The sequence below is a fragment of the Roseobacter sp. N2S genome, assembly GCF_031454055.1.
In the GTDB taxonomy this organism is placed as follows: Bacteria; Pseudomonadota; Alphaproteobacteria; order Rhodobacterales; family Rhodobacteraceae; genus Amylibacter.
Genome location: NZ_JAVDQB010000002.1, coordinates 52,789 through 110,459 on the forward strand (window position 1 = coordinate 52,789; position 57,671 = coordinate 110,459).

Here is a 57,671-nt window from a genome sequence, read left to right on the forward strand (position 1 = left end):
TGCTAAAGTTGATCGCCGTGGAAAACAGCCCGCAAATCCACAATGTGGTGGTCTGTACCCTGTGTTCCTGTTACCCGCGCAACCTGCTGGGATTGCCACCTGATTGGTACAAACAACGGGCCTATCGGTCCCGCGTGGTGAAAACACCGCGCAAGGTTCTGGCGGAATTTGGCCTGACCCTGCCTGCGGATATCATCGTGCGGGTGCACGACAGCACCGCCGATATGCGCTATCTGGTGATCCCCAATCGACCAGAGGGTACAGAAGCTCTCGATGAAACCGCCCTTGCTGGCCTTGTCAGCCGCGATGCAATGATTGGCGTCGCTCTCGCCACGCATCCGTAATGGATGGTCTTCAACGGTATTGGCACGGGCTTGGCCCGTTGGCCAAAGGCGCGCTGCTGTTCATTTCCACGATTTTTCTGTTTTCGATTATGGACAGTATCGCCAAATCCCTATCGCAGCGCCACCACCCCCTAGAGGTCGTCTGGGCGCGCTATACATCCCAAACTGTGATCGCGTTTCTGGTGCTGGCACCCTATTTAAAAACGCTGCTGCGCACCAACCACTTGATGTTGCAGGTTGTGCGGTCCGGATTTCTGTTCGGCGCGACCATGTGTTTTTTCACCTCGCTCAAATTTCTGGAAATGGCCTCGGCCACTGCTATCTTTGAAATCGCCCCGTTGTTTATGACCATTATGGGCTATTTCATTCTGGGTGAAAAAGTCGGTCCGCGCCGCTGGATCGGCGTATTTATCGGCCTGATCGGCGCGATGATCATCATCCGTCCCGGCTCTGACGTGTTCAGCCCTGTGGCCCTTTTGCCAGCCATTGCGGCAGCCTGTTTTAGCGGCTATGCCATTTCCACGCGGTTTCTGGGACAAGAAGAAAGCCCTTGGACCAGTTTCCTTTACACGGCCCTGATCGGCTGTATCGCCAGCTGTTTTCTTGTGCCCTTCGTCTGGGTGACGCCATCTGTCGCCGATATCGGCCGCATGTCATTTATGGGGGTGGTTGGCGGCATCGGCCACCTGTTCCTGATCCGCGCCTTCACCATAACCGAGGCATCTTACCTCGCGCCCTTTGGCTATCTCACGCTGATTTTCAACTCGCTCTGGGCGTTTTTGTTTTTTGCAGAAATACCGGATTCGCCAACGATTCTCGGCGCGGCTGTGATCGTGGGGGCTGGGGTCTATGTGTGGTATCGCGAAAGTTTCGGCGCCAAGGCTGCAAAACCGGATTAGTCCAAACGGCGTGCAGCCAGGACTGGGCCAAGGTTCTTACTTTGGACGATCACGGCGTAATCCGCGTTGCCATCCACTTTTTGTTCAATGGTTTCAGGATGTTTGCCGTCCCACTCCCCAATGGTGGACCATTCGGTGACGGTGTTCACATAGTTCACGTTACGCCCCGCGTTTTCACCTTTTTTAATAGCAACAGTCGTTTTGGGGATGAAGCGCACCACATGGATATCCGCCCGCTGCGAACCGCTGACCGGACGCAATGAAATACGCAAAGACGTGCCAATCCGTTCAATCTTTATATCGACCTGCTCAGGCTCTTTTGACAGCATGTCGATGTAGTGGATCGCTTTTTCCCGCTTGGCCCCGGCCACATAATCCCGCCCGTTAAAGATCATCTGTGGTGTCACCAACCGATAACGGCTTTTCATGATGGTGTTGAACCGCGCCTGCCGCTCGGTAAATTCGGGCTGTGCCAGCGTGTCTTGCCAGCCCAGATAATCCCAGTAATCCACGTGCAACCCAAGTGCTAGAACATCAGCGCGCCCTGCGATCTCGGCCAGAATTTTATCGGCGGCAGGACAAGAGGAACACCCTTGCGAGGTGTAAAGCTCTACCAGGACAACAGACTGATCAGCTTGCGCGCTGCTCGAAAATCCGGCGGTTGTCAGGGCCAAAGCAGCCAATATTTTGCGCATTCTGTTCGCTCACGTCTTTGAAGGTTCCCTAGTGTATAACCATCCCCAGCCCGGATTTACCAATAAAGGTTTCGAGAGGTGTTTGTTACAGTCATGCGCCAAGTCTATTGTTTGGCGTCCGCGATGCAATACTGCTAACCTAAGAAAACACCAACAAGGCGAAGAAATGATACGTATAAACACCCCGATTGTGATCTGCGGCGCGGGGGCCATTGGGTGCTACCTTGGGGCACAATGGGCCGCTGCTGGCGCACCTGTCGTATTGTTGGGGCGTAGCCCGTTAAAACGGTTGGAAACCAGCGGATTAAACCTGTCAAATGGGGTATCCCTATCCCCGCAAAAGTTCACCGTAAACCCGACAATAGACACAGAGCCAGAGGCTCTGGCCCGCGCAGGTCTGATTGTACTGGCTGTTAAATCCACAGCCCTACCCCGCGTCATCGCGCTGATAAAAACCCACAGCGCCCCGAATACGCCAATCTTATGTCTGCTTAACGGCATAGACCCCGTGCGCAGCTTAAAATCCGCCTTTCCAAGTCGTGAAATCGCAGCAGGCATGGTGCCCTATAACGTGGTCTGGCAAGACGCAGAGACCCTGCGCCGCTCGTCCGTGGGCGATGTGATTGTAGAACGCACCCCTGCCATGCAAGACCTGCTGAAACATTTGACCAACGTGAGCGAACCGGTGCAGGTAAGCAAGGACATCAAGCCCATTCAATACGGTAAACTACTGTTAAACTTAAACAATCCGATCAACGCCCTGTCAGGGAAATCGCTTTTTCACCAGCTAAGCGAGCGCCCCTATCGCCTTGTCTATGCCGCCGCTTTGCAAGAAGCGCTTACCATCTACAAAAGGGCCGAAATCAAACATGCCAAGTCCGGCCCGCTGCCCGCGCATCGCATTGTGCAAATGCTACGCGCGCCCAATTGGCTGTTCAACACCGTCGCTTTGCGCCTGCAAAAACTGGATCCAAGCTCGCAAACCTCAATGGCGCAGGATTTGGCCAGTGGTAAACCCACCGAAATAGACACACTGAATGGTGAAATCGTGAGATTGGCTGAGTCCACAGGCCAAACAGCCCCGATTAATGCCCGCCTGATATCCCTGATCAAAACCGCGGAAGCAGGCGGCCCCAAAACATATTCGGCGCAATCCCTGCGCAAAGCCACCCTAAGCTAAGCAACTCCAAACCCGACACAGAGCCTCTTTTTGGTTCAAATATCCAAATTCTAACCCCGAAAACACCCGCCAGACGGTCAAATCCAGCGTCTGGTTTTCTCAAAATACGCATCTGCCTCTGCCCCGAAAGCCGCTTTCAACCCGGCCTCTTCTGGCAGAACAAAACGACGGTGCAAAACAATTGCCAAAGCAATCACAGGAATTATCCCGCTTAACGTGCCCAGATACAACCCGACACCCGCCGCAGCCACAACCATGGCCAGATAGATCGGATTGCGCGTCAGCCAGAATGGCCCGCTGACAATCAATGTCTGCGCGGTTTTATGGGGTTCGATCGTGGTTTTCTTGCGCCAGAACCAAAAGGCAGACCACAGAACCAGAAGCGCGGCCAATAGCAACCAGAACAAGCCCAACCAGCGTAATCCAAGCGAAAACAGGGACAGAATTGGGACCATCGTTGCCAAAATCCAGCTTAGCAGCATTGCGCCCAGCATCCAGATAGGCGGTAAGTCCGGGAAATGTTTCATCTGGCCTGTCTCCTTGGCGCATTCCCTAGCCGCGCCTCGATTTCAAACCAAGACCCGCAGGGAAAATTTATTGCTATCTGCCCGATAGCGCGTTTTATTTTTATCCAACTATAACAGGCGGCTTTAGGGTAAAAAGCAACAAAAAAGGCGCCACAACGGGCGCCTTTTTCGAATTTATCCGATTTGAAATCAGGCAGATTTTGCCAGATTGCGCAGCACGTAATGCAAAACGCCACCGTTTTTGATGTAGTCGATTTCAACTTCGGTATCGATCCGGCATTTCAACGTGATCTCTTTCACATCGCCGTTCGGATAGGTGATGGAACACAGCACGTCTTGCAGCGGTGTGACGGTTTCCAGCCCGTTGATCGAAACAGTCTCTTCACCCGTCAGGTTCAGGGATTTCCGATTGTCATCGCCGGTGAATTCGAAAGGAAGAACCCCCATACCCACCAAGTTAGAACGGTGAATACGTTCAAAGCTTTCAGCAATAACCGCTTTCACACCCAAAAGTGCAGTGCCTTTGGCCGCCCAGTCACGGCTGGACCCGGCACCGTATTGGATGCCGCCAAAGATCACCAGAGGCGTGCCATTGGCCTGATGCGCCATCGCCGCATCATAGATCGAGGTTTGTTCCCCGTCAGCGCCTTTGGTGTAACCGCCTTCAACGCCGTCCAACATCTCGTTCTTGATCCGGATGTTGGCGAATGTGCCGCGCATCATCACTTCGTGGTTGCCACGACGGGACCCGTAAGAGTTGAATTCGCGCACAGGCACCTGATGATCCATCAGATATTGCCCCGCAGGCGTGGATTGTTTGAACGACCCCGCTGGCGAGATGTGGTCTGTAGTGATCATATCCCCCAGCAATGCCAGCACTTTCGCGCCGTTGATGCTGCTGACTTCGGCGGCAGGGTCTTTCGACATGCCTTGGAAATACGGCGGGTTGCGCACATAGGTGGACGTTGCAGGCCAGTCATAGGTCAGGCTGTCTGTTGTTTCGACAGCTTGCCATTTTTCATCGCCTTCAAAAACAGACGCGTATTTTTCAAGGAAAGCTTCACGGGTGACGGTTTTTTCCACCAGATCCGCAATTTCTTGGGTCGATGGCCAAATGTCTTTCAGGAACACATCATTGCAGTCTTTGTCCTGACCAATCGCATCTGTTGCCAGATTGATGTCCAGCGTCCCTGCCAGCGCATAAGCCACAACCAAAGGCGGTGAAGCCAGATAGTTGGCGCGCACATCAGGGCTGATCCGACCTTCAAAGTTGCGGTTGCCCGACAAAACAGCCGTGGCCACCAGATCGCCTTCGGAAATTGCTGCAGACAGCTCTGCCTGAATCGGACCCGAGTTACCGATACACGTGGTACAGCCGTAGCCCACAAGGTTGAAACCAACAGAATCAAGATCTTTTTGCAGATCAGCCGCTTCAAGATAGGCAGACACAACTTGCGACCCCGGAGCAAGTGAAGTTTTCACCCAAGGCTTGCGATCCAGACCCAAAGCAGCCGCTTTGCGTGCAACAAGACCCGCGCCAATCATCACGTAAGGGTTTGATGTATTGGTACAAGACGTGATCGAGGCAATAACAACCTTGCCGCTTTCCATGGTGTAGTCTTCACCAGAAACAGCAACCTCTTTGCCCATGGGGCGTTTAAAGGTCTCTTCCATTTCCTTTTTGAATGCGGCTTTTGCATTGGTCAGGGCAACGAAATCTTGCGGACGTTTGGGGCCGGAAATCGCGGGAACAATTGTGCCCATGTCCAGTTTCAACGTGTCTGTATAGATCGGCGCATAATCCGCGCCACGCCACATGCCGTTCTCTTTGGCATAGGCTTCAACCAGTTTCACACGGGTTTCATCGCGCCCTGTCGTGCGCAGATACCGCAGTGTTTCATCATCAATCGGGAAGAACCCGCAAGTTGCGCCGTATTCAGGGGCCATGTTCGCAATGGTCGCACGATCGGCCAAAGGCAATGTGTCCAGACCAGCACCGTAGAATTCGACAAATTTGCCAACCACGCCTTTTTCGCGCAGCATTTCCACAACTTTCAGAACCAGATCGGTCCCTGTGGTGCCTTCCATCATCGCGCCTGTCAGCTCGAACCCGATAACTTCGGGGATCAGCATGGAAATCGGCTGGCCCAGCATTGCGGCTTCAGCCTCAATCCCGCCAACGCCCCAACCCAGAACAGCCGCGCCGTTTACCATTGTTGTGTGGCTGTCAGTGCCAACCAATGTATCAGGATAGGCCACTTCCACGCCGTTTTGGTCGGTGTCGGTCCAAACAGTTTGTGACAGGTATTCAAGGTTCACCTGATGGCAAATCCCAGTTCCCGGAGGCACAACTTTAAAGTTGTTAAACGCATTCTGGCCCCACTTCAAAAAGGTGTAGCGTTCCATGTTGCGTTCGTATTCGCGGTCCACGTTCATTTGGAACGCACGTGGGTTGCCGAATTCATCAATCATGACCGAGTGGTCGATGACCAGATCAACAGGGTTCAGCGGGTTGATCTGTTCCGCGTCGCCGCCCAGTTCAACAATCGCATCCCGCATGGCAGCCAGATCCACTACAGCAGGTACGCCGGTGAAGTCTTGCAACAGCACGCGGGCTGGACGATAGGCGATCTCACGGGGGTTTTTACCGCCGTTTTCGCCCCAAGTTGCAAAGGCTTTGATGTCTTCAACAGACACAGTACGCCCGCTGTCTTCAAAGCGCAGCATATTTTCCAGAACCACCTTCAGGGCGGCAGGCAGATTTGAAAAATCGCCAAGTCCGGCAGCCTGCGCGGCTGGAATGGAATAATAATCAACCGACGCGCCATCGACGCTTATGGTTTTGCGGGTTTTGCTGGTATCATTACCGACGGATACGGTCATTCGGTCCTCCGAAACTGATTGAAAAGAACTGGCTAGGCCGTCAATGCACCATTTTACCGAGTCTCGCAAGGGCTTCGGTATACAATTGTGCACAATAAGCTGAAGTTTGCTTTTACCTGATAAAAACCCACAGGCATGATAGTTTTCCAACTATTTTCGTCGGAAAAATCCGCGCTGAAATCCCTAAGGAATGGTGTAACGTAAACCGCGCCCATTCGTTTTCCTGATGACAGGCTTTGGAATGCAGGTCAAACTCTGCCCCATGACCACAGAGCCAACGATCCCCGCCCCGCACATTAGTTGCGCCTTTCAATTTGACGGTGCAGGTCGCGCCATTGAATTAAGCCTTAAAGAGACCAGTAATACACCTGAAACGGGGTTTATCTGGGTCCATCTGGTGCAAGACGATCCTGAAACGGCCCCGTGGCTGGCCCAAGCCGCGCTGCCGTCCTTTATCCAATCCGCCATCACGGCCGAAGGAACGCGCCCCCGCTGCACCCCGCACGGGGACGGTGCGATCATCATCCTGCGTGGTGTAAACCTGAACGAGGGTGCGCGCCCCGAGGATATGGTCTCGGTCCGGTTGTGGGTCACGGCCAATTTCGTTGTAAGCTACTCTTTGCGTCGGTTGCGCGCCATTGAAGACATCCAAAGCACCGCTATTGTCGGCCACACCGCCCATTCACCCGGTGATTTATTAGGACGGTTGACCCAACGCCTGGCAGATCGCGCCGAGCCTACGGTATCAGAACTGAACGAACAGCTTGACGGGATAGAAGAAGCGATCCTAGAGGACGGCACCCTGCCCGATCGCAGCGATCTGGGTGAAATCCGCCGCGCCGCGATCACCTTGCGCCGTTATATGATGCCCCAAAGAGATGCTTTAACCACCCTTGTGATTGAAGATTTCAGTTGGCTGTCAGGCAACGACCTGACCCGCCTGCGCGAAGCCACCGACCGCATTACCCTGTTATCCGAAGAACTGGACGCTATCCGCGACCGCGCCCAAGTGGTGCATGACCAGATCATGGATAAACGGTCCGAAACCATGAACCGCCAGATGTTTATCCTGTCCTCAGTGGCCGCGATTTTCCTGCCTTTGGGGCTGATTACGGGATTATTGGGGATCAATGTTGGCGGGATACCGGGCACTGAAAACCCCGATGCCTTTACTCTGGTTTGCGTTGGATTGCTGGCCATGGGCGCTGGTCTGGTCTGGCTGTTTCGCAAGTGGGGGTTGCTATAGCCGCTTTGCCGTTACGAACCCCACTTCCCCCGCCCTCGCATTTACACTAAGGCTGCGGCTATGTTTACCGTCACCAATCTAGCCTGTCTGCGCGGCCAAAGGCGCGTGTTAAGCGGGGTTTCGTTTAGCCTTGAGTCAGGTGACTGCCTGATCCTGCGCGGGCCGAACGGGGCGGGCAAAACCACATTACTGCGCACCTTGGCGGGGCTTAGCCCTGCCGCGGAAGGCACCCTGTCGAGCAAAGCCGATGACGTGGTCTACACAGGCCATCTGGACGCCGTAAAACCACAACTGACCGTGGTCGAGAACCTGTCTTTCTGGCAGGGCATCTATAACACGGCCCAATCTGGCACCTTGGAGCGTTTCGATCTGGCCGATCTGGCAGACCGCCCCGCAGCGACCTTGTCAGCGGGCCAAAAACGTCGCCTTGGACTGGCGCGGCTGCATATTTCGGGACGTAAAATCTGGCTGCTAGACGAACCCACAACAGCGCTTGATATCGGCCATGTGGCCCGTTTCACCGAGATTTTGCAGGCTCATTGCACAGATGGCGGGATTGCCATTGTTTCGACCCATCTGGACCTAGCCCTGCCCCATGCGAAAACCCTGAACGTGGCTGATTTCACGGCTTCAACCGACACGACTGCATCCGCCGATCCCTTCCTGCAAGGATCATATTGATGCTGGCGCTGTTCAAACGGGACATCACCCTTGCCCTGCGCTCTGGCGGCGGTTTTGGATTGGCGCTGGCGTTTTTCCTTATCCTTGTGATGTTTGTCCCCTTTGGTGTCGGCCCCGACCGCGCCATCCTGGCCCGTATCGCCCCCGGAATCCTGTGGATCGGCGCCCTGCTTGCCTGTCTTTTGTCGCTGGACCGCGTGTTCCAACTGGACGCAGAAGACGGCACGTTAGAAGCCCTTGCCACCGCGCCGATCCCGCTTACAGGTCTGGTCAGCGCCAAAGCCGCCGCCCATTGGATCACAACAGGCCTGCCCCTGACCTGCGCCAGCGCACCCCTTGGCTATCTGCTGGGTTTGCCCGCCGCAGGTTATCCTTGGTTAATCGCAAGCCTGTGTATCGGCACCCTTTCCCTATCGTTCATCGGCACCTTTGGCGCAGCCCTGACCGTTGGCATCAAACGGGGCGGTTTGCTGCTGTCCTTGCTGGTGCTGCCCCTTTACATTCCAACCTTAATTCTGGGCGCCCAAGTGGTCACCCGCGCCATCAACGGCCAGTCAGCCGCCTCCACGCTGGCCCTGCTGACCGGTTTAACCCTATTTACATTGGCGCTGATCCCCTTTGCCACCAGCATGGCCCTGCGCGCCAATCTGCGTTGACTTTCAAGGGGTTTTCTTCTTTTCTGGCACGGCAATTTCGTACCAATACCGAATAAGGACTATAATTATGATTAAATCTGCCGCAGTTTTCGCCACCGTAATGGCAATGTCTGGAACCTCGGCAGTGGCCGCTGATTTCAAAGTCAAACTGACAGGCGGATGGAACGGAAAATCAGTCCCTGCAGGCCAGCAATGCAAACTTTTCGGCGGCAAAGGCGCCACGCCACCCATGGTAATTTCAGCCTTGCCTGAAGGAACAGAGTGGCTGTTGGTCCAATTTAACGACCGCGATTTCAAACCCTTATCAAAGAACGGCGGGCACGGTTCGTTTCGCTTTCCGGTCACAGGCACATCTGCCACATTGCCCGCTATTCCTGAAAACGTAAGCAAACTCCCAAACGGGATTTCTGTGGTGAAACGCGCGCGGTCCTCCGGTAAATTCGCCTCTAAAGGTTATCTTCCTCCCTGTTCTGGTGGCAAAGGAAACGCCTATTTCGCAGATGTTTTTGCCATGCAAGGCAAGAAAACCAACCTTGGTGCGGCCCGTGTGGAAATGGGACGTTATTAACAACGCTGTTAACCACCGCTCCACGCTTACGAACCTGTGACCCAATGTCCATTGGCGGGCTGCACAAAACCCGCTACATACGCCGCTATGTCGTTTTGGGAATATGCAAATCCGGTTAAATTCATGGCTCTTTCGGGCCGTGTTTTGCCGTTTGCCACTGTGCTGGCCATCTCTTGCCTTTTGACAGGTCTGGTCTGGGGGTTTTTCTTTACGGCGGATGATTTCAAACAAGGCTCCACCGTCAAGATCATCTTTTTGCATGTGCCCGCCGCGCTGATGGCGATCAATATCTGGTTGATGATGTTGGTGGCCTCGCTGATCTGGCTTGTACGGCGGCATCATGTTTCCGCCCTTGCGGCCCGCGCAGCAGCCCCGATTGGCATCACCATGACGCTGATTGCACTGTTTACCGGCGCGATTTGGGGCAAACCCATGTGGGGCACCTATTGGGCATGGGATCCGCGTCTGACGTCTTTTATGATCTTATTCGTATTCTACCTTGGCTATGCCGCCCTGTGGCAAGCGGTTGAAGACGACGACACCGCGGCTGATCTGACCTCTATTCTGTGTATGGTGGGTTCGGTTTTTGCCCTGCTGTCGCGCTATGCGGTGAACTTGTGGAATCAGGGCCTGCACCAAGCCGCGACCCTGACCGCCACCAAACAAAGCCCCATCGACGCCAGCTATTATTACCCCCTACTGGTCTGCATCGTCGGCTTTATCACCCTATTTATAACACTGGTACTGCTGCGCACCCGTATGCATATCCGCCTGCGCCGCACCCGCGCTTTGCTGGCACGTGAGGCGGCACAATGATCCCTGATCTTGGCAAATACGCAACCGATGTACTGTCTGCCTACGCCATCGCGCTGGTGCTGCTGATCGGCCTTGTGGGGCTAAGCCTGCGCCAATCGGCCAAAGCCCGCAAAGCCCTGAATGACGCCGAACGAAAGAGCCGCAAATGAACCGGATTTCCCCTTGGGTCGTTGTCCCACCCGTGTTGTTTCTGACCATCGCCGCCATGTTCTTTTTCGGCCTGAACCGCGCTGATCCGGATGGGTTACCTTCAGCGATGATTGGCAAACAGGCCCCGCCGTTGCAGGTAACGGACCTCGGTACACTGCCCCCCGCCACCGAAGAAATGCTGCGTTCAGGTGATGTCAAACTGGTTAACTTTTGGGCCAGCTGGTGTGGCCCCTGCCGCGTAGAGCATCCGAATCTGAAAGCCCTGTCAGACTCGGGGTTATCAGTGGTCGGGCTGAACTATAAAGACAGCGCTGCTAATGCACTGGGTTTTCTAGATGAACTGGGCAACCCTTATGTGGGCACTTCGGCAATTGACGGACGTGCAGCCCTTGAATGGGGCGTCTACGGTGTGCCGGAAACCTTTTTGCTGGACGGGGATGGCACAATTCTGATGCGCACAGCGGGCCCGGTTACCCAAAGGATCATCAAGGAAAAACTGATCCCAGCAATCGAAGCGGCCCGTCAGTAACACACGCGCCGCTTCGGATTTTTAACACTACATTGCAAGCACTTGCTTTACTGCGCCTGCTGCCTCGGCCCCTTTTTTCACGAAATGCGCCTTGTAAAACGATTCATGTTCGGCCGTTTCCTGGTAATGATGGGGCGTCAGACTGACTGAAAACACCGGAACCCCAGTATCCATCTGCGCGCGCATCAATCCATCAACAACCGCCGCCGCGACGAAATCATGGCGATAGATGCCTCCGTCCACAACCAGTGCGGCGGCCACGACCGCAGCATACTCGCCAGACTCACCCAGTTTTTTGGCCAGAAACGGCATTTCAAAGGCACCTGGCACATCATAGGCCACCACCTCGGTGCCCTCCATTTCAGCCAGAAAGCCATCATAGGCCCGATCCACAATATCCGCATGCCAGCGGGCTTTGATAAAAGCTATTTTAGTGGGTTTTGTCATTGCTCTGATCCTTTCCTACAACAAGACAAGACCCAGAGCGTTCAGACCCACGCCCGCCCGAAAGCGCACGCACATCCATTCTCTTCCATCCGGACTATACCGTCGGCCTCGGAATTTCACCGATGTCTGCCCTGTAACAGGCTCGCGGGCTGTAACCGCCGGTGGGGAATTGCACCCCGCCCTGAGAATGCCCAATCGCTAGCAAGACCGCGCACCAGACACAAGCGGGATTTGCACGAACACAACGTCACTAATTCCCGAACACTACCAACCACAGCACGACTTCAATGTTCCCCAAATACTCGAATCTACAAATTCCCGATCAAAATACCCGCCGCAAACACCAAAGCCCCGCCCAGAATCACCTGAAATCCCGCCCGCAGCCAGGGCGTTTCCATATAGCGGTGCTGAATCCACGTAATCGCCCAAAGCTCTAGGAACACCACAAAAATCGCAATGGTGGTGGCGGTCCAGAAGTCAGGAATAAGATAGGGCAGCGCATGTCCCAGCCCGCCAAACGTGGTCATAACCCCTGCCGCAATCCCCCGTTTCCCCGGCGATCCCCGCCCAGAAATAACCCCGTCATCCGAGGCCACCTCGGTAAACCCCATGGAGATCCCGGCCCCAACACTGGCTGACAGCCCCACAAGAAAGGTCTGCCACGTATCCCCCGTGGCAAAAGCAGCCGCAAAAATCGGGGCCAATGTGGACACAGACCCGTCCATCAACCCCGCAAGACCGGGCTGCACCCAAGTCAGCACAAACTGGCGGTGTTCGTGATCTTCTTCCCCCAAAGCCACATCCACGCCCAGATGTTTCGCCTCTAACGCCGTGGCCAAGGCTTCGTGTCCAGCTTCGGCCTGTGCCAAATCCCCTAAAAGCTTACGCGTGTCCGCATCCTGCGTGCGCCCTGCCGCCAAACGATAGAACCGCGCGGCTTGGGACTCCATATCCCGCGCGGCCTTGCGGGCTTTTTCAATCCCCAAAGGGCGCACCAGCCAATCGGGTTTGCGTTCATAAAAGCCTTTGACGTGGTCGCGGCGGATCAGCGGGATTACCGCGCCGAACCGCTTTTTGTGCAGATCAATCAACCAGTTACGATGGTCGTTTTCCTCGGCTGACATGTCATCAAAAACCCGCGCGGTTTCAGGGAAATCCGCACGCAACCCCTCGGCGTAGGCGGCATAGATGCGCCCGTCGTCTTCTTCGGATGAAATCGCCAAGGCAATGATTTCCTGCTCGGTTAGATCAGAAAAATTGCGCCTTGCGCCCGGTACAAATCTTGAAAACATGATGGCCCCAATGGAATTAGAACCATTCTAAGGTAGCGCGAAAAACTGCCCCCCACAAGATAAAACACCCTTGCCCCCAGCCCGTCCTCTTAGGTATCAGCGTGCAACAGAACAGGAGCCATGCACATGACCAGCCTCACCATCCGCCGCCCCGACGACTGGCATTTGCACCTGCGTGACGGCGATATGCTACGCGGTGTGCTGCCCGAAACCGCACGGGATTTTGCCCGCGCGATCATTATGCCCAACCTTGTGCCCCCTGTTGTCACCGCCAAAGACGCTGCCGCCTACCGAGACCGGATTATGGCGGCCTTGCCCAAAGGCAGTGATTTTCAACCGCTGATGACGCTCTATCTGACCGAAACCACGGACCCTGCCGATGTGGCCGCAGCCTATGCAGACGGGCTGATCAATGCCGTAAAACTGTACCCCGCAGGGGCCACCACCAATTCAGCATCCGGTGTGAAAGACATCACCGCCGTAATGCCCGTTCTGGAAAAAATGGCGCAGATCGGCCTGCCCATGTGTGTTCACGGCGAAGTCACGGACGCAGACGTCGATATTTTTGACCGTGAAGCCGTGTTTATTGACACCAAGCTGAACCCGCTGCGCCAGCGCCTGCCAGAATTGCGCATCGTGATGGAGCATGTCACAACCAAAGACGGGATCGACTATATCACTGCGGCGGATCAAAACCTTGCAGGCACCATCACCACCCATCACCTGATCATCAACCGCAATCACCTGTTGGTTGGCGGCATCAAACCCCACTATTACTGCCTGCCCGTGGCCAAACGCGAAGAACACCGCCTTGCCCTGCGCAAAGCCGCTACATCCGGCGATTCCCGTTTCTTTTTAGGCACTGATTCAGCGCCCCACACCGACCCGAATAAACTCTGTGATTGCGGCTGTGCGGGCGTGTTTTCAGCCACCAACACAATGGCCTGTCTTGCCCATGTGTTTGAACAGGATGGCGCCTTGGAAAACCTCGAATCCTTCGCTTCACTAAACGGACCTGCCTATTACGGACTGCCCGTGAATGACGCGACACTGACCCTGACAAAACACGACACAGCGGTTAATTTTCCCGCCAAAATCGAAACAGGCGAAGGCCCCGTGACCCTGTTTGATCCCGGATTTGCACTGTTCTGGTCTACCAGTTAAGCCAAACCAAAAACGAAAAAACCCGGCCACCGCAGCGGCCGGGTAAGTATACCTGATGAGTAGCCGCCCACCTCGGAGGGAAGGACAGCCATGAGGCAGTTAGAGAACAACAGTCCGAGTCTAATCTAAATTAGCAAGTTGGAAGCCAAACGCGCAAAAATCGGTGCAGCTTTCGCATTCCCGAGACGAGGATTTGCACGCAGACACTCCACACCCGATTCGCGTCCTCATGTAAGAAACCTAGCATGAATTGTAGGGATGCAAAAGTTTTCCACTATATTTTGTGTTATACCATTGCATGCTTAATTTTTTTATTCGCCCAACAACCCGTCATAAACCAGCCAATCCAACGGGTTTTTCGCCTTATCCACAGGCCATCCACAAAGTTTTCCAGATTGCCATTTCCCGCCCGATAACCCACATTGCCCCCAACCAGAAAAAGAGGACACCATGAGCGGGATTGCAGCATTACCAGAGGTTAAACCAGCCCCTGATCACAGCGAAAATACAGGGACGCTGCCCCATTCGATTGAGGCCGAACAGGCACTTTTGGGGGCTTTACTGGTCAATAACGAAGTATATGACCGCATTGCGTCTTTGGTTAACGAAGCGCATTTCTTTGATCCGGTCCACGGCCGCATATTTGAGGTCATCGCCCGCCGTATCCAAAAGAACGCCCTGGCCTCCCCGGTGACGATCAAAGCCTTCCTTGAAGAAGACCCCGGACTGGCTGAACTGGGCGGTCCAGCCTATCTGGTACGCCTTGCGGGAGCCTCTATGTCGGTGTTTGCGGCGCGGGATTATGCGCAGATGATCTATGATCTGGCCATCCGGCGAGATCTGATCGCCATCGGCGAAGAAATCAGTGCCAAAGCCACGGCAATGAACGTTGACGATGAACCAAAAGAGCAGATCGTTGCGGCCGAACAACGGCTTTATGCGCTTGGCGAACAAGGCAGCGTGGACAGCGGCTTTCAATCCTTCCTGAAAGCGGTGACCGAAGCGGTAAACGTAGCAAACGCCGCCTATCAACGGGACGGTGGATTGGCGGGTATTTCCACAGGCTTGCAGAACATGGACGGAAAACTGGGCGGCTTGCATAAATCCGACCTTCTGATCCTAGCAGGACGCCCGTCCATGGGGAAAACATCGCTGGCAACCAATATTGCCTATAATATTGCCAAAGCCTATAAAAAGGGCGTTCGCCCAGATGGCAGCGAAGGCGCGGTACAGGGCGGCGTGGTCGGGTTTTACTCGCTCGAAATGTCATCCGAACAGCTTGCGGCGCGGATTCTGTCCGAAGCTGCGGAAATTGAATCCCATAAAATTCGCGCCGGTGACATGACCGAAGACGAATTCCGCCGCTTTGTGGAAGCCGCCAAAAGCCTTGAAAACTGCCCACTGTTCATTGATGACACAGCGGCGCTGCCAATTTCGCAACTCGCCGCCCGTGCGCGCCGCCTGAAACGGACCCACGGTCTGGACGTATTGATCGTGGACTATTTGCAACTGGTGCGCCCCGCTTCGGCCAAAGACAGCCGCGTGAACGAGGTGTCTGAAATCACCCAAGGCCTGAAAGCCATCGCCAAGGAACTGGACATCCCCGTGATCGCCCTGTCCCAGCTTTCCCGTGCCGTTGAAAGCCGCGAAGACAAAAGGCCGCAACTGTCAGACCTGCGTGAATCCGGCTCCATCGAGCAAGACGCCGACTGCGTTATGTTCGTGTACCGCGGCGAATACTACAAAGAACGGGAAAAACCGGCTGAACATGAAGCCGAAAAAATGATGACATGGCAAGGCGAAATGGAAGAGCTGATGGGCAAAGCCGAAGTCATCATCGGCAAGCAACGCCACGGTCCCATCGGATCTGTGGATCTGGCCTTTGAGGGCCGTTTCACCCGCTTCACCGATCTGGTTAAGCCCTGGCAACAAGACCGCGAAGACGAGTATTAATCTACATCTGCGGGGCTAGGATGTCACATCTCCAGCCCCGCCCGATGTCGCTCTTTTTGGGCCAAATATCCAATTCCAACGACGCCCCTTTTCACGACCTGCGCCAACAAAGCACTTGACCTCCCAGCGGCTCTGGTGTCCCTACGCGGCAAGAAAAAGGATGCGGATATGGCTGTTGCAACACTGACAATCGACCTGAATGCCATTGCGGATAATTGGCGCGCCCTTGATGCCAAATCCGCCGCCACCGTGGAAACCGCAGCCGTGGTCAAAGCCGACGGCTACGGGCTGGATGCGGGCCGTGTTTCGGCAACCCTGTCCAAAGCAGGCGTTAAGACCTTTTTTGTTGCCGTCGCCGAAGAAGGTATCGCCGTGCGCAAAGCTATTGGCGCTGACGCGGTTATATACGTGTTTTCAGGATGTTGCGCAGGGGATGCACCGATCCTGAAAGAGTATAACCTGATCCCGTTGCTGAACTCTGTGGAACAGGTAAACACCTATCTTCCCAGCGGCGCGCCTTTTGGTATCCAGCTTGATTCCGGTATGAACCGATTGGGGATGGAACCCGCCGAATTTGCGGCGCTGAAAGACACGATCACACAGGCCGCCCCGCGTCTGATCATGTCCCATCTGGCCTGCGCCGATGAACCGGACCATCCCCAAAACGTCGCGCAACTCGCAGCCTTTCGCGCCATGACAGACGGGCTCTCCACACGCAAATCCCTTTCCGCAACAGGCGGCACCCTATTGGGTGCGGATTACCATTTCGACCTGAACCGCCCGGGCGTGGGCCTTTATGGTGGTGCTCCGTTCACACAAGCCAGCCCCGCCCTGCGCCTGTCGATTCCCGTGATCCAAACCCGCGACGTCGCCTTGGGCGAGACCGTCGGCTACGGCGCTAAATGGCAGGCAACCCGCCCCAGCAAAATCGCTACCATCGCCTCTGGCTATGCTGACGGGTTGATCCGCGCCATGGGCAACGGCCCTGTAAACCTGTATGCAGGCGACACGCCCTGCCCGCTGATCGGCCGCGTTTCGATGGATTTGATCACCGTCGATGTCACCGATCTGGCAACCGTGCCAGACAGCCTGGACCTGTTGAATCCCATCCAAACCATCGACCATCTGGCAGATGCGGCAGGCACCATCGGCTATGAAATTCTCACCTCTCTTGGCGCGCGGTACAATCGCGTCTACAAGGGGTAAAACGGGTTCGCGGAATCAAAGAAAACGGGCAGGATACGCCGCCTGTATCACGTAAGAACCACGCTAAAGGGCAGATAATGCAGGCACTTACATTCCTTGACGCATTTTTGGGTTCAATCGGGCGTTCCGTTTTGGGGCTTTGCGCTGCCATCGGGCGGATTGTCGTATTCGCAGCCCTTACCATCAGCCATATCGTGCGCCCACCGTTCTATTTTCGCGAATTCGGCCAACAATTGCTGCACATCGGCTATTTCTCGCTGCCAGTAGTCGGGCTGACAGCCCTGTTCACAGGCGGCGCACTGGCGCTGCAAATCTATTCCGGCGGCGCCCGTTTCAGCGCCGAGGCCGTGGTCCCCTCGGTCGTCGCCATTGCCATGGTGCGCGAACTTGGCCCAGTTCTTAGCGGCTTGATGGTTGCAGGACGTGTTTCTTCGTCCATCGCGGCGGAACTGGGCACCATGCGGGTGACCGAACAGATCGACGCGCTGACAACCCTTTCTACCAACCCGATGAAATATCTGGTGGTCCCCCGTGTATTGGCCGCCACCATCGCCATGCCCATCCTTGCCTTTATTGGCGATGTGATCGGCATCATGGGCGGGTTTCTGGTGGGAACGCAGCGGCTTGATTTCAACGCGGCCACCTACATCAACAACACTTGGAGCTTTCTGGAGTTTGACGATATTTTCTCGGGCCTCGTAAAAGCCGCAGCCTTTGGCTTTATCGTTGCCCTTTTGGGCTGCTATCACGGTTATAATTCAGGCCGTGGTGCCCAAGGCGTGGGCCGTGCCACCACAAACGCGGTGGTCAGCGCCAGCGTGTTGATCCTCGCCGCTAATTACCTCCTGACAGAGATATTCTTCACCTCATGATACAACTGATCAACGTCAAAAAATCCTTCGGAAACAACCATGTCCTGCGCGGCGTGAACCTTGAAATCGCGCAAGGCGAAAGCATGGTGATCATCGGCGGATCTGGCACAGGCAAATCTGTGGCCCTGAAATGCGTGCTGGGGCTTGTCCATGCTGACAGCGGCCAGATCCTAGTCAACGGAGCAGATGCGACCGAGGGTGACCGCGATGCCTTCCTTGCGCAATTCGGCATGTTGTTCCAAGGCGGCGCCCTGTTTGACAGCCTCTCGGTCTGGCAAAACGTCGCCTTCCGCCTGATGCGCGGCAAGGGCAAACTTTCCAAATCAGACGCCCGCGATGTGGCCATCGAAAAACTGCGCCGTGTCGGCCTGAAACCCGAAGTGGCCGATCAGTTCCCAGCGGAATTGTCAGGGGGCATGCAAAAACGTGTCGGCCTCGCCCGTGCTATTGCCGCCGAACCCGACATCATCTTTTTTGATGAACCCACCACAGGGCTCGACCCGATCATGTCTGGCGTCATCAACGAACTGATCCGTGAAATCGTCGTTGAAATGGGCGCGACAGCCATGACCATTACCCACGATATGTCCTCGGTCCGCGCCATCGCTGACAAGGTCGCCATGCTACACGAAGGCGTGGTCCAATGGACCGGCCCCGTGGCGGATATGGACCAAAGCGGCGATCCTTACTTGGATCAATTCATCAATGCCCGCGCCGAAGGCCCAATCGAAGCCGTTCGCTAGAATAACGCCAATTGTTCACTTTATGTTCCACTTAAGTTCCCGATAATCTCCCCTTACGTTTCAATGTTCCCCAAATACTCACAACCCCAAAACCATGTTGAAAATCGCCAACCTGTCCCTTTTGATCCTCTTCCCCGTCGCATGGTTCGCCCCGTTGCTGCGCGCAGGTCTTCTGCCGTTCTTCTCATTGGATGAAATCACCGTCATATCCGGCCTTCAGGCACTCTGGGAAAAGGACGTGTTTCTGGCGCTGCTGGTCACATTCCTTGCGCTGGTTGCACCGATGGCCAAAGTCATCGGCACCGCGTTGATCCAGTTCAACCTGCTGGCCCCTTCTGTCAAACCCGTACTCTCGGTGCTTGGCCGCCTCGCCATGGCCGATGTGTTTCTGATCGCCATTTATATCGTGGCCGCCAAAGGCATTGGCGTCGGGCGGCTTGAAACCGGCTGGGGGCTGTATCTGTTTACCGCCTGCGTTCTGGGCTCTTACGCCATCACATTACTAGACAAAACACGCGTGCCTGCGCAAAGCACTTGATCCTGCCGCCTGCTTTGGCCTATCTGCGGCTATGGCCAAACAAACACTCGCTTTTACCTGCTCTGCCTGTGGCGCCTCTCATAAGAAATGGGCGGGACGTTGTGACACTTGCGGCGAATGGAATTCTATTCAGGAAGAGGCCCCTCTGGCCGCTGGACCCAAAGGAAAAACCATCGGGGCTGCCAAGGGTCGCAAGATTGAACTGTCAGACCTGACCACCAAAGACGCACCCCTGCCCCGTTCCAATTGCGGGATCGAAGAACTGGACCGTGTGCTTGGCGGCGGGCTTGTGCCTGCGTCTGCCATCCTTGTGGGCGGCGATCCGGGCATCGGGAAATCCACACTTTTGCTGCAAGCCACCGCGAAATTTGCCCTGACGGGGAAGAAGGCGATCTATGTCTCGGGCGAGGAAGCTGCCAGCCAGATTCGTATGCGCGCCCAACGGCTTGGCCTGACCAAAGCGCCGGTGCAACTGGCATCGGAAACCAATCTGCGCGATATTCTGACCACGCTGGAAGCGGAAAGACCCGATCTGGTGGTGATTGATTCCATCCAGACCATGTGGGTGGATCATATCGACAGCGCGCCCGGATCTGTGTCGCAGGTGCGCGCCGTGGCCCATGAATTAACCACATTCGCCAAAAAGCGCGGCGTGGCGGTGATCCTTGTGGGTCATGTCACCAAAGACGGCCAGATCGCTGGCCCTCGTGTGGTGGAACATATGGTCGACACTGTTTTGTATTTTGAAGGCGAACGCGGCCACCAGTTCCGCATCCTGCGCGCAGTGAAAAACCGCTTTGGGCCTGCGGATGAAATCGGTGTGTTCCAGATGACGGGCTCAGGACTGGAAGAAGTCACCAATCCCTCTGCCTTATTCCTGTCAGACCGCGAAAAACCCGCCCCCGGATCGGTGGTTTTTGCAGGAATTGAAGGAACCCGCCCGCTTTTGGTGGAAATTCAGGCGCTTGTGGCCCAATCCGCGTTGGCCAATGCGCGGCGCACGGTTGTGGGTTGGGACAGCGGCCGTTTGTCTATGATCCTCGCCGTTCTGGAATCCCGCGCAGGCGTGTCTTTTGCGGGAATGGATGTCTATCTGAATGTCGCGGGGGGGATGCGGATTTCCGAGCCTGCGGCCGATCTGGCTGTGGCGGCTGCGCTGATTTCAGCGCGTCTGGACATGAGCCTGCCCGGTGATCTGGTGATTTTCGGGGAAATAAGTCTTTCTGGTGGCCTGCGCCCCATTTCACAGGCCGAAGCCCGCCTTAAAGAGGCCAAAAAGCTTGGTTTTAGTGGCGCGTTTGCGCCATCGCGCATGAAACTTGCCAGCACATCTGGCATGACTGTAAAAAAAGTGAATGATGTGGCTACGTTTATCACCGATTGTTTCGGCGATATCGAGGCCTGAAGAAGAGGGTACTATGGAAGGTTTCACACTGGTAGACGGCGGCGTTGCAGTCGTCATTCTAATCTCGGCCATTCTGGCCTATTCGCGCGGGTTTGTGCGCGAGGTCTTATCTATCGCAGGCTGGGTGATTGCCGCCGTAGTGGCCTATGTGCTGACACCGCAGGTGGAACCGCTGGTCAAAGAAATCCCTGTGGTTTCCGATATTATCGGCGGGTCTTGTGTCTTGTCCCTGATCGTGGCCTTTGCCATCATCTTTGCCGTCGCACTGATCGTCGTGTCGATCTTTACCCCATTGTTTTCGGGCATGATCCAGCAATCGGCCATCGGCGGGATCGACCAGGGCATCGGCTTTCTGTTCGGTGTGGCCCGTGGCCTGTTGCTGATTCTGATCGCCTTTATCCTTTATGACAACATCTTTCCCGAAGGGGATCGTCTGGACATCGTGGAAAACAGCAAATCCCGTGCTGTTCTGTCCGACAGCCAGTCCCGATTGGCCCAAATGCTGCCAACAGAAGTGCCTGTATGGTTGCAAGACCGGTATGAATCCTTTGTTGGCACCTGTGGTGGCGTTGACAACGGTTCCACAGATACTGGCATCGTAACCCCACCGGCAACTGGCGGGTCTGACACGTAATAAGGGTAGAGAGTGCCATAAAATCTGGCAATTCTGCACAATTAACAAGATTTCACGCGCGGCCGATCATTGTATCTGCCGCGCGTTTTCTTTGATTGCTTCGGTGTATTGGGTGAACTTGGGATTAGGTATTTAGGCTCTAAAGAAGACTTGGGCTTTTGGTGTTAAATGCACGGAGGGAAACACAGACTGCGACATTTCGTATGACGGTTTGATGACCACTCGGGCATGGACGTCCGCGCAGTGGCACGCTATACCCTGCCCATCTGCCCATACTCGGAAATGCACCCCATGCTGAGCCAGACCAAGCCGTTCCTTGCCCATCCGTTTGACGACGACAAACTGAAAGAGGAGTGCGGCATTTTTGGCGTTATCGGCGTGCAAGACGCCGCTAATTTTGTCGCCCTCGGATTGCACGCCCTGCAGCATCGCGGGCAAGAAGCCGGCGGCATTGTTGCCTATGACGCGGAACACGGGTTCAACAGCGCGCGGCGTTTTGGCTATGTTCGGGATAATTTCACAAAGGCATCGTTGATGGAAACCCTACCCGGGTCCAATTCGATCGGCCATGTGCGCTATTCCACATCAGGGTCCAAGGGCCCTACTGCGATCCGCGATGTGCAGCCGTTCTTTGGCGAGTTTTCGCTGGGTGGCTGTGCCATCGCCCATAACGGCAATCTGACCAATGCGGTTGCGCTGCGCAAAGAGCTGATCTCTCGCGGTTCGATCTTTCAATCTTCGTCTGACAGCGAATGTATCATCCATCTGATCGCGCGGTCCTATCAATCCACCCTGCCCGAACGTCTAAAGGATGCGCTGCGCCGTGTTGAAGGTGCGTTTTCGGTGATCGCCCAGACCCGCACCAAGCTGATCGGTGTGCGTGATGCACTGGGTGTACGCCCGCTGGTTCTGGGCAAACTCGGCGATGGTTGGGTTTTATCGTCCGAAACCTGTGCGCTGGATATTATCGGGGCAGAGTTCATCCGCGAAGTGGAACCGGGCGAGATGATCATCGCTTCGGCCACGGGGATCGAGAGTTCCTATCCGTTTGAAAAAGCCAAGCCGCGGCCCTGTATCTTTGAACACGTCTATTTTTCGCGCCCTGACAGTATTTTGGGCGGGCAATCGGTATATGAAACCCGCCGCCGTATCGGTGTGGAACTGGCTAAGGAATCCCCTGTGGATGCCGATCTGGTCTGCCCAGTCCCTGATTCAGGCACACCAGCGGCCATCGGGTTTTCCCAGGAAAGCGGCATTCCCTATGCCATGGGGATCATCCGCAACCAGTATATGGGCCGCACCTTTATTGAACCCACCGAGCAGATCCGCAACATGGGTGTGCGTCTGAAGCTGAACGTGAACCGTGCGCTGATCAAAGGCAAACGGGTCATTCTGGTGGACGATTCTGTGGTTCGGGGCACAACGTCCCGCAAGATCAAAGAAATGATCCTGGATGCAGGCGCTGCCGAAGTTCACTTTCGTATCGCCTCCCCCCCGACCGCATGGCCCTGTTTTTATGGTGTCGACACGCCGCAGCGCGAAAAACTGCTGGCTGCAACCATGACCGAAGAAGAAATGCGCGACCATCTGGGCGTTGCCTCTTTGAAGTTCGTTACGCTAAACGGCTTGTACCGCGCAGCAGGCGAGGAAAAGGGCCGCGACAACGCATCCCCTGCCTATTGTGATGCCTGTTTCAGTGGTGAATATCCTGTAAGGCCCGCAGATAAAATCGAAGAAGGCTTTATGATGAAGGCTGCGGAATAGTCGTGACACAGCCCATTACTCTTATCACTGGCGCGTCGCGCGGGCTTGGCGCGGCCACAGCCGAGATTCTGGCTGCCAAAGGCCATCACATCATCGCTTTAGCCCGTACCACGGGCGCGCTTGAAGAACTGGACGATCGCATTCAGACCAAAGGCGGCACAACTACCTTGGTGCCGCTGGATGTAAAAGACGAAGAAGCGGTCAAACGGCTGTGCATTTCGGTGAACGAACGCTGGGGCGGGCTGGATTACTGGGTCCATTGCATCAATCACGCGCCCCCCTTGTCACCGGCCAATCACGCTGCGCAAAAGGATTGGGACAGCACGTTCAATACCAATGTGCGCATGACCCAACAGCTGATCGTGAACCTTGATCCCCTGTTGGAGCCGCGCAAAGGCACGGCTGTTCACTGCCACGATCCCCGCGCGGGCGAAAAGTTTTTTGCCGCTTACGGGGCGTCAAAAGCGGCGCAAAAGGCGCTGTTTGACAGTTGGCGCGCCGAAGTGTCTGGCCTTAAGCGCCGTGTGGTCTGTTTTGAACCTGCACCGATGCCCACAGCCACCCGTGCGCGGTTCTTCCCCGGTGAAGACCGCGCCGCGCTGACCCCTTGTGCCGATGAAGCTGCCCGTTTGGTCAGCCTGCTTTAAGGCCGATCGCAATCTCTGAAGGGGGTGTGCCAATCCCCCTTCCCTTTCGACCCTGTTTCCAGCAAACTGCGTGAAAAACAATCCGCAGGCCCAAAGCAGTGAACGTAAACCCCGTAAAAAACATCCTCTTCCTGTCGATTGAGGATCTGAATGACTGGATTGAACCGCTTGGCGGGCATCCAGATACGTTGACCCCCAATCTGACCCGTCTGGCGCAACGGGCCAAACTGTTTGAAAACGCCTATGCCGAGGCACCCGCCTGTTCACCCAGCCGCACGTCAGCGCTGTTCGGGCAACATCCCTGGTCCACAGGGGTTTATGCCAACAACCACAAATGGCATGATTTTTATGAACCGGGCGCAAAGCGATCGCTTGTGGGGCGGTTCAAGGATGCGGGTTTTGAAACCCACGGCGCGGGCAAGGTGTTTCATGTGGCCCCCAAACATTTCGACCCCGCAGACTGGACCAGCTACAACCGCCGCGAGATCGAAAATTTCGCACCGATCAGCGCCACCCGAAAATCTGAAAAAGTGGGCGCAAACACGGATTTCGGGCCGCTTGATAATGCAGAATTGCAATATGACGACCACAACACAGACTGGCTGGTGGATCAGTTGCAGGCGGGTGCCACGGGGCAATTCTGGGCGCTTGGCCTCTATCGTCCGCATTTGCCGTTCATTGTTCAGCAGAAATATTTCGACCGTTTTCCCGAGGTCGTCGCCGATCCGCCGGGCTTGGGGTTGAACCGATTTGATCCGCTTAACAGCTCGCTGCACGGGCAACTGCCAGATGCGGGAAAATCCATGGCCAATGATTCCGCCATGTTGCGGCGGATATTGGGGCGGCAGGGTGAATATAAAGACCTGCTAAAGGCTTACCTTGCCTCAATCAATTATGCGGATGAACTGTTGGGAAAGGTTCTGGATAAAATGGACGCTTGTGATCTGTGGGACAGTACTTTGGTGGTGCTCTGGTCCGATCACGGTTGGCAGTTGGGCGAAAAGCTGGCCTTTCGTAAGTTCACCCTGTGGGAGCGGGCTTTACGTATTCCAATGTTGTTTGCAGGGGCCGGTATACAGGCAGGGCGATCCGCAGAGCCAGTGACCCTGTGCGATATTGCCCCGACCCTTTTTGCCCGCGCGGGTCTGCCCGTGGACCCACAGTTTGAAGGGCAAGACCTGTCACCTGCTTTAGATGAAACATCTGAACCGCTGCGCGGCCATGCTGTTGCGGTTTGGGGGCGTGAATTCAAAACCGACAGCCCGAAACTGGCCATGTCGGCACGCTCCAAGACCCACCGTTATATCCTCTATTGGGATGGCAGCGATGAGTTGTATGACCACAGAGCCGACCCGTTTGAGCATGTGAACCTGCTGAACGACACAAACGCTCTCGACGACCCGGATATCGCCGCCCTGCGAGAGGAACATCAATTGATGCTGCCCGAGGATTTTGCCATTCCCGTATCACAGACCAGCTATCGTGGATAAACCGCGCCAGAATATCCTGTTGTTTTCAATCGAGGATTTGAACGATTGGATTGAACCTTTGGGCGGGCACCCTGATGCGATTACCCCCAATCTGTCGCGGCTGGCAAAACGCGCCGTAGTGTTCACCCAAGCCTATAGCCCCGCACCCGCCTGTTCGCCTGCGCGCACCGCCGCGCTGTTCGGGCAGAACCCTTGGGAAACCGGTGTCTACGCCAATCAGCACAAATGGCATCATCATTACCCCCGCGGCAAACGTCTGTCGCTTGTGGGGCGGATGCGGGATGCGGGGTTTGCGACCCACGGGCTGGGAAAAGTGTTTCACGTCAATAAACCCCAGTTCGATTACGAGGATTGGGACAGTTTCCCGCAAAGCAATTCGGAACTGTTCCCCCCGATCAGCAAGCTGGCCAAGACAGGGAAATTCGGGCCGTCTATTGATTTTGGCCCTGTGCCGGACGGGGATGACCAGTATGATGATATGAACACATCCGCGATGATAGAGCGGATGACACCTGACAGTTTAGGGCAGTTCTGGGCGCTTGGGCTGTATCGCCCCCATCTGCCCTTTGTGGTGCCCCAACGGTTTTTTGATATGTTCCCCGACACCGTCGCCAATCCCCCCGGGTTGGGGCAAAACAGCTTTGATCCCGAGGCGCAGGCCCCGCAGGCTGGGTTGTCTGCGGCGGGGAAATCTTATGCCAACAGCCGCGCGCAGTTTCGGCGCATTGTTAGCCGCACGGGGGAGTATCAGGATTTTTTAAAGGCTTATCTAGCATCAGTCGCCTATGCGGATCACCTTTTGGGACGGGTTTTAGACCATATGGATGCAACTGGTCTGTGGGAGACAACGACCCTGATCTTATGGTCCGATCACGGCTATCAACTGGGCGAAAAGCTGGCTTTTCACAAGTTTACCCTATGGGAGCGGGCTTTGCGGGTGCCTTTAATGATCGCGGGACCAGACATCGAACCTGCGCACAGTGACGAACCTGTATCGCTGATTGATATTGCCCCGACGGTTCTGGCACTGACAGGCCAGCCAAAGGCAGAGCAGTTTTCAGGGCAGGATTTGACGCCGATTTTACTTGGCAAGAAAGAACCGATGCGCGGCTTTGCCGGTTCGGTCTGGACGCAAGATGCCAAGGACGGCTTGGCCCAAACGGCTTTGACCACACGCACGCGCAGCCATCGGTACATCTTTTATTGGGATGGATCAGAGGAATTATACGATCACCGCGTAGATCCGTTCGAGCATCACAACCTGCTGTTGGATGGCGGGAATGATCCTGAAATTCAACGGCTTAGGGAGATGTTTTTGGCTATGCTGCCAGAAGATATGGCAGAGCCGGCAAACTAAACCCGCCGGATGTGTGGCTGTGGTGCAGCCTCCGGCGGGGATATTTTTCAAACAAAAAGCTTTGGTCGCTACGACTTTGGCTTCACGCCGCGCCCTGCTTCTTTGCGGAAGCGGCCTTCGGTGTGTTTGTTCAGTTTTGTCACTTTCTTTTCTTTCTTGTCCCGATAAGGGTTCTTGGCAGACTGGCTGCGCATGAACAGACGGATCGGGGTGCCGGGCATATTAAGGTCGGCCCGTAACCCGTTGACAAGATAGCGACTATAGCTTTCGGGCGTCAGATCGGGATGCGAACACATAACAACGAAACTTGGCGGTCTGGTTTTGACTTGGGTCATGTACCGCATGCGGATCCGTTTGCCACCCGGAGCTGGCGGCGGGTGGGCCTCGAGCATACCAGTGAGCCAGCGGTTTAGACGCGCGGTGCTGATGCGGCGGTTCCAGACTTTATGAGCGTCCAGAATGGCTTGATGCAGCTTGTCGATGCCTTTGCCTGTGCGGGCAGAGACTGTGACCATCGGTGCGCCGCGAAGCTGGGGCAACAAACGGGTGAAGCTTTCGCGCAACTCTTTGATCTTGCTTTGCTTCTCGTCTTCAAGATCCCATTTGTTCACAGCCACGACAACCGCGCGGCCTTCCCGTTCGGCCAGATCGGCGATGCGCAGGTCCTGTTGTTCGAAGGGTATGTCCACATCCAGCAGAACAACCACAACTTCCGAGAATTTCACCGCGCGCAGACCATCGGACACGGAAAGTTTTTCCAGCTTTTCCTGTACTTTGGCCCGTTTGCGCATCCCCGCCGTATCCCAAATACGGAACGGGATACCGTCCCAAGTGGCATTGGTGGAAATCGCATCGCGGGTGATGCCAGCTTCGGGGCCTGTCAGCAGTTTGTCCTGCCCCAGAATTTTATTGATCAGTGTGGATTTGCCCGCGTTCGGGCGGCCCACAACGGCAATTTGCAACGGGCGGGCTGCGGAATAGGTGATTTCGACATCTTCATTGTCAAAATCATAATCTTCGTCTTCGGTCACATCCACATCGGTTTCAGGTTCGATCTGGCGGTCTTCGAATTCTTTGGCCATGGGTTCAAGCATGCGCATCAAGTCGTCCATGCCCTCGCCGTGTTCTGCGGACAATTGCACAGGTTCGCCAAGACCCAAGGAGAAAGCATCGTAATAACCCGATTCGCCTGCGCGTCCTTCGGCCTTATTGGCGGCCAGAATGACGCGGGCTGATTTGCGGCGCAGGATTTCAGCGAACACCTGATCGGCAGGCATAACCCCAGCGCGCGCGTCCATCATGAACAGGCAGATGTCGGCCATTTCCACAGCGCGTTCGGTCAACATCCGCATCCGCCCTTGCAGGCTTTCGTCGGTGGCCTCTTCCAGTCCGGCGGTGTCGATCACGGTGAAACGTAGCGGGCCAAGGCGCGCCTCGCCTTCACGCAGATCACGGGTGACGCCAGGTTGATCATCGACCAGCGCTAGTTTGCGGCCAACCAAACGGTTGAACAGGGTGGATTTACCAACGTTGGGACGCCCGACAATGGCCAGCGTGAAAGACATGATTAGAAACCTGTAAATGGGTTGAAACCGCCATCTAGCGGATCACAACCATATTGAAAAGGCTTATTGATAGGCGTGCAGTTGTCCGTTGGCAGAGAAGATGAACAATTTGCCCCCTGCCACAGCCGGTTGCGAGGCCGCACCACCCGGAATAGCAACCGTGCCTGTGACAGTTCCATCTACCGGATTATAGCTGCGCAACAAACCGTCACTGCCAGCAACCCAAAGCTGGCCACCAGCCAGAACGGGGCCGAAGTAAGCATAGGCATCTTTCTTGCGACGGTCTTTTTTCGCTTTGAAATCAGGTAATTCCGCTGACCACACCTCGGTTCCGTCAGAGGCGTTCAAACGTTTGACGGCAAAGCGGTCGGTGATCATAAACACCGCGCCACCTGCGGGCCAGACAGGGGAATACGACCCGTCTTTGGCGGTCCACAACCGTTCGCCAGAGCGGCGGTCAAGCGCTGCAAGGCGTCCAGATTGGTTGGCCACATAAAGTGTGGTGCCATCAATAACCGGATCGCCGGAAATGTCGGAAACCACGTTGCGGGCCTGACCTTTGTTGCTGCCAGTCACCGTAGCAGTCCATGCCCGTAAGCCGTTGTTGGTGACCGCGCCAATGATTTCACCAGAGGCGAAAGGCAGAACCGCCAGTTTCCCAAGGGCGGCGGGGGCGCCTGCCCCTGCGATGCCAGAAGTGTCGCCAGAGCTGACCTGCTGCCACAAAATACGCCCGTTTTTAATATCGAGCCCAAGCGCCACGTTATTACGTGACACAGCCACGATCACATCCCCCACAATCAGCGGGTCGGTGGAAATTGCGCCGTTCATCTGGTGACGCCAGCGTTCCGCGCCAGTAGCCGGATCAAGGACAATCACTTCTCCAAAGCCGGTTGTGACAGCAAGCACGCCGCTGCCATAGGCCAAACCGCCGCCGGAAGCCTCGCCCTTTTTCTCAATCGGGGGAGTCAGATCGCGTGACCATTGCGCCCCGCCTGATGTGGAAAACGCCCGTACATTGGCGTTTGAATCCATCGTGTAGATACGCCCGCCGCCTATTACAGGGCTGGCTGTAATCGCATTTTTCCGGCTGTTGCCTGACCCGATGCCCGTACTCCAGACTTTCGTCAGGGTGCGCCCCAAAGCAGGCTGGCGGATCAAATGTTGAGCCGAGCCGTTGCGATGGGTCCATTCCGCATTCACCACAGGGGCTGCCAAGGACAGTTTGTCGATCCGTGGTGCGTCAACTGTGGCTTCATCGCCGACAGGCAACAAAGGCGCGCGCAAGTCCAGACGTTCCCCCGGTAAAGGCGGCTCTTTTTGCGCACAGGCTGCCAAGGCGGCACTGAAGGCCAGCGATATTGTCAGGGCACGCCCGAATTTGCTCGTTACTTTTGTCATACCGCTTGCCACTTGCTCGGCCCCGATCGTTGATTGATCCTGTTGCTCGCCAATTGTGCTGTTTTTTACTCGGAAAGCAATTGCGAGATTGCCGGAATTTCCGCCCCGAGTGCCACCAGTACCTGAGAGGCGCGATTGCGCAAGGCGTCTGTGGCCTCGCTGTCTTGCACCAACTCGCTGTAAAGCGCCACTGCGGCGTCGCGGTCATCTGCTGCAAGGGCGGTAATCGCCTGCTGTTCCAAGGCCAAAGGACGGAACACAGCCCCTGGTGCCGCCAAAGCGGCCAGTTCAGCGTCGCGTTCGGCTGTATCCATCGCAGCCCCCTGCAAAATCACTGATTTCAGGCGGGCCATATCTGTGTAAACAGCACCGTAATTGCCGTTTGCGACCGCTTCATAGGCGGCAATTGCGCCTTCTGTGTCGCCCGCTTCGACCAGTTCACTGGCGCGGCGCATCAGGACGATCACTTGGGCAGGGCCAGCATCCGCAGACAGATCCGCCAAAGCATCAGCCCGCGCAGTTGCATCATCACCTTCAAGCGCCGCAGCGATTTGATCGCCCCGTGCCTGTGCCTGTGAGGCGGACTGAACTTTTTGCCATTCCAGAAAACCAGTGGTCCCTACGGCACCAATGACCAGAACAACAGCAATCCATCCGTACTTGCGCACGTATTTATACAATTGGTCGCGCCGTACTTCCTCGGTAACTTCTTCAATAAAGGAATCGCTATCGCTCACAGTTGTCTCCTGACCCGAATTCGCGGGGACAATACTGCGAAGCGGGCAAGTTTGCCAAGGCGCATTTGCAACAACCTTACATTGATGCACTAGAAAGCCCATTTAAGGCTTTGCCTTCTCTTGCATGCTAAAGCACATGACTCTATCTAGAGAGCACTGCTTATTTACGCCCTTTCCGGCCCTTTTATGCCGCGTTGCCACGAGGTTTCCCTATGCGTTTCACGCCCCTGCTGACAGCCGCATTTGTCTGCGCTTTCACCTATATGTTGATCCTAGAGCGTGACACGCTTTTGGCCTTTGCGGGGGCACAAACCCCGCCTGTGGCGGATGAACAGGTGGAAAACGGTATCGAAAACAAGCCGCCCGTTTCTGTTTTGGTCCTGAAATCCGAAGCACAGCCAGTGGCCCGCGGCATTGTGTTGCGCGGTCAGACAGCGGCGTTTCGGTTGCTGGATGTAAAGGCTGAAACCAACGGACAAGTGATTTCGCCGCCCCTGCGCGCAGGTACTTTGGTTGGTGAGGGGGAGTTGCTGTGCAAACTGGACCCCGGCACCCGCCAGGCCAGCCTATCCGAAGCAGAAGCCCGTCTTGCCGAAGCGCAGGCCAATAACAATGTGTCGGCTAATCTGGTGCAAAAAGGATATGCGTCTGAAACCACCGCGATTTCCCGTGTAGCGGCTTTGCAGGCAGCAGAAGCCGTGGTGCAGCGGGCAGAAAAAGAAATGGAACAGTTGGAAATTCACGCGCCGTTTTCGGGGTTGCTGGAATCTGACACAGCGGAATTTGGTGCTTTGCTGCAAACCGGCGGCACCTGTGCGCGGGTGATTGCATTAAACCCGATAAAACTGGTGGGCTATGCCACCGAACAACAGGTGCAGCGAATTTCCATAGGTGGGTTGGCAGGCGCGCGGTTGATTGGCGGGCAAGAGGTCCAAGGCAAGCTGACGTTTATTTCACGCAGTGCCGATCCGTTGACCCGAACCTTTAAGGTGGAAATCACTGTGCCCAACGAAAATCTGGCCATTCGCGATGGGTCAACCGCTGAAATCTTTATCGCCATGCACGGCGAATCTGGTCATCTTCTACCCCAATCGGCCCTGACCTTGAATGACGAAGGCCAGCTTGGGGTGCGTGTGGTGGACGGGGAAACGGCTGATTTCAAAACCGTCACAATTCTGAACGAAAGCCCCGAAGGGGTTTGGGTTGGCGGGCTGCCTGACCACGCCGAAGTGATCATCGTCGGACAGGAATTCGTAACCGCAGGACGCCGTGTTACTGTGACTTATCAAAAGGATGCGTCATGATAGGCGTCGTCGATTGGGCCTCCGCCCGCGCGCGCATGATCTTTGCGCTGATTGTTCTGTCACTGGGTGCTGGGGCCTATTCCTATGTGAATCTGCCCAAAGAAGGCGAGCCGGACATCGACATTCCAGCCTTGTTTGTGTCGGTGCCTTTCCCCGGTATTTCTGCCGAAGACAGCGAAAAACTGATTGTCAAACCGCTGGAAAGCAAGCTGCGCGATCTGGACGGGCTCAAGAAAATATCCGGCACAGCGGCGGAAAACTATGGCGGCGTTGCGCTGGAATTCGAATTCGGCTGGGATAAATCCGCCACTATCGCTGATGTGCGCGACAAGGTTAATCAGGCACAGGCCGATTTTCCGTCCGGCGCGGAACAGCCGACGATCACGGAAATCAACTTCTCTGAATTCCCCGTTCTGGTGGTTTCACTGTCTGGCTCGATTCCCGAACGCACCTTGCTGCGGGTGGTCAAAGATCTGCAAGATAAAGTGGAAAGCCTGACCCCAATCCTTGAGGCAGGTCTGGCTGGGCACCGCGATGAAATGCTCGAAGTCCTGATCGACCCGCTAAAACTCGAAGCCTATAACGTCACAGCGGGTGAATTGATCAATGTAGTCACCAACAACAACCAGCTGATTGCCGCAGGTGAAGTGGAAACTGCCAACGGGGCGTTCTCGGTGAAAATCCCTTCGGCTTTTGACGAACCCCAGGATGTCTATAACCTGCCCGTCAAAGTGAATGGCGACAGGGTAATTACCCTTGGCGATCTGGCTGAAATCCGTCTGACCTTTGAAGACCAGCTTGGCACGGCGCGCTATAACGGTGAAACCACGGTGGCGTTACAGGTGGTAAAACGCAAAGGCGTGAACCTGATCAACGCGGTGCAGTTGGTGCGCGACACAGTGAAAGCCGCCCAAGACGAATGGCCACAAGAACTACGCGACAGTATCACTGTCAGCTATTCCATGGACGAAAGCACCAATGTGGCCGATATGGTGGGGCAGCTGGAAGCCTCGGTTCTAACGGCTGTTGCGCTGGTGATGATCGTCGTGCTGGCCGCCCTTGGTGTACGATCGGCACTGCTGGTCGGATTTGCAATCCCTACGTCCTTCCTGCTGTCTTTTGCAATTATGGCGGTTATGGGCATTTCAATTTCCAACATCGTGATGTTTGGCCTGATCCTTGCGGTTGGTATGCTGGTGGACGGCGCCATTGTTGTGGTGGAATACGCCGACAAGGAAATCAGCCGCGGTGTTGGCCCGATGCGGGCCTATACGGCGGCGGCCAAGCGGATGTTCTGGCCGATTGTATCGTCAACGGCCACAACACTCTGCGCTTTTCTGCCCATGCTGTTCTGGCCAGGCGTTCCGGGTGAATTCATGGGCAACCTGCCTGTCACCCTGATCTTTGTGCTGTCTGCATCCCTGCTGGTCGCACTGGTTTATCTGCCCGTTGTGGGCGGCGTTGCGGGGCGGGTCTCGGCCCTGTTGGGGCGTATATCCAACACCCTGCGCGCGTCCTTTCACTGGAGTCTGCGACTAACCCTTATGCTCGTCAGCGCGGTAATCCTGTTCAACGGCATCATGATGCTGCTGCGCGGTCAAATTATGCTCGCCAGTGTTGCGATCATTCTGGGCTGTCTGGCATTGGCCGCCACGGGCGGATCAATCGGTCGCCAAAAGGGGGAAACCAAGATCAAAGCGGGCTACAAGCGATCCGCTTTTGGCTGGTTGATCCACCTGATCGCCGGCAACCCTGTCATGCCGATTGTCACAATTGCCGCCACCGCATTTTTTGTAGCTTCTGTGTTCAGCTACTTTGGCACCCATTCCAAAGGCGTTGAATTCTTTGTGGAAACCGAACCGGAACGGGCCATCGCCTATGTGCGGGCGCGGGGCAACCTGAGCCTTGAAGAAAAGGATATTCTGGTCAAACAGGTGGAAGCCGAGATCATGCAGGTGGACGGCGTTGAAAGCCTGTTTGCCTTTGCTGGCGAAGGGGGATTGAACCAGAACTCTGGCGGCGCTTCCGCGCCCACAGATAGCATTGGTCAGGTCCAGATCGAGCTGACAAAATGGACGGAACGGCCCCACGGTTCAGGGACAGCAATCCTCAACCAAATCAACGAGCGTCTGAAAACCGTGCCCGGCATTCAGGCCGAAATTTCCGAGGCCGCCATGGGCCCCGCGTCGGGCAAACCGCTGAACCTGCGGCTTACCGGCGAAAACTGGGATGACCTGCTCAGCGCCGCTGATATTGTGCGCAGCAAGTTTGACTCCACGACGGGGTTGGTCAAGATCGAGGACACCCGCCCCCTGCCCGGCATCGACTGGCAGATAGACGTAGATGTGGAACAGGCGGGGCGCTACGGCGCAGATGTGCTGTCTGTGGGCGCAATGGTGCAACTTGTGACCCGCGGGCTGCTGCTGGACACCATGCGGGTAGACAGTTCGGACGATGAAATCGAAATCCGCGTGCGTCTGCCCGAACAAGACCGGTTGTTGTCCACCATCGACACGCTTCGTGTGCGCACCGCATCGGGCCTGATCCCGCTGTCAAACTTCATCACCCGCACGCCGGTAAAAAAGCTGGGCCAGATCGACCGCTTTGACACAAAACGCTATTTCGACGTCAAATCAGACGTGGATGGCAGCCTGTTTGTAGATGCTGACGGTAATATTGTGGACGCCGACACTGAAAATGCCAAACCGCTGAACGGCAATGTTGCCATTCAGGCCATGACAAAATGGTTGGAAACCGAAACGCCTCTGCCCAAAGGGGTGGAATGGTCATGGCAAGGCGACCAACAGGAACAAGAGGAATCCCAAGCCTTCCTCGGCAACGCATTTGCGGGCGCCTTGGGGTTGATGTTTGTAATCTTGTTGGCCCAGTTCAATTCAGTCTACAACTCGCTCTTGGTGCTATTGGCCGTGGTTCTATCCACGACTGGCGTGTTGATCGGGATGCTGGTGATGGACCAGACCTTTTCGATCATCATGACTGGCACAGGGATTGTGGCGCTGGCAGGAATTGTGGTGAACAACAACATTGTTTTGATCGACACCTATCAGGAATACGCCGAATATATGCCGCGCCTGCAAGCCATTGTGCGCACCGCCGAGGATCGCATCCGCCCTGTTCTGCTGACCACCATCACCACAATGGCGGGGCTTGCCCCGATGATGTTCGGCCTGTCGATCGACTTTTACAATGGTGGCTATTCCATTGATGCGCCAACCGCGCTGTGGTGGAAACAACTGGCCACGGCTGTGGTCTTTGGCCTTGGCATTGCAACGGTTCTGACGCTGGTTGTCACACCGTCCCTGCTGGCCCTGCGGGTCTGGTTTACCATGGGTGCTTATAACTTGGGTGCAGTGCTAGGCACGTTGTTAGGTGGAAAAGACAGCCAAATCGCGAAAGACCGCAAGCAACGGTTAAACGCAGGCAAAACCGCCGCTGGCGAAATCCACTGGTCAGACACGACCGAAGGCCCGGCCCCCGTCACCGCCTTGCCAGCAACCGCAAAATCCCCGTTGAAAGCGGCCGAATAACGCTGCTTTTACTTTTTGTTTGAAAAATATCCCCGCCGGAGGCTCTTCCCCTTTGCCCTTAGCTGCAAAGGGGAAGTCCGGTTCCGATCAATGGCTCATTCAAGCAACGTCAACGTCTTCATCCTGTTCAGACAATTGCCGTTGCCACATGCTGAAATAGCGCCCGCCAAGGGTAACGAGTTCGTCATGTGTGCCCTGTTCCACAACAACGCCTTTTTCCAACACCACAATCCGATCCGCATCCACAACCGTAGACAAACGGTGCGCGATGGTGATGACCGAACGTCCCTGCCCCATAGCGCGCAAACTGTCTTGTATGTCCCGCTCGGTTTCAGTGTCCAAGGCGGATGTGGCCTCATCCAACAAAAGGATCGGTGGGTTCTTCAGCAAGGTGCGCGCGATGCCCACCCGTTGCTTTTCGCCGCCCGACAGCTTCAGCCCGCGTTCGCCAACTGCAGTGTCATAACCTTCGTGCAGGCTTTCCACAAAGTCATGGATCTTTGCCGCTTTCGCCGCGGCAATCACGTCTTCACGGGTCGCGCCTTCGCGTCCGTATGCGATGTTATAGCCGATGGTGTCATTGAACAGCACGGTGTCTTGAGGCACGATCCCCAGCGCATCATGCAGGCTGTCTTGGGTGATGTCGCGAATATCCTGCCCGTCGATTTTGATCGCTCCGCCGTTCACATCATAAAACCGGAACAACAGCCGCCCGATAGTGGATTTCCCCGACCCCGAAGGCCCAACCACAGCCACGGTCTGTCCGGGCTTCACTTCAAGATCCAGCGACTGAAGAATTTGCCGTTCGCTACCATAGCCAAAATCGACCCCTTCAAACCGGATCGAACCTCCTGACACAGCCAGTTTCTTCGCACCCGGCTTGTCATTCACTTCTGACGGTTGCTCTAACAGGTCGAACATCTCGCCCATGTCCACCAGCGCTTGACGGATTTCGCGGTAGACTGAACCAAGGAAGTTCAACGGCATAGTGATCTGGATCATATAAGCGTTGACCATGACGAAATCGCCCACGGTCATTTGGCCCTTTTGCACCCCGATCGCCGCCATCACCATGACAATCACCAGACCGGTGGTGATAAACACCGACTGGCCAAAGTTCAGAAACGCCAAGGAATAGTTGGTTTTCAGCGCCGCGGATTCATAGCGCTTCATGCTGGAGTCATAACGGGCAGCTTCGCGCTTTTCCGCGCCGAAGTATTTAACGGTTTCAAAGTTCAGCAGACTGTCGATAGCCTTTTGGTTTGCATCCGTGTCCTGATCGTTCATTTCCTTGCGAATTTGCACCCGCCATTCGGTCACTTTCAGAGTGAACCAGATATACAGCCAGATGGTCACCACAACCACGGCCAGATACCAGATATCAAACACATAAAACAGAATGCCGCCGATCAGCAGCAATTCCAGCACCAAAGGCCCGATGGAGAACAGCAGGAAGCGCAGCAGGAAATCAACGCCCTTCACACCCCGTTCGATAATCCGGCTTAACCCGCCGGTTTTACGGGTGATGTGATAACGCAAAGACAGCGCGTGCATGTGTTCAAAGGTTTCCAGCGCCAGCTTGCGCAGGGCCCGCTGGCCCACACGGGCAAAAACCGCATCGCGCAGCTGGTTGAACCCCACAGACAACAGCCGCAAAGTACCATAGGCGATGGTAAGCCCCACAGCCCCCATAGCCAGCAACATGGCTGGCGGGGCCTCGTTTGCTACAGGGGCCAACGCGTCCACAGCCGCCTTGTAATAGAACGGCGTAGACACGGAAATCAGCCGCGCCAGCACCAGCACAATAAGCGAGACAACCACGCGGATTTTAACCTCGGGTTTATCAGCGGGCCAAAGATAGGGCGTGACTTTACGGATCGTCCGCATCCCGCTTTTACGGTCAATGTCGGCGGTGGCGGTCGTTGTGGATTTTCGCATGGGGAGCCTTTTGTTGAAGCCCACTAGATAGTTCGCACCCAAGGGATTGACCAGAGCGCGATCCCCTTATTTTGGCAGATCAAACACCTGCCCGGGGTAAATCAGGTCCGCATTGCGAATACGATCCCGATTAGCATGGAATATCTGCACGTATTGCACCCCGTCGCCGTAAGTGTCTTGCGCCAGCGCCCATAACGTATGCCCTGGCTGCACAACCACAGTGCTTTTGTCAGGCGCATTTTGCGCCGCTTGCGCCAGTTCCGCAGGTGCTTCGCGTTTGAACGGGCTTTCAACGCGCGACAGCACTGCACCGGTTTCACTGATCTGATCCACCCGCAGCGTGTAGACCCCTTGATCTATCGCAGGCAGCACCACGCGCCAGTTGCCGTCATCTGGCACAGCTTCGGTTTCAACCGGCTGGTTGTTCACATAGACCCGCACGAATTTATCGCCCCCGCCGCGCCCTGCCAGAACCACCGCGCCGCCCTGATCATAAGAAATCGCCTCAAGGCTTAAAGGATGGGTTGCGACATCGGTCAGGCTTTGGGTCGCAGGTGCTGTGTCCGAGGCTGTCGGACTGGCGGGCTGATTGGCAGGCTGGCTGGCTTGCAGCACAGACGCCCCTTGTGCATCCGCCAGAACAATGGTCGGCGTGGCCTCAACCGCATCCAGTTGCGGCGGCACCACAAGGACAGTCTGGGCCGAAGTCAGCGCAGCGCTATCCCCTTCGTGCAATTGGGTCAGACCCATGGTTTGCGGCACTTCCCCTGCGGGGAGTTGAACAAGGGCAACAAAAGAACCGTTTTGATCCGCCCGCACCGTTTCCAGCGGGGCCGCGCCAAAGGTGACCTGCACCTCGGATAAAGGTTCGGCTTTGCCTGCGATCACGGCGGAACCACTGCTATCGACACGCACCAGATCAAAGCTGGGGCCTTTATCTTTAACAGGGACACTCGGCGCTGCTGGCGCGATTTTTGTGGTTGTGGCAGATGTGTCTACTGCGCCCATTTCAGGGGTATCAGCTTTGGGGGCTTCGGGAGATGCGGCTTGCGGTTCAACCGCTGCAATTTGTGTTGCATCAGGTGTTGCTGCTGGCGTCGCTTCTGACACAGGTACTGGCGCGTCAAGCACACCACTTTGTAACACAGCTTCGGTTTGGTCCACTGGCAAAGGATCACGGCTAAGCATCCCCCCCCCGATCACAACTAAAAGCGTTGCACCAGCGGCGGCGATCTGGATCGGAACAGAAATGGAAAGCGACTTGAACATCAGGTTTGGCTTCTTGAGCAGCGTTTTGCCGTTTCACAGGCGTAGGACCGTGATACACTAATCCCATCCAATCGCAAAATACCAATCACAAAGAGTCCCCAATGCCACAAAACCCCCAAACCCTCTCCGTCTGCGTCTTCTGTGGTTCTCGATTTGGCACGGACCCCGCCTATAAAACCGCGGCTGACAATCTTGGAGCGGCGCTTGCGGGCGCGCAGATGCGTTTGGTTTACGGCGCGGGCGATGTGGGGCTGATGGGAGCCGTGGCCAACGCCACCCAGACCGCTGGCGGAGAAACCTTCGGCGTCATCCCCACCCACCTGCTGGCCCGCGAAGTGGGTAAGCGCGATCTGTCCAGTTTCATCGTGACCGAGACCATGCATGAACGCAAAAAGGTGATGTTCATGAACGCCGATATTATCGTCACCCTGCCCGGTGGTGCGGGATCACTGGATGAATTCTTTGAAGTCCTGACCTGGGCGCAACTGGGCCTGCACCAAAAGCCCTTATACCTGCTGAACATATCGGATTTTTGGACACCGCTGATCACCCTGATCGACCACCAAATCCAAAACGGCTTTGCAGACCCATCCCTGCGCGGCCTGTTCCGCGTTATGGACAGCGTCGAGGCTTTGATGTCTGAGATTACACCCGCGGCCTAAAACAGCCCCAAAAATACCCATCACAAACACAAAAAGGCGCGGCTGATTTTGACGGGGGCGTTTTCGATCTGAAGGTCATAGGTTTGCGAAGGAACTGGTTAAGGCTTTATGGCTGAGCTGTGGTCTTTTTGGAGAACCGATCAACAAACGGTGGTTTTGAAGAGGTGGTAAATGGCGGCTCCGAGCCCGTTTTGACCGATGCTGCGGGCGCACAAATGTCAACTTTGTGGAAACGGCACGCTCACTGTGCGGCGACAGCAGCCTTAACCTGATTCAAAAGCATATGCGTTATCCGACACCAAGATACGCGGCGGAACACGCAAACTTTCAAAAATATCATACCCGGCTTTCAAATTTTGCCAGTATTCGTACCATTCGTTTGCCTGCTCAGCTGTCAGCCTCTCATTGGTCATTCGAAAGGGAAATGCATGTACGGCTACGCTTTCTTGTCCTCTGGATAGCGCGGCTTCGATTATAAGGTAGATTTCCTCAATCCCTGCGTCGGTCATGGCGTAACAACCGATCGAAACGCAGTCGCCATGTACCATTAAAAAACTACCGGTTCTTTGGTTGGCCTGATCGTAGGCATTCGGAAATCCAAGATTGAAAGACAGGTGGTAGCTGCTGTTTGGGTTCATCGCTGCAAGATCAATCATATAGAAGCCTTCTGGAGACTGGCGGTCTCCTTCTTTGAGCTTCGGCCCGAGGCCTCCGGAAAAATTGCAGATATTATAACTTCTGAACAGCTCAAAGCTTGGTCCTGTTCGCAGCCAGACTTCTAACTCGCGTTCTTCCTTAAATATGCGAATGAAAGCCGCCTGCCCGAGTTCCATTCCCGCTGCGGCTAAATCGGTTTTTAGAGTTGGTTCGACACGTTGGCGTACTTCAGAAAGGTCAGCCGGTGAGCTGGTTACATACCAGTAAGCCTTCTGAAGAAACGGAATGGACGCGACTATCACCGCAGCTGTAGCTGAATAGGTCAGCCAGCGCTTCAGTTTGCTCATTTGCCTACCTCAGTTTCAGAACCTGTCATTTCACGAGAGCGTAGCAGGAGTGACATTCTCGCACCAGAGCAGACCTTGGCGCAGCCGCAGCGAAAGCAGACTTTGTCCGCATTGCCGACCTTGGAGACCCGCCAAAAACGATCTTTTTCGGCACCGCTGCAAGGCACCTCTTTTGATTCTGCCACACCCCCCGTTCAAAACCCGTGAAGGTGTTGCAGGGGGGTGGCCAGCTCATAGTAGCAGACATCCGTGCATCAGGCAGCATCCTACGATCTGGGCGCGATCCAGTTACTCGCGGCAGATACTTGCGTTATCCAAATGAACAACCGACGGTCAGAAACTTCACCGTCGATGCCCAAGTAAAAAGGCCCCGCTGTTTCCAACGGGGCCTTTTTTTGAATTCTAACAGTCCGCGCTTAGGCTTTGGACAGGCGTTCCGCGACGTTTTCCCAGTTTACCAGATTGTCCAGGAAGTTGGTCAGATACGCAGGGCGTTTGTTGCGGAAGTCGATGTAATAGGAGTGTTCCCAAACATCACAGCACAGCAACGCGGTTTGGCCGAAGCACAGCGGGTTCACGCCGTTTTCGGTTTTGGTGATTTTCAGCGCGCCGTCTTTGTCTACTACCAGCCAAGCCCAGCCTGACCCGAATTGACCCGCGCCAGCCGCGCCGAATTCGGATTTGAATGTGTCCACAGACCCGAAGGCATCCACGATGCGGGTTTCCAGCTCGGATGGCATGGCGCGGCCTGACGGGCCCATCATTTCCCAGAACTGGTTGTGGTTCCACAATTGGCTGATGTTGTTGAAGATACCATTTTGCGCAACAGACTTAGAATCGTATGTGCCGGTGATGATGTCCTCAAGGGATTTTCCGGCCCATTCGGTGCCTTCGATCAGCTTGTTGCCGTTATCCACATAGGCTTTGTGGTGCAGGTCGTGGTGATATTCCAAGGTTTCCTTGGACATGCCGCCCGCTGCCAAAGCATCGTGGGCATAGGGTAGATCGGGAAGTTCAAAAGCCATTTTTTTTCCTCTTGCTGTGGTATTCATGCTGGCCCAAACCGCCAGCCTTGGGGTGACTATATATCGGTTAACGCTCCAGTTAAAAGCCGTGATTTCTAAAACTGTAGTGCGGGTTACGGGCCGATCAACTGCTCCAGCGGGCCATCGCTTACTTTGCAGGCACCACGGGCGGAAAACGGATCATTCACGCCAGATGGATACGCCCGCAGCATGATCATATTGCCGCCACGCAGCAAAGTGGCGCTGTATTCGATCGGCAAAGCGCCGTTCGCCGAAAGATCACGGCCCTGCTTGGCTTTATCATTGCGGTAGGGATCGGTTTTCCAGCGCAATGCGACACGTACAGAATTATCTGTTTGCACTTTCGCCCTCGCCATTTCCCCCTTTGAAGAAAAGGTTATCGGATCATAGGTGCGGGCTGTGGTTTGCCCTTCAACCAGTTCAAACACCAGTCGGTCAGGCAGCCAGCCGCTGTTGCGTTTGTCTTTCAAAGCACAACTAAAAGTCTGCGCTGCAACAGCAGTTCCAAGGAAAGTCGCAATCAAACAGGGGATAAGCAAAGTCTTGTTCATACACGCTAACCTAGAGCAGCGGTGCAGGATGCCAAGCCCTAACTGCGGTGATCAAACCGGAAGCACTGCTAGCGCGACACGCCGCCCCTCGGACAGCAGGATGTTATAGGTGCGGCAGGCACTTGGGCTGGACATGACCTCGGCACCGATGTCTGCCTGCTCCAAGGCTTCGCGCAGAGAAGTTGGCAAAGGCGCGATATCAGGGCCAGTGCCGATAAAAAGAATATCCAGTTGATCCTTTAGCGCCAGAAGCGATTCAAAATCGTCAAAACCGCTCCAGTTGGAAATCCCAGAGGCGCTGAGCAGCAACGGGCCTGTGCGCGGTTCATCCAACACCCGAAAAAAGCCCGGACCATAGGCATCCACGGGAGGCTGATCATCAAAGGTTACTTCTGTCAGTTGCATGGTGTGTCTCCTTTATTCGGGTCATGTCTTGACGTTTTGGGTGCGGTCGGATGCAATCCTAGTTCGCCCAAAACGGCAGGCCCATTATCGCGGATAAGGTGATCACAATAAAGGCCACCGCGCGGTATTGCTTTTCTTTCGCAGGATCAAACAGCGCAGCCCCAAGGGCCGTTCCCGCCATATAGGGCAGCAAAGCCATCAAACCAATCAGGAACGGGGTCAATTGCAAGACGCCTTGCAGGGCAAGCACCGGAAAAATCGTAATATCCGCGATCAGCAGATATAGAATCAGATTGGCGCGCACGGTTTCAGGCGGCAGGCGGCTGGCCATGTATAAGACCATAACCGGCGGGCCGGGCAATCCGGCGACACCGCCCAAGAATCCACCGATCCCCCCTGTCACGGCAATCAAAGGCTTGGTCAAAACACCCCGATAGCGCAGACCTGACAGCAGTAAAGCAACACAGGCCAGCGTGCCAAAAGACACCACATAGCGGTAGGTCTCCCCTTCCATGCGGACCAGAAAATAAAGACCAACGGGCAGCATTACCAGCAAACCCAGCCCCATCAGCAGAATGTCGCGGGGGTGACCTTTGCGCAGGGCACTTGGCACCAATGGCAAAGGGCCAAAAATATCCATGGTCAGCAAAGACACCAAGGCGGTTACCGGGCTGACAATGGCCCCTGCAAACGGCAGATAGACCATAGCCGTGCCAAAACCGGTAAAGCCGCGCACGATGCCCGCCAGCCCAGCCCCAAGCAACAGCCACCACAAACCGGGCATAGCCCAAACCTGTGCCAGCGCACTCACTTAGGCGTCGATATTGGCGAACTGGTTGCCCGACGTTTTGGTCGGTTTTGAAGTATCGCGGGTTACATCCAGACGCAGCAGAATGGTCGAGGCGATAAACACCGAAGAATACGTCCCGACGATAATGCCCCAGATCATTGCAAACACAAAGCCACGGATCACATCGCCGCCCAGCACGAACAGCGCGAACAGCGCGATCAATGTGGTCAGCGAGGTCATAACCGTCCGGCTGAGAGTTTCATTGATCGACAGGTTCAGAACCTCTTTTAACGGGGTGGTTTTGAACTTGCGCAGATTTTCCCGCACACGGTCAAACACAACCACCGTATCGTTCAGCGAATAGCCCACAATGGTCAGCAGGGCCGCGATAATGGCCAAATCGAACTTGATTTGCAGCAGGCTGAACACACCGATGGTCAAGGTCACGTCATGGACAAGCGCAATCACCGCCCCCACCGAAAACTGCCACTCGAACCGCAGCCAAATATAGAACAGCACCGCCAGAACCGACAGAACCACCGCTTCAACCGCAGTCCAGACCAATTCGCCCGAAACTTTAGGCCCGACGCTTTCGACAGACGGAAACGTCATGGTGCTATCTGCTGCGTTCAGCGCGGCTTTCACCTCTGTGATGGTGTCATTTGTGATCGCCTGATCGCCGTCCTGCGCCTGAATGCGGATCTGTGCCACATGCAGATCGGGTCGGGTCGGGTCGGTCACCTCGGTGATGGAAATATCGCCCAAACCCAGCGGGGACAGCGCATCACGGTAAGCGCCGATATCCACGGCCACTTCGCTGTCCGTGCGAATGGTCGTGCCGCCCTTAAAGTCGATGCCGTAGTTCAGCCCCACCGAAAGGAACAGCACAACCGAGGCGATCATTGCCAAAACCGACGCCCCGAAGGTGAAGAATTTCAACCGAAAGAAATCAATCTTTGTGTCGTCAGGAACCAGTCTTAAACGCATGTCTCTTGCTCCTTCATACTTCGATTGTTTTGGGGCGGCGACGTTCCATCCACATGGAAATCATCAAACGAGTCACCCAGATGGCCGTGAAGACCGATGTGATAATACCCAGACCCAGCGTGATCGCAAAGCCCCGCACCGGCCCCGAGCCCATGACAAACAGGATCACAGCGGCAATCAGCGTGGTGATATTGGCGTCCACAATGGCGGAAAAGGCGCGTTCATAGCCCAGCTCAATGGCGCGAGCCGGACCTTTGGCCGATTTCAGCTCTTCGCGGATCCGTTCAAACACCAGCACATTGGCATCCACCGCCATGCCGATAGTCAGAACGATCCCCGCAATACCCGGCAGGGTCAGCGTGGCCCCGATCAGACTTAGCAGACCAAAGATCAAGGCGACGTTGATAATCAGTGCGATATTGGCAAAGACCCCGAACAGACCATAGCTGAGGAACATAAAGATCAGCACAGCCGCAAAGGCGACGAAACAGGCAATACGACCCGCATCAATACTGTCTTGGCCCAGTTCCGGCCCGATGGTGCGTTCTTCAAGGTAGGTCACTTTGGCAGGCAAAGCCCCTGCCCGCAACTGGATCGACAGTTTGGCAGTTTCTTCAACCGAGAACCGACCCGTGATAATGCCAGACCCACCCGGAATATGGCTGCGGATTGTCGGCGCGGAAACAACGCTGTTATCCAAGACAATCGCAAAAGGCGTGCCGATGTTATTGGCAGTATATTCGCCAAAAATACGCCCGCCCGATGGGTTAAGACGAAAGCTGACCGCCGCTTGGTTGTTCTGATCAAACGCCGCCTGAGCATCCACCAGCTGATCGCCAGTGATTACAGGGGTTTTTTCAAGAATATAGTAAACCCCAGGCTCATCCGCGGCAGGTAGCAGGATTTGACGGGATTGCACTCGGGCGTCTTTATCGCCAGTGCGGCCGACAACAGCATGGAAGGTCAGTTTGGCCGTGGTCCCAATCAGGTCTTTCAACTCTTCAGCAGACCCGATTCCGGGAACCTGGATCAACACCCGATCCGTGCCCTGACGTTGGATCGTCGGCTCACGGGTGCCAGCTTCATCCACACGGCGGCGGATAATTTCCAGCGTTTGTTCCATAGTGCGTTGATCTGTCGACAGTTTTTCAGCCTCGGACAGGGAAACGATGACATCCGCCCCTGTTGAGGTAACTTCAATATCCGTGTGTCCCGCACTTGTCAGCGATACAACCGGCCGCGCCAGAGCCCGCACGGCAGCAACCGCTTCGGCGATGGCTTCGGGTTTGGAAATCCGCACATGCAATTCGTCCACTGGCCCGCCTTCGCGGCGGATTGTGCCAATTACATCGCGCTTTTCGCGCAAGGCATCGCGCACGGACGGCCAGAGATCATCCATACGCGCGGAATAAACCTCGTCCAGATGTACCTCGGCCAGCAAATGCGCGCCGCCCCGCAAATCAAGCCCCAGATTAACCAGAGAGGATGGCAGGAACGACGGCCATTGTTTGGATTTCGCCAGCAATTCCGGCGTTTCCTCTGCTCCGGCCAGCAAAGCCGCCGAAGCATCGTTATATTCTTCGACCTGCGCATACCGCAGGTTCGGACTTGCCAGAAGAATCCCAAGGACACAGGCGCCCCAGATCAACAGTTTTTTCCAAAGCGAGAATTGAAGCATGCTCTGCCCTTGTCTTCTTACGGCTTACAACACGTCTTTTCGTGCTGTGCGTCGAATTTATGTTGTTGGTTCTGTTTTGCTCAGAACGGTCTGGATTGTGGACTGCACAACGCGCACTTTTACGCCTGTGGCCAGCTCAACCTCGACTTCATTGTCTTCTTTAACTTTCGTCACTTTGCCGATCAATCCGCCAGCGGTAACGATTTGGTCACCCTTACGCAGAGCATCAACCATAGCGCGGTGTTCTTTCAGCTTTTTCTGCTGAGGACGGATCATCAAGAAATACATGATGCCGAAAATCAGAATCAATGGCACAAAGCCACCAATTCCACCTAAACCACCACCCATAGCCTGTGCATAAGCAGGACTTGCAAACATATCTTTATCCTTTGTGACGGGCAGCCGTTTCAGCCGCCGAATTTCCGCGTGAAACCTAGTGCCTCAGATGGGGGATAGCAAGGCCGCTGACAAGGGCTAAAGCAGCGACAAAATGGATCGAATCGACGAAAACCCGAACAGGCGGTACGGAATAGGCATTAAATATCACTAAACCGCCGCCCTGTTTCCCTGACAAGGCAAATCCAGCAACCGCTGGTTACACCGTTTCGCCTCGGGAAACTGTATCGGTGTTTTCCTGTGAAATTGGGTGCGTTTCCCCGTCAAAACGATTGATAATGCTTAAAATTCGGCGCAGGCTAAGGCCTGCTAATATTATAAAAATTTACATTGCTACCTGTCGAGGGGACAGTTCATGGAAACAACCGATGCTGGGCTGGTCTTTGATCTGCCACCGTTTACCATTCCCACATCCCTGACACCTGAATCGGTTCCTTGGGTTGTGGCTGCGGTAATTCTGTTGCTGATTGTGGCGCTACGCTACAAAATCTGGCGCGGTTGGCGGCAGCGGTTTAATTTATTTCGCCGCACGGAAAAGCCCCTGCTCAAAGCCATTGGCTGGATTTCCATTCTGGTTTCCCCCATTTGGATCGCACTGATCTTTCTGGTGTTCTTCTCAATCTGGATGCTGGCGATTTCTTTTGGCGAGTCTATCGGCGTTGAATCCATGCGCTGGCATGTGCTTGCTATTGTCGGCATGATCGCCGCGCTTGGCGGGCTGTTGTCCATGCCCCTTCTGATCATGAACGCCTTTCACGCCGAACGCCGCACTCGCGCCACAGAGGAAAGCTATCTGACCGACCGGATTTCCCAAGCGGTAGAAAAACTGGGGGCTGAACGGGTGGTCTGGCGCGACAACAAACAGTCGTCCGAACCCAATCTAGAGGTTCGGATGGGCGCGCTCTATTTGTTGGAACGCATCGCCAAAGACAGCCCGCGCGACCATGTGCCGATCACCGAAACCATCTGCGCCTATATCCGCGAAAACGCCAACCGCCCTTATATTGATCTGGACACAACAGCGCAAAATGAACTGGCAGCGGCCAAACGCTTGAAAATCAAGCGATCCGAACTGGATGCCAGCGACAAAGCCGCCTGCCTGACCTACGCGGTGCCCCGCGCCGATGTGCAAGCCGCCGCAACCATCATCGGGCGTCGGTCTTTGGATGCGCTAGAGGTGGAAATGGCGGAAAAATACGTGCTGGATTTGCGCGGCGTGCATCTGGATCGGATCGACTGGTCCAATGCCAAACTGGCCCATGCAATCCTAGATGGGGCCAGCCTGAACGGCGCGTCCTTATGTGTGACCAACCTGCGCGGGGCGCGACTGAAAGATGCCTCGCTCAATGGGGCCGACTTGTTCAAAGCCAACCTGACCGAGGCATGGTTGTCGGGTGCGCGCCTGTCCAATGCATGGCTCGACTGGGCGATATTGCACGGCTCGCAGTTGTCACTGGCGAAATTCCAGAACACTAATTTTTCGGCCACGGAATTGAACTATGCCGCCGTTAAAAACGCCGATTTCACCGATGCGAAACATTTGGATCAACAACAATTGGCGGAAACTGTAGGCGATGGGTCAACCATCCTGCCAGTTAATATACTAATGCCCCGTTCGGAAACATGGACCGATAAAGTGCTGCCGTCCGAAACTTTTTTCAGCCTGTGGCGCAATGTGAAAAAACAGGCAGGCCTGACTTAGTTCAACAACACCCGCAGGGTCTGCCCGCTGCGCAACGTGATCCGCTTGGCCACCGCGCCGCCTTCGGGCACATAGCTGCCCGGAACCGACCAAATCACCCGTGATTGCACATAATAGGTGCCGGGCGCGACGCCGGTGAATTCAAAATCCCCCTCTGCGTCGCACAACGCGATGCGGCGGTATTTCAGATAATCCGGCGGTACGCCTTTTGTGGTTACACCTTCAAACACCGTGATCCGCCCTCCCTCTGGCGCACCATAGATCTTGGTAAACCTTTCGCTGGCATAGGCGGTGGCGGGGAACAGGTTCACTTCTTCCCCCGCACAGGTCACAACACCGCCACCATTCTGGCGCATGAACGCCTGCCCTGACAATTTGGCAGAGCCGCCGCGCAACACATAAGCCGCCTCCCCCGCGTCGAATTTCGCGGTTATTTCCAGATCACGACCCATACAGCCCGATATTATTATGGCCAAACACAGCGCGGCACTTGAAAATCTCAAAGGTCAGCTCCTTCCTTATAGACCATCGTCAGCAGCGCAGGCTGGCACGGGTCAAAACCGTGTCTGATTTGGGATGGAGCGATTTAATCCTACACCCCGTGACGGTTTCAATCGCCGTGGCCCCGTCATCCAGCGCCCCTTTCAGCCCGCCAAAGGTCTGATTGTTCAACCGAACCGCCTGCGCCTGTTCGTCGTTGTAATAAACCAAAAACTCATTCTCCCCGACCCGCAGTTTTTGCGTTTTCTCATAAGAAAACCCAACCGTCGGCGTATCACATCCCGCAAAAGCCAGTACTACAAGAACGAATTTGAAAGGTTTGATCCACATTCCTCCATCTTGGCGCAAAACCAGTTAACGGACGGTTAACGAAAGCCAAGCCTCTAGTAGAACTGCTTGCACCCCAAGCCCCACCGCCTATGGTTGTGCCAAGGCTTTGCATTTAGGATATTTACATGGACACGATTGATACCCTGCTTGGGATTACTTCTGGCTTCCTGAACAATACAACGTTTCAAGCCATCCTTGCCCTGACTGCAGGTTTAGTGTTTGTCCTGCTGATCCTGATGCACCCCAGCACGGCTGGCACCCCCAAAGACAAAAAGATCGCGCTAAGGGACTGGCTTGGCCTGACAGGCAGCTTTGTCACCGAACGCTACCGCCCCATGGGCCGCGCGATCATGGTTGTGGCGGGCCTGATCTGCGGCATTCTGGTGGCATCTGGCGTGATGGCGATGATCGGGCTTTGGGCCGCACTTTGGTCTATCATTGACCCGACAGCCACCGAGAAAGCCGCAGGCGACAACGTCCGTGGCATCGCCTTTGCACTGGCGGCGATCTTTGGCCTGCCCTTTCTGGTCTGGCGGTCTGTTGTTACGCAGCAGCAGGCGAACATCAGTGAACAGGGGCAGATCACGGATCGGATCAGCAAAGCGGTGGAACAACTGGGGGCCATGCGGATCAAAAAAGAGTCCGACGGCACCGAGATGTTTTTACCAAATCTAGAAGTGCGCATCGGCGGGATTTACGCGCTGGAACGCATCGCCCAAGACAGCCTGCGCGACCATGTGCAGATCATGGAGATTTTATGTGCCTATGTGCGGGAAAATGCGCCTGCGAGTGGTGCGGTGGAGTTGCCCGCGGCACCTGAGTATCCGGAAGAACCAACTTATGGTATCCACAAGGCTTGGGAAAAGATGTTCCGTTCCTGGGAGGAAGAAATTAGGGGACTTCTGAACCGAGTAAGACCTCGAACAGACATCCAAGCTGTTCTCAAGGTTATTGGTCGCCGAAACGTTCGACAACAAGCACTAGAGCTTGAAGACACAAGACATCATTCCGAAGGATACAGGCTAGATTTACGCCATACCAACCTGCAAGGCGCAGACTTGCGGCGCCAACATTTTGAACGCGCTTTATTTTCCGAGACACGTTTGGAAAATGCAAACCTAAGTGGAACGGAATTAGGTGGTGCTTATCTAAAAGGTGCATTTTTAACGTTGGCACAATTTCATGAAGCTAAGATGAATGGTACAATTTTTCGAAATTCAACGCTACAATGCACCTTCTTCTTTAAAGCCCACCTAAAAAATGCAGTATTCACAAATACAAATCTGCAAGGTTCAGTATTCGCGCATGCAAATCTGCAAAATGCAAATCTTACACATACAAAAGGCCAAATCGGAAATTTCAAAAACGCTTGGCTACGAGGTGTAAAGTTTTTGCAAGCTGAGCTAGAAGGAGCCAACTTTATCGAAACACGACTTCAAGATTCAAGCTTTCTCGCTGCTCATCTGCAGTATGCGAAAATGTATGATGCAATTTTAAACGGCTCTACAGAATTTCAATTTAGTCATTGCTTACACCTAGCAGTAAAAGGCTCCGACTTCAGTGAGAATTTGGAAATATCGCCATTTCATATCGACCAGATGTTCGGCGACTCGACTACGAAACTCCCCCCGAATATCACACCACCGCCTTGGCACTCTGTCGAACTAAGCTGGGGCGAGTTCTACAAACAATGGGACACCTTAAAAAACAAACCCTCTTAACCTCAGCCACAGTTTCCTATATTCCGCCTTCATCACCGACTCCCAGCTTTGAAAGGCAATAGGAAGATGCATGACATTCGACTGATCCGTGACAACCCAGCAGGGTTTGATGCCGCATTGGCTAAACGTGGATTGGCGCCTCTGTCATCCCAAATCCTTGCCATTGATGAATCCCGTCGCACCAAGATCACTGCTTCGGAAACCGCCCTTGCGGATCGCAATGCGGCCAGCAAGTTGGTGGGCGCGGCCAAGGCCAAAGGCGATGAGGCGGAATTTGAACGCCTGCGCGCGCTGGTTGCGGATAAAAAGGCTGAAATCGCCACTTTGGAAGAAGAAGCCAAAGGCGAGGATCAGCGGTTGCAAGACCTGCTGGCCACGATCCCCAACCTGCCGTTTGATACTGTGCCTGTGGGCGCGGATGAATCTGAAAACGTGGAAATGCACAAATGGGGCACGCCCCGCACGCTTGATTTTCAGCCAGTGGAACATTTCGAACTGGCAGCGGTTCAGGGCGGCATGGATTTTGAATTGGCGGCGAAATTGTCGGGCTCTCGGTTCGTTGTGATGTCTGGCGCTGTGGCGCGGGTCCACCGTGCGCTGGCGCAGTTCATGATCGACACGCACACCACCGAAAACGGCCTGACCGAGGTGAACACCCCTGTTCTGGTGCGCGATGAGGCGATGATGGGCACGGGCCAGTTGCCAAAGTTTTCAGAGGACAGCTATCAGACTACAAACGGCTGGTGGCTGATCCCCACATCCGAAGTGACACTGACCAATCTGGTTGCAGGCGAAATGATGGACGAATCCACCCTGCCCCGTCGCTATACCGCGCACTCGCTGTGCTTCCGCTCAGAGGCTGGCTCTGCGGGGCGTGACACATCGGGCATGCTGCGCCAGCACCAGTTTGAAAAGGTGGAAATGGTCAGTGTGACCCGCCCCGAAGACAGCCTCGCCGAACTGGATCGTATGACCAAATGCGCAGAGGGTATTCTGGAACGGTTGGAACTGCCCTATCGCACGGTTATGCTGTGCACTGGCGACATCGGCTTTGGCGCACGTCAGACCCACGACATCGAGGTTTGGTTGCCCGGGCAAGACACCTACCGTGAAATCAGTTCCTGTTCGGTTTGCGGTGATTTCCAAGCCCGCCGCATGAACGCGCGGTTCCGCCGCAGCGGTGAAAAGAAGCCGGAATATGTACACACCCTGAACGGGTCAGGGCTGGCAGTCGGGCGCTGCTTGATTGCGGTTCTGGAAAACGGTCAACAGGCGGATGGGTCTGTGGACCTGCCAAAGGCACTGCATCCCTGGCTGGGCGGCAAAACCAAAATCGGCGCTGATGGTGTCATGGTTTAAAACGCCAAAACATACCCGTTGACTAATAAAGCCCTGCCTTATCTGGCGGGGCTTTTCAGTTTTTAGGGCATAAAGCCTCGCAAACCGCCAGATGAAACGCTGAAGGATTCAAAGCAGCCAGTTGATAAACGGATATTGTTCAAACTTGAAACAAGTTGCTCTGAAATTGACAGTTTCTTGAGCTCAGATTTCAGAAAACACCTTATTTTGGCCGCAAACTCACGACAAAAGGCCTCTAGCATGTGTTGGTCTGCTTCGACATATGCCCCAACTGTGCTTTGAAAGCACCGATATTGACAGACTTCACTGATGGTACAGCCTACCCGAAAGGAAATGCGTTAAATGCCTGCCTTTAGCATAGACAACGGTAATTCCACCACGTTTACAGATACGACGCCTGGTGACGGGCTGGTCATTGACTTTGGCTCACTCGACAACAGCCTTAACGTGCAGATTAACGGTGTTGATCTATTTGTTGGTGGGCCGGCAGGTGCCCCTAATGAACTTCAGTTCCAGACGAATGACACATCAGGTCAGACCGTACGATTTGCGGATGGTGACCTGTACGAAACCAATACGCCTGCGATTTGGCAGCTTGCAAACACAGGTTCAGACCCCGTGTTTCGGCTGGAAATAAAACCGGATGGCACGATCGCATTATATGGCGTGAAGGCGAATGATGGATCGCTTGAACCTCTCGAATTGTTTAACGGATTATCGGTAAACACAGCGGCGATTGATGCTGCTTGGAACGATAGTGGTACAAATAACATCACTTTGGGTCAGATCGAAACAGGGCCCACAAACGCAAGCGGTTCTTTTGAGGATGTACCCTGCTTTTCATCAGGCACCCTGATAGAAACCTTGCATGGCCCTGTGCCCGTTGAAAAATTAAAGGTCGGCGATAAGGTTCTAACCTATGATTGCGAGTATGAGCCAATTCGATGGATTGGCGTACGGCGCTTAAGTGGAGCACAACTTCAGGCAAACCCCAAGCTTAAACCCATTCTGGTACGTGCGAACGCATTGGGACAGGGCTATCCGATGCAGGATTTACGCGTATCGCCGCAGCACCGTATCCTTGTGTCTTCCAGAATTGCCATGCGGATATTTGGATCCAAGGACGTTTTGATCCCAGCACATAAGCTGCTTCCGCTCGCTGGCGTTGAGGTGGTTGATAACACCGCGCAGGGCGTGGACTATTGGCATATTTTGTTTGAAGATCACCAGATGGTCTGGTCCAACGGAACCCCGTCAGAAAGCCTGTTTGCAGGGCCAGAAGCACTCAAAGCCCTTTCGCCTCAGGCGCGTGAAGAAATCCAAATCCTGTTTCCGCAAATCTGCGAACCGGATTTCAATCCAGTTTCAGCCCGTCACATACCTGAAAAAGGCAAGTGGGTAAAAAATCTGGTGCAGCGCCATCAAGCGAATAACATGCCATTGTATTGCCAGCCGTAAGTGCATTCAACGATATACATCGGGCGCTAAGTCGACTCGCCCCCTACACAGCGAAATAAATAACCGACGGTGAGTCCCCTCACCGTCGGTACATTAATTCCATGAAATAACAGCCCGTTAGACCGTGATCTTAAAGGTATGGCGTTGGATCGACGCTTTCAGTGCCACGACGGATTTCAAAGTGAACGAAACCGGGAGATCCCCCCGCAACTTTGCCGATGGATTGCCCACGGCTGACGGTCTGGCCTTTGGACACGGACACATCAGACAGATTGGAATAGACCGTGTACAGATTGTCAGGATGGCGCACGAGCACAATTTTTGAATTCCCGCCTGCCGATGATACCAAGGCGACTTCACCGTTTTCAGCGGCTTTAACAGCAGTGCCTTTGTCTGCGGCAATATCAAGCCCCTCGTTTCCGCCCGCTTTGTTGGAATAGCCCCGCAAGATGTTGCCCGAAACGGGTTTCAACAATTTGCGCGAAGCCCCGGCCGGAGTGCGATCCTCTGCCAGATTAGGGCTTTCGGGAACTACCGCTTCGACCACAGGATCGGGCAGCGGTTCGACTGCACTTGGGGGGATCGGGGTTACGGACCCTGCCCCTGGTGCCGGTTCAGCCGCAATCGTTGCTTGGGCTTGCCGCGCCGGGGTGCCGTCTTCGACAACGGGGATCAACAGGCGTTGACCGTTGCGCAGGGCAAGGTCTTTGCCAAGCCCGTTCCAACTGGCCAGCGACGACACTGAAACACGGTAGAGTCGCGCGATGGAATAGGCGGTTTCGCCTTCTTCCACTACATGGCGGATCGGTTCGGGGCCTTTTTGCACCGCGACAACCTGTTTATCCCCTGCCCGCCCAATGGCGGTCGAGGCGATGGATTCCAGACTATTGGTGCTTGGGTTCGTCGATGTCGCAACAGAAGTTTCCAGCGGAATGACTGTGCCTTTGGGCAGGGCCAGAACTTCGCCAGAGCGGGGGATATAGTTTGGATCAAGCCCGTTATACCGCGCCAGCTCTGTGCCAGTCAGACCAATTCGCCCGGCCACATCATTCATAGTGTCGCCGCGCCGCGCCACGATCACTTGATAATGAGGATAAGAAATCAACCCGCGACTGTCGGGTTTGGGCCGAGGCGCCGAAGTGTTTGTCGCAACCGCTGTGGGTCGACGATCCAGCCGATCCCCAAGATTGCTCATATCCAGACCTGATTCACAGCCCGTCAGCAAAAAAACGCCGCCTGTCAGCAGAATTGCACTTTTCCGAAGTCCCATAACACCCTTCGCCATACCGATCACCTCAATCTTTTGCCCAATTTCAGGCTATTTTCTTAGGGATCTTGCGATACCCCTTCAACCAGTGGCACAAAGCGAACTGGCTCCAACTCTGTGTATTCAAAGCCGTTTTCCAGCTTTTCGACCTTGATCAGATGTTGCAGCGCGTCGGTTTGCCCCACGGGTAATACCATAATACCCCCGACACGCAATTGCGCCAAGAGATTTGCCGGAGGATCTTCTGCCGCAGCTGTTAAAAGGATGCGATCAAAGGGGGCTTGATCTGCCAAACCCTGCGATCCGTCCCCTGTCATCACGATCACATTGACCAGACGCAATTCATCCAGCAGACGCCGTGCTTCACGCGCCAGACTACGGTGGCGCTCGATTGTATAAACCCGCCGCGCCAGATGGGACAGCACAGCCGCCTGATAGCCCGATCCCGTGCCAATTTCGAGAACCTTGTCCCGCGGCCCTACATCCAGCGCCTTGGTCATTTTCCCCACGACCGAAGGCTGGCTGATGGTTTGACCGCTGCCAATGGGCAGCGCCATGTCTTCATAGGCACGGGGCTGGAAATGCCCCTGCACAAACAAATGACGGGGCACTTTTTCCATGGCGTTCAGGATTCGCGTATCCGTCACCCCTGCTGCCCGCAACGCGAACATATATTGCATCATGGATTGCGCATCGACCATCAGGCAAAGACCTCTTGCAGACGCGCCATAGAACTATGCGCTGTCAGATCCGCGCGCATCGGGGTGACAGAAACATAGTTCGCCAGATTGGCATGCACATCGCTGCCCGCTTCGGTGGGTTGGTCTTGGGGACCGCCCTGAATGAACAAAAAGCGGCGATTGTTGATGGTGTGCGGATCAATGGTGAATTCAGTGTCGGCCCGCCAACCTTGGGTCACGGCCTTAACGCCTTGGACCTGTGCGCCGGAACAGGGCGGGAAATTCACGTTGTAAAACAGCTCATAGGGGCCGTCATGCCAAGGCGCGTCATTCATCAGGCTGCGCACAACCTGCTCGCCGCTGGTACGGGCTGCTTCAAAAGGGTCCGCCAAGTCTCTGTTATCAGGGCCGAAATACTGGGACAGCGCAATGGATTTGACGCGGTGCATGGCCGCCTCGATAACCGCACCAACCGTGCCGGAATAAAGTGTGTTTTCAGCCGCGTTATTGCCCCGATTGACCCCTGACAGGATCAAATCCGGCGGGGTGTCTTTCATCACTTCGAACAGGCCCGCCAAAACACAGTCAGCAGGCGACCCATCCACCGCAAAGCGGCGGGGGCCAAGTTGCGTCAGCAACATCGGTTTGGTGAAAGAAATGCAATGCCCGACACCGGATTGTTCAAAAGCGGGCGCCACGGTCCAGACGTTTTCTTCACCTGCGATGGCACTGGCAATTTCGTGAATGACTTGTAAACCTTCGGCGGAAATTCCGTCATCATTTGTAATCATTATCCGCACGGCAGTCTGCTTTCGATCTTTATTGGTAAAATGTTCCCCTGTGTAGCTATCCCATGACGGGCTTCGTGAAAAGACGGAATTCGCCTATCGCTTAAGGGAAACCTTGACAGTGTCATGCCAAGTCGGAACACTCGGTTTTGTGTTTCCCCCGAGCCTGCCTGCGCGCGCCTGCGGCTTGGATGCAATTATGTCCCAAAGGAGCTGCCTTTCATGTCTGCTAAACTTCTCACAACTATTTCCGCCCTCGCGCTAAGTGCCTCTGCGGCGGCGGCGGATTATTCGCTAACAATTTTACACACAAACGATTTTCACGCGCGGTTTGAACCTGTCAGCAAATATGACAGCGGCTGCTCGGAAGAAGACAACACCGAAGGCAAGTGTTTTGGCGGATCGGCCCGTCTGGTCACCGCTATCGCCGAAGCGCGAGCGCGGTCGAACAATTCGATCCTTGTGGATGGAGGCGACCAGTTCCAGGGTTCGCTGTTTTACACCTATTACAAGGGCAAACTGGCCGCTGAAATGATGAATAAGGTCGGCTATGACGCGATGACCGTGGGCAACCACGAATTTGACGATGGCCCCGAAGTTTTGCGCGGCTTTATGGATGCGGTGAATTTCCCCGTTTTGCTGTCCAACGCGGATGTGTCTGGCGAAGAGATACTGAAAGACAAACTGGCCAAATCCACTGTGATTGAACGGGGTGGCGAAAAACTGGGCTTGATCGGGCTGACCCCACAAGACACAGACGAGTTGGCCAGCCCTGGACCGAATGTGATTTTCACCGATCCGGTGGGCGCGGTTCAAAGCGAAGTCGACAAGCTGACAGAAATGGGCGTGAACAAGATCATCGTTCTGTCCCATTCCGGTTACGGTGTGGATCAAAAGGTAGCGGCAGAAACCACTGGCGTGGATGTCATTGTGGGGGGGCACACCAACACATTGCTCAGCAACACAAACGAGCGGGCACAAGGCCCCTATCCTACCATGGTTGGCAATACAGCCATTGTGCAGGCCTACGCCTATGGCAAGTTTCTAGGCGAGTTGAACGTTACCTTCAATGACGCAGGTGAAATCACCAAAGCAGTGGGTGAGCCTGTTTCCATCGACGCCGCGGTCGCGGAAGATGCCGACACCAAAGCCCGCATCGCAGAAGCTGCCGTGCCGCTGGACGAAATCCGCAACAAAGTGGTGGCCGAAACCGCTGCGGCTGTTGAAGGCGACCGCACCGTCTGCCGCGTTGAAGAATGCAGCATGGGCAATCTGGTGGCTGACGCAATGTTGGACCGGGTCAAAGACCAAGGCATCACCATTGCCATTTCCAATTCAGGCGGCTTGCGTGCCTCTATTGACCAAGGCGAAGTGACAATGGGTGAAGTTCTGAGCGTGCTGCCGTTCCAAAATACCCTGTCGACCTTTCAAGTCAGCGGGCAAACCGTGATCGACGCGCTGGAAAATGGTGTCAGTCAAGTAGAAGAGGTCGCAGGCCGCTTCCCGCAAGTGGCAGGTTTGAAATACACATGGGATTCCTCCATTGCCGCAGGTGAAAAACGTGTGACCGAGGTTCTGGTGGCTAAAGACGGTGGCTTTGAACCGATTGATCCCGCAGCGACTTATGGGCTGGTGTCCAACAACTATGTGCGCGGCGGGGGCGATGGGTACAAAATGTTCCGTGATGCGGAAAATGCCTATGATTTCGGCCCGGACGTGGCGGATGTTCTTGCAGAATACCTCGCAAAATCAGGGGCGTATCAGCCCTACACCGATGGTCGGATCACCCGCAAATAATGCGCGGCACCGCCTCTAAAATTATCCTCAGTGCGGTTCTGTCCGCGCTGGGGAGTACCGGTCTGGCAGAGCAAAGCTGCTTTTCGCGCAGCTATTCACAG

At 55.1% G+C, this 57,671-nt stretch carries 54 protein-coding genes and 1 riboswitch (2 of these 55 only partly in view); of the genes, 31 read left to right on the forward strand and 23 right to left on the reverse strand.

Going from position 1 to position 57,671, the window contains the following annotated elements:
• Both GGE09_RS06245 and GGE09_RS06250 read left to right on the forward strand, forming a co-directional pair.
• A protein-coding gene (locus tag GGE09_RS06245) for a nitrile hydratase subunit alpha (protein ID WP_309745002.1) crosses the window boundary here: on the forward strand, positions 1-344 show its 3' portion. Its footprint begins 319 nt before the window's first position; 344 of the gene's 663 nt are visible here — the last part of the coding sequence; its start codon lies beyond the left edge, outside the window; the stop codon is at positions 342-344.
• Positions 344-1,243 carry a DMT family transporter gene (locus GGE09_RS06250; protein ID WP_309745004.1) on the forward strand — a complete coding sequence of 300 codons (900 nt, stop codon included), beginning with the start codon at positions 344-346 and terminating at the stop codon, positions 1,241-1,243. The genes GGE09_RS06245 and GGE09_RS06250 overlap by 1 nt, the downstream gene beginning before the upstream one ends.
• Here the strand turns inward: GGE09_RS06250 and GGE09_RS06255 are convergent.
• Entirely contained in the window at positions 1,240-1,938 is a 699-nt protein-coding gene (locus GGE09_RS06255; protein WP_309745006.1) for a DUF1223 domain-containing protein, read from the reverse strand. The genes GGE09_RS06250 and GGE09_RS06255 overlap by 4 nt on opposite strands.
• A 166-nt stretch (positions 1,939-2,104) precedes the next feature.
• Here GGE09_RS06255 and GGE09_RS06260 point away from each other — a divergent pair, with 166 nt between their 5' ends.
• Positions 2,105-3,118, forward strand: a complete 1,014-nt coding sequence (locus tag GGE09_RS06260; protein WP_309745008.1) for a 2-dehydropantoate 2-reductase — start codon at positions 2,105-2,107, stop codon at positions 3,116-3,118.
• Between the two features lie 77 nt (positions 3,119-3,195).
• On the opposite strand, the gene GGE09_RS06265 is transcribed toward GGE09_RS06260, so the two are convergent.
• Positions 3,196-3,645 (reverse strand): isoprenylcysteine carboxylmethyltransferase family protein, encoded by a 450-nt coding sequence (locus tag GGE09_RS06265; protein WP_309745010.1) that lies wholly within the window; start codon positions 3,643-3,645, stop codon positions 3,196-3,198.
• 189 nt (positions 3,646-3,834) lie between these two features.
• Complete coding sequence (acnA, locus tag GGE09_RS06270) at positions 3,835-6,528, reverse strand: aconitate hydratase AcnA (protein WP_309745012.1); 2,694 nt, start codon at positions 6,526-6,528, stop codon at positions 3,835-3,837.
• 241 nt (positions 6,529-6,769) lie between these two features.
• Here acnA and GGE09_RS06275 point away from each other — a divergent pair, with 241 nt between their 5' ends.
• The 7 genes from GGE09_RS06275 to GGE09_RS06305 all read left to right on the forward strand — a co-directional run bounded on the left by GGE09_RS06275 (position 6,770) and on the right by GGE09_RS06305 (position 11,174).
• On the forward strand, positions 6,770-7,774 hold the full coding sequence (locus GGE09_RS06275; protein ID WP_309745014.1) for a zinc transporter ZntB: 1,005 nt from the start codon (positions 6,770-6,772) through the stop codon (positions 7,772-7,774).
• A 60-nt stretch (positions 7,775-7,834) separates the two neighbouring features.
• The gene (gene ccmA, locus GGE09_RS06280) at positions 7,835-8,455 is read left to right on the forward strand and encodes a heme ABC exporter ATP-binding protein CcmA (RefSeq protein WP_309745016.1); all 621 of its coding nucleotides are present in this window, start codon (positions 7,835-7,837) and stop codon (positions 8,453-8,455) included.
• Positions 8,455-9,111 carry a heme exporter protein CcmB gene (gene ccmB / locus GGE09_RS06285; RefSeq protein WP_309745018.1) on the forward strand — a complete coding sequence of 219 codons (657 nt, stop codon included), beginning with the start codon at positions 8,455-8,457 and terminating at the stop codon, positions 9,109-9,111. Before ccmA ends, ccmB begins: the two co-directional genes overlap by 1 nt.
• A gap of 67 nt (positions 9,112-9,178) precedes the next feature.
• Positions 9,179-9,679: a hypothetical protein gene (locus GGE09_RS06290; RefSeq protein ID WP_309745020.1), complete on the forward strand. Its 501-nt coding sequence runs from the start codon at positions 9,179-9,181 to the stop codon at positions 9,677-9,679.
• An 87-nt stretch (positions 9,680-9,766) separates the two neighbouring features.
• Positions 9,767-10,495: a heme ABC transporter permease gene (locus tag GGE09_RS06295; RefSeq protein WP_309745022.1), complete on the forward strand. Its 729-nt coding sequence runs from the start codon at positions 9,767-9,769 to the stop codon at positions 10,493-10,495.
• Positions 10,492-10,644 carry a heme exporter protein CcmD gene (ccmD, locus tag GGE09_RS06300; protein ID WP_309745024.1) on the forward strand — a complete coding sequence of 51 codons (153 nt, stop codon included), beginning with the start codon at positions 10,492-10,494 and terminating at the stop codon, positions 10,642-10,644. Before GGE09_RS06295 ends, ccmD begins: the two co-directional genes overlap by 4 nt.
• Positions 10,641-11,174, forward strand: a complete 534-nt coding sequence (locus GGE09_RS06305; protein WP_309745026.1) for a DsbE family thiol:disulfide interchange protein — start codon at positions 10,641-10,643, stop codon at positions 11,172-11,174. Before ccmD ends, GGE09_RS06305 begins: the two co-directional genes overlap by 4 nt.
• A gap of 27 nt (positions 11,175-11,201) precedes the next feature.
• On the opposite strand, the gene GGE09_RS06310 is transcribed toward GGE09_RS06305, so the two are convergent.
• On the reverse strand, positions 11,202-11,621 hold the full coding sequence (locus GGE09_RS06310; RefSeq protein ID WP_309745028.1) for a 6,7-dimethyl-8-ribityllumazine synthase: 420 nt from the start codon (positions 11,619-11,621) through the stop codon (positions 11,202-11,204).
• A 73-nt stretch (positions 11,622-11,694) separates the two neighbouring features.
• A riboswitch (FMN riboswitch) is annotated at positions 11,695-11,814 on the reverse strand.
• 115 nt (positions 11,815-11,929) lie between these two features.
• Positions 11,930-12,913 carry an iron exporter MbfA gene (mbfA, locus tag GGE09_RS06315; RefSeq protein ID WP_309745030.1) on the reverse strand — a complete coding sequence of 328 codons (984 nt, stop codon included), beginning with the start codon at positions 12,911-12,913 and terminating at the stop codon, positions 11,930-11,932.
• 126 nt (positions 12,914-13,039) lie between these two features.
• Here mbfA and pyrC point away from each other — a divergent pair, with 126 nt between their 5' ends.
• From pyrC to GGE09_RS06375, 12 genes are all read left to right on the forward strand, one after another.
• Complete coding sequence (gene pyrC, locus GGE09_RS06320; RefSeq protein ID WP_309745032.1) at positions 13,040-14,077, forward strand: dihydroorotase; 1,038 nt, start codon at positions 13,040-13,042, stop codon at positions 14,075-14,077.
• A gap of 450 nt (positions 14,078-14,527) precedes the next feature.
• Positions 14,528-16,030, forward strand: coding sequence for a replicative DNA helicase (locus GGE09_RS06325; RefSeq protein ID WP_309745034.1), 1,503 nt, complete (start codon positions 14,528-14,530; stop codon positions 16,028-16,030).
• Positions 16,031-16,198: 168 nt separating this feature from the next.
• Complete coding sequence (gene alr / locus GGE09_RS06330; protein WP_309745036.1) at positions 16,199-17,236, forward strand: alanine racemase; 1,038 nt, start codon at positions 16,199-16,201, stop codon at positions 17,234-17,236.
• Positions 17,237-17,313: 77 nt separating this feature from the next.
• A complete protein-coding gene (locus GGE09_RS06335; RefSeq protein ID WP_309745038.1) occupies positions 17,314-18,108 on the forward strand; it encodes an ABC transporter permease in 795 nt (264 codons plus the stop codon).
• Positions 18,105-18,851, forward strand: a complete 747-nt coding sequence (locus GGE09_RS06340; protein WP_309745040.1) for an ATP-binding cassette domain-containing protein — start codon at positions 18,105-18,107, stop codon at positions 18,849-18,851. The genes GGE09_RS06335 and GGE09_RS06340 overlap by 4 nt, the downstream gene beginning before the upstream one ends.
• Before the next feature lie 94 nt (positions 18,852-18,945).
• On the forward strand, positions 18,946-19,389 hold the full coding sequence (locus GGE09_RS06345) for a paraquat-inducible protein A (RefSeq protein WP_309745042.1): 444 nt from the start codon (positions 18,946-18,948) through the stop codon (positions 19,387-19,389).
• Between the two features lie 31 nt (positions 19,390-19,420).
• Positions 19,421-20,794, forward strand: coding sequence for a DNA repair protein RadA (gene radA / locus GGE09_RS06350; RefSeq protein ID WP_309745044.1), 1,374 nt, complete (start codon positions 19,421-19,423; stop codon positions 20,792-20,794).
• A 13-nt stretch (positions 20,795-20,807) separates the two neighbouring features.
• Positions 20,808-21,428 (forward strand): CvpA family protein, encoded by a 621-nt coding sequence (locus GGE09_RS06355; RefSeq protein ID WP_309745046.1) that lies wholly within the window; start codon positions 20,808-20,810, stop codon positions 21,426-21,428.
• Positions 21,429-21,719: 291 nt separating this feature from the next.
• Positions 21,720-23,192 carry an amidophosphoribosyltransferase gene (gene purF, locus GGE09_RS06360; protein ID WP_309745793.1) on the forward strand — a complete coding sequence of 491 codons (1,473 nt, stop codon included), beginning with the start codon at positions 21,720-21,722 and terminating at the stop codon, positions 23,190-23,192.
• A gap of 2 nt (positions 23,193-23,194) precedes the next feature.
• Positions 23,195-23,839: an SDR family oxidoreductase gene (locus GGE09_RS06365; RefSeq protein WP_309745048.1), complete on the forward strand. Its 645-nt coding sequence runs from the start codon at positions 23,195-23,197 to the stop codon at positions 23,837-23,839.
• Between the two features lie 98 nt (positions 23,840-23,937).
• Positions 23,938-25,329 (forward strand): sulfatase, encoded by a 1,392-nt coding sequence (locus tag GGE09_RS06370; RefSeq protein ID WP_309745050.1) that lies wholly within the window; start codon positions 23,938-23,940, stop codon positions 25,327-25,329.
• Complete coding sequence (locus GGE09_RS06375) at positions 25,322-26,686, forward strand: sulfatase (protein WP_309745052.1); 1,365 nt, start codon at positions 25,322-25,324, stop codon at positions 26,684-26,686. Before GGE09_RS06370 ends, GGE09_RS06375 begins: the two co-directional genes overlap by 8 nt.
• A gap of 68 nt (positions 26,687-26,754) precedes the next feature.
• Here GGE09_RS06375 and der read toward each other — a convergent pair whose 3' ends face one another.
• From der to GGE09_RS06390, 3 genes are all read right to left on the reverse strand, one after another.
• Positions 26,755-28,251 carry a ribosome biogenesis GTPase Der gene (gene der / locus GGE09_RS06380; protein WP_309745054.1) on the reverse strand — a complete coding sequence of 499 codons (1,497 nt, stop codon included), beginning with the start codon at positions 28,249-28,251 and terminating at the stop codon, positions 26,755-26,757.
• A 63-nt stretch (positions 28,252-28,314) separates the two neighbouring features.
• Positions 28,315-29,652, reverse strand: a complete 1,338-nt coding sequence (locus tag GGE09_RS06385; protein ID WP_309745055.1) for a PQQ-binding-like beta-propeller repeat protein — start codon at positions 29,650-29,652, stop codon at positions 28,315-28,317.
• Positions 29,653-29,717: 65 nt separating this feature from the next.
• Entirely contained in the window at positions 29,718-30,389 is a 672-nt protein-coding gene (locus GGE09_RS06390; protein WP_309745057.1) for a tetratricopeptide repeat protein, read from the reverse strand.
• Between the two features lie 212 nt (positions 30,390-30,601).
• Between GGE09_RS06390 and GGE09_RS06395 the strand changes: the two genes are divergently transcribed.
• Complete coding sequence (locus GGE09_RS06395; protein ID WP_309745059.1) at positions 30,602-31,693, forward strand: efflux RND transporter periplasmic adaptor subunit; 1,092 nt, start codon at positions 30,602-30,604, stop codon at positions 31,691-31,693.
• The gene (locus GGE09_RS06400) at positions 31,690-35,241 is read left to right on the forward strand and encodes an efflux RND transporter permease subunit (RefSeq protein ID WP_309745060.1); all 3,552 of its coding nucleotides are present in this window, start codon (positions 31,690-31,692) and stop codon (positions 35,239-35,241) included. The genes GGE09_RS06395 and GGE09_RS06400 overlap by 4 nt, the downstream gene beginning before the upstream one ends.
• 99 nt (positions 35,242-35,340) lie before the next feature.
• On the opposite strand, the gene GGE09_RS06405 is transcribed toward GGE09_RS06400, so the two are convergent.
• Entirely contained in the window at positions 35,341-37,179 is a 1,839-nt protein-coding gene (locus tag GGE09_RS06405; protein ID WP_309745062.1) for an ABC transporter ATP-binding protein/permease, read from the reverse strand.
• Positions 37,180-37,245: 66 nt separating this feature from the next.
• On the reverse strand, positions 37,246-38,448 hold the full coding sequence (locus tag GGE09_RS06410; protein ID WP_309745064.1) for a LysM peptidoglycan-binding domain-containing protein: 1,203 nt from the start codon (positions 38,446-38,448) through the stop codon (positions 37,246-37,248).
• 101 nt (positions 38,449-38,549) lie between these two features.
• Here GGE09_RS06410 and GGE09_RS06415 point away from each other — a divergent pair, with 101 nt between their 5' ends.
• The gene (locus GGE09_RS06415; RefSeq protein ID WP_309745066.1) at positions 38,550-39,110 is read left to right on the forward strand and encodes a TIGR00730 family Rossman fold protein; all 561 of its coding nucleotides are present in this window, start codon (positions 38,550-38,552) and stop codon (positions 39,108-39,110) included.
• A 263-nt stretch (positions 39,111-39,373) separates the two neighbouring features.
• Here GGE09_RS06415 and GGE09_RS06420 read toward each other — a convergent pair whose 3' ends face one another.
• The 8 genes from GGE09_RS06420 to yajC all read right to left on the reverse strand — a co-directional run bounded on the left by GGE09_RS06420 (position 39,374) and on the right by yajC (position 45,949).
• On the reverse strand, positions 39,374-40,114 hold the full coding sequence (locus tag GGE09_RS06420; RefSeq protein ID WP_309745069.1) for a murein L,D-transpeptidase family protein: 741 nt from the start codon (positions 40,112-40,114) through the stop codon (positions 39,374-39,376).
• Between the two features lie 416 nt (positions 40,115-40,530).
• Positions 40,531-41,139, reverse strand: a complete 609-nt coding sequence (locus tag GGE09_RS06425; protein WP_309745071.1) for a superoxide dismutase — start codon at positions 41,137-41,139, stop codon at positions 40,531-40,533.
• 113 nt (positions 41,140-41,252) lie between these two features.
• Entirely contained in the window at positions 41,253-41,711 is a 459-nt protein-coding gene (locus GGE09_RS06430; RefSeq protein WP_309745073.1) for a hypothetical protein, read from the reverse strand.
• A 51-nt stretch (positions 41,712-41,762) separates the two neighbouring features.
• Positions 41,763-42,116 (reverse strand): Mth938-like domain-containing protein, encoded by a 354-nt coding sequence (locus GGE09_RS06435; RefSeq protein WP_309745075.1) that lies wholly within the window; start codon positions 42,114-42,116, stop codon positions 41,763-41,765.
• Positions 42,117-42,174: 58 nt separating this feature from the next.
• Positions 42,175-42,900, reverse strand: a complete 726-nt coding sequence (locus GGE09_RS06440; RefSeq protein ID WP_309745077.1) for a sulfite exporter TauE/SafE family protein — start codon at positions 42,898-42,900, stop codon at positions 42,175-42,177.
• Between the two features lie 27 nt (positions 42,901-42,927).
• Positions 42,928-43,893, reverse strand: a complete 966-nt coding sequence (secF, locus tag GGE09_RS06445) for a protein translocase subunit SecF (RefSeq protein WP_309745079.1) — start codon at positions 43,891-43,893, stop codon at positions 42,928-42,930.
• A 13-nt stretch (positions 43,894-43,906) separates the two neighbouring features.
• Entirely contained in the window at positions 43,907-45,571 is a 1,665-nt protein-coding gene (gene secD, locus GGE09_RS06450) for a protein translocase subunit SecD (protein ID WP_309745081.1), read from the reverse strand.
• Positions 45,572-45,628: 57 nt separating this feature from the next.
• The gene (gene yajC / locus GGE09_RS06455; protein ID WP_309745083.1) at positions 45,629-45,949 is read right to left on the reverse strand and encodes a preprotein translocase subunit YajC; all 321 of its coding nucleotides are present in this window, start codon (positions 45,947-45,949) and stop codon (positions 45,629-45,631) included.
• Positions 45,950-46,322: 373 nt separating this feature from the next.
• On the opposite strand from yajC, the gene GGE09_RS06460 reads away from it, so the two are divergent.
• Positions 46,323-47,669 carry a pentapeptide repeat-containing protein gene (locus tag GGE09_RS06460; RefSeq protein ID WP_309745085.1) on the forward strand — a complete coding sequence of 449 codons (1,347 nt, stop codon included), beginning with the start codon at positions 46,323-46,325 and terminating at the stop codon, positions 47,667-47,669.
• On the opposite strand, the gene GGE09_RS06465 is transcribed toward GGE09_RS06460, so the two are convergent.
• Both GGE09_RS06465 and GGE09_RS06470 read right to left on the reverse strand, forming a co-directional pair.
• Complete coding sequence (locus tag GGE09_RS06465) at positions 47,666-48,172, reverse strand: hypothetical protein (RefSeq protein WP_309745087.1); 507 nt, start codon at positions 48,170-48,172, stop codon at positions 47,666-47,668. The two genes, GGE09_RS06460 and GGE09_RS06465, sit on opposite strands and share 4 nt — an antisense overlap.
• 28 nt (positions 48,173-48,200) lie before the next feature.
• Positions 48,201-48,500 (reverse strand): hypothetical protein, encoded by a 300-nt coding sequence (locus tag GGE09_RS06470; protein ID WP_309745089.1) that lies wholly within the window; start codon positions 48,498-48,500, stop codon positions 48,201-48,203.
• A gap of 125 nt (positions 48,501-48,625) precedes the next feature.
• Between GGE09_RS06470 and GGE09_RS06475 the strand changes: the two genes are divergently transcribed.
• From GGE09_RS06475 to GGE09_RS06485, 3 genes are all read left to right on the forward strand, one after another.
• A complete protein-coding gene (locus GGE09_RS06475) occupies positions 48,626-50,221 on the forward strand; it encodes a pentapeptide repeat-containing protein (RefSeq protein ID WP_309745091.1) in 1,596 nt (531 codons plus the stop codon).
• A 66-nt stretch (positions 50,222-50,287) separates the two neighbouring features.
• Positions 50,288-51,580: a serine--tRNA ligase gene (gene serS / locus GGE09_RS06480; RefSeq protein WP_309745094.1), complete on the forward strand. Its 1,293-nt coding sequence runs from the start codon at positions 50,288-50,290 to the stop codon at positions 51,578-51,580.
• 342 nt (positions 51,581-51,922) lie between these two features.
• Positions 51,923-53,038, forward strand: a complete 1,116-nt coding sequence (locus GGE09_RS06485) for a Hint domain-containing protein (RefSeq protein WP_309745096.1) — start codon at positions 51,923-51,925, stop codon at positions 53,036-53,038.
• Positions 53,039-53,168: 130 nt separating this feature from the next.
• Here GGE09_RS06485 and GGE09_RS06490 read toward each other — a convergent pair whose 3' ends face one another.
• From GGE09_RS06490 to surE, 3 genes are read right to left on the reverse strand one after another with little or no spacing between them, the layout of a single operon-like run.
• Positions 53,169-54,308: a peptidoglycan DD-metalloendopeptidase family protein gene (locus GGE09_RS06490; RefSeq protein ID WP_309745097.1), complete on the reverse strand. Its 1,140-nt coding sequence runs from the start codon at positions 54,306-54,308 to the stop codon at positions 53,169-53,171.
• 56 nt (positions 54,309-54,364) lie between these two features.
• Positions 54,365-55,006 carry a protein-L-isoaspartate(D-aspartate) O-methyltransferase gene (locus GGE09_RS06495; protein ID WP_309745099.1) on the reverse strand — a complete coding sequence of 214 codons (642 nt, stop codon included), beginning with the start codon at positions 55,004-55,006 and terminating at the stop codon, positions 54,365-54,367.
• Positions 55,006-55,785: a 5'/3'-nucleotidase SurE gene (gene surE, locus GGE09_RS06500; RefSeq protein WP_309745102.1), complete on the reverse strand. Its 780-nt coding sequence runs from the start codon at positions 55,783-55,785 to the stop codon at positions 55,006-55,008. Before surE ends, GGE09_RS06495 begins: the two co-directional genes overlap by 1 nt.
• 210 nt (positions 55,786-55,995) lie before the next feature.
• Here surE and GGE09_RS06505 point away from each other — a divergent pair, with 210 nt between their 5' ends.
• Both GGE09_RS06505 and GGE09_RS06510 read left to right on the forward strand, forming a co-directional pair.
• Positions 55,996-57,570 carry a bifunctional metallophosphatase/5'-nucleotidase gene (locus GGE09_RS06505; protein WP_309745104.1) on the forward strand — a complete coding sequence of 525 codons (1,575 nt, stop codon included), beginning with the start codon at positions 55,996-55,998 and terminating at the stop codon, positions 57,568-57,570.
• Positions 57,570-57,671 carry the 5' end (the start) of a hypothetical protein gene (locus GGE09_RS06510; RefSeq protein ID WP_309745106.1) on the forward strand. It continues 387 nt past the right edge of the window, so 102 of the gene's 489 nt are visible here — the first part of the coding sequence; its start codon is at positions 57,570-57,572; its stop codon lies beyond the right edge, outside the window. The genes GGE09_RS06505 and GGE09_RS06510 overlap by 1 nt, the downstream gene beginning before the upstream one ends.

Bases quoted from the DNA above. Each gene is read 5' to 3' on its own strand.
- secF (WP_309745079.1), bottom strand. From the start codon at position 43,893: ATGCGTTTAAGACTGGTTCCTGACGACACAAAGATTGATTTCTTTCGG.
- alr (WP_309745036.1), top strand. From the start codon at position 16,199: ATGGCTGTTGCAACACTGACAATCGACCTGAATGCCATTGCGGATAAT.
- GGE09_RS06345 (WP_309745042.1), top strand. From the start codon at position 18,946: ATGTTGAAAATCGCCAACCTGTCCCTTTTGATCCTCTTCCCCGTCGCA.
- GGE09_RS06305 (WP_309745026.1), top strand. From the start codon at position 10,641: ATGAACCGGATTTCCCCTTGGGTCGTTGTCCCACCCGTGTTGTTTCTG.
- GGE09_RS06265 (WP_309745010.1), bottom strand. From the start codon at position 3,645: ATGAAACATTTCCCGGACTTACCGCCTATCTGGATGCTGGGCGCAATG.
- GGE09_RS06420 (WP_309745069.1), bottom strand. From the start codon at position 40,114: ATGAGCAAACTGAAGCGCTGGCTGACCTATTCAGCTACAGCTGCGGTG.
- GGE09_RS06355 (WP_309745046.1), top strand. From the start codon at position 20,808: ATGGAAGGTTTCACACTGGTAGACGGCGGCGTTGCAGTCGTCATTCTA.
- GGE09_RS06495 (WP_309745099.1), bottom strand. From the start codon at position 55,006: ATGGTCGATGCGCAATCCATGATGCAATATATGTTCGCGTTGCGGGCA.
- mbfA (WP_309745030.1), bottom strand. From the start codon at position 12,913: ATGTTTTCAAGATTTGTACCGGGCGCAAGGCGCAATTTTTCTGATCTA.
- secD (WP_309745081.1), bottom strand. From the start codon at position 45,571: ATGCTTCAATTCTCGCTTTGGAAAAAACTGTTGATCTGGGGCGCCTGT.
- GGE09_RS06405 (WP_309745062.1), bottom strand. From the start codon at position 37,179: ATGCGAAAATCCACAACGACCGCCACCGCCGACATTGACCGTAAAAGC.
- GGE09_RS06425 (WP_309745071.1), bottom strand. From the start codon at position 41,139: ATGGCTTTTGAACTTCCCGATCTACCCTATGCCCACGATGCTTTGGCA.
- GGE09_RS06310 (WP_309745028.1), bottom strand. From the start codon at position 11,621: ATGACAAAACCCACTAAAATAGCTTTTATCAAAGCCCGCTGGCATGCG.
- GGE09_RS06335 (WP_309745038.1), top strand. From the start codon at position 17,314: ATGCAGGCACTTACATTCCTTGACGCATTTTTGGGTTCAATCGGGCGT.
- GGE09_RS06275 (WP_309745014.1), top strand. From the start codon at position 6,770: ATGCAGGTCAAACTCTGCCCCATGACCACAGAGCCAACGATCCCCGCC.
- der (WP_309745054.1), bottom strand. From the start codon at position 28,251: ATGTCTTTCACGCTGGCCATTGTCGGGCGTCCCAACGTTGGTAAATCC.
- pyrC (WP_309745032.1), top strand. From the start codon at position 13,040: ATGACCAGCCTCACCATCCGCCGCCCCGACGACTGGCATTTGCACCTG.
- GGE09_RS06440 (WP_309745077.1), bottom strand. From the start codon at position 42,900: ATGCCCGGTTTGTGGTGGCTGTTGCTTGGGGCTGGGCTGGCGGGCATC.
- ccmB (WP_309745018.1), top strand. From the start codon at position 8,455: ATGCTGGCGCTGTTCAAACGGGACATCACCCTTGCCCTGCGCTCTGGC.
- GGE09_RS06490 (WP_309745097.1), bottom strand. From the start codon at position 54,308: ATGGGACTTCGGAAAAGTGCAATTCTGCTGACAGGCGGCGTTTTTTTG.
- GGE09_RS06460 (WP_309745085.1), top strand. From the start codon at position 46,323: ATGGAAACAACCGATGCTGGGCTGGTCTTTGATCTGCCACCGTTTACC.
- GGE09_RS06340 (WP_309745040.1), top strand. From the start codon at position 18,105: ATGATACAACTGATCAACGTCAAAAAATCCTTCGGAAACAACCATGTC.
- GGE09_RS06410 (WP_309745064.1), bottom strand. From the start codon at position 38,448: ATGTTCAAGTCGCTTTCCATTTCTGTTCCGATCCAGATCGCCGCCGCT.
- GGE09_RS06255 (WP_309745006.1), bottom strand. From the start codon at position 1,938: ATGCGCAAAATATTGGCTGCTTTGGCCCTGACAACCGCCGGATTTTCG.
- GGE09_RS06485 (WP_309745096.1), top strand. From the start codon at position 51,923: ATGCCTGCCTTTAGCATAGACAACGGTAATTCCACCACGTTTACAGAT.
- GGE09_RS06400 (WP_309745060.1), top strand. From the start codon at position 31,690: ATGATAGGCGTCGTCGATTGGGCCTCCGCCCGCGCGCGCATGATCTTT.
- GGE09_RS06435 (WP_309745075.1), bottom strand. From the start codon at position 42,116: ATGCAACTGACAGAAGTAACCTTTGATGATCAGCCTCCCGTGGATGCC.
- ccmA (WP_309745016.1), top strand. From the start codon at position 7,835: ATGTTTACCGTCACCAATCTAGCCTGTCTGCGCGGCCAAAGGCGCGTG.
- GGE09_RS06475 (WP_309745091.1), top strand. From the start codon at position 48,626: ATGGACACGATTGATACCCTGCTTGGGATTACTTCTGGCTTCCTGAAC.
- GGE09_RS06470 (WP_309745089.1), bottom strand. From the start codon at position 48,500: ATGTGGATCAAACCTTTCAAATTCGTTCTTGTAGTACTGGCTTTTGCG.
- purF (WP_309745793.1), top strand. From the start codon at position 21,720: ATGCTGAGCCAGACCAAGCCGTTCCTTGCCCATCCGTTTGACGACGAC.
- serS (WP_309745094.1), top strand. From the start codon at position 50,288: ATGCATGACATTCGACTGATCCGTGACAACCCAGCAGGGTTTGATGCC.
- GGE09_RS06385 (WP_309745055.1), bottom strand. From the start codon at position 29,652: ATGACAAAAGTAACGAGCAAATTCGGGCGTGCCCTGACAATATCGCTG.
- yajC (WP_309745083.1), bottom strand. From the start codon at position 45,949: ATGTTTGCAAGTCCTGCTTATGCACAGGCTATGGGTGGTGGTTTAGGT.
- GGE09_RS06260 (WP_309745008.1), top strand. From the start codon at position 2,105: ATGATACGTATAAACACCCCGATTGTGATCTGCGGCGCGGGGGCCATT.
- GGE09_RS06395 (WP_309745059.1), top strand. From the start codon at position 30,602: ATGCGTTTCACGCCCCTGCTGACAGCCGCATTTGTCTGCGCTTTCACC.
- acnA (WP_309745012.1), bottom strand. From the start codon at position 6,528: ATGACCGTATCCGTCGGTAATGATACCAGCAAAACCCGCAAAACCATA.
- GGE09_RS06325 (WP_309745034.1), top strand. From the start codon at position 14,528: ATGAGCGGGATTGCAGCATTACCAGAGGTTAAACCAGCCCCTGATCAC.
- GGE09_RS06250 (WP_309745004.1), top strand. From the start codon at position 344: ATGGATGGTCTTCAACGGTATTGGCACGGGCTTGGCCCGTTGGCCAAA.
- GGE09_RS06290 (WP_309745020.1), top strand. From the start codon at position 9,179: ATGATTAAATCTGCCGCAGTTTTCGCCACCGTAATGGCAATGTCTGGA.
- ccmD (WP_309745024.1), top strand. From the start codon at position 10,492: ATGATCCCTGATCTTGGCAAATACGCAACCGATGTACTGTCTGCCTAC.
- GGE09_RS06415 (WP_309745066.1), top strand. From the start codon at position 38,550: ATGCCACAAAACCCCCAAACCCTCTCCGTCTGCGTCTTCTGTGGTTCT.
- GGE09_RS06430 (WP_309745073.1), bottom strand. From the start codon at position 41,711: ATGAACAAGACTTTGCTTATCCCCTGTTTGATTGCGACTTTCCTTGGA.
- radA (WP_309745044.1), top strand. From the start codon at position 19,421: ATGGCCAAACAAACACTCGCTTTTACCTGCTCTGCCTGTGGCGCCTCT.
- GGE09_RS06505 (WP_309745104.1), top strand. From the start codon at position 55,996: ATGTCTGCTAAACTTCTCACAACTATTTCCGCCCTCGCGCTAAGTGCC.
- GGE09_RS06295 (WP_309745022.1), top strand. From the start codon at position 9,767: ATGTCGTTTTGGGAATATGCAAATCCGGTTAAATTCATGGCTCTTTCG.